The organism is uncultured Ruegeria sp. (genome assembly GCF_947497005.1).
Lineage (GTDB): Bacteria > Pseudomonadota > Alphaproteobacteria > Rhodobacterales > Rhodobacteraceae > Ruegeria.
The window spans coordinates 57,672-103,131 of record NZ_CANMFF010000018.1; the positions used below are offsets into that span (position 1 = coordinate 57,672).

Here is a 45,460-nt window from a genome sequence, read left to right on the forward strand (position 1 = left end):
TCCACAGCTTCGGCACGTCATGCAGCCTTCGATCATTACCATGTCAAACTGACCACACGAAGGGCACGCCTTACCGCGCGGCGCATCCATGTTGACGACCTGCGCCTGTGGGTCAGACTTCAGCCCCATTCCCTCGCCTTCCAGGAACCCGATCGCGACCATGTGCTGCTCAATTACACCGCCAATCGCCGCCAGGATTGAAGGAATGTATTTACCTTTGACCCAGGCACCACCGCGGGGATCGAATACCGCCTTAAGTTCCTCGACCACAAAAGACACGTCACCACCCCGCCGGAACACCGCCGAAATCATTCGGGTCAGAGCCAACGTCCAAGCGTAGTGCTCCATATTCTTCGAATTGATGAAAACTTCGAAGGGGCGACGGCGCCCTCCGATGACGATATCGTTGATGGTCAGATAGATCGCGTGTTCGCTATCAGGCCACTTCAGCTTATACGTGGAGCCTTCCAGCGATTGCGGGCGGTCGAGCGGTTCGGACATGTAAATAACTTCGCCGCCATCGACCTCATGCGGCGCTGCAGCGCTTTCACCCGGCGCAGTGTCCGCGGTTTCAGAAACGGTCAGCACCGACCCGGTCACATCGTTCGGGCGATAGGTCGTGCAGCCTTTGCAGCCCTGATCCCAAGCCTGCATATAGACACTCTTAAAGGCGTCAAAGCTGATATCCTCGGGGCAGTTGATGGTCTTGGAAATCGAACTGTCGATCCATTTCTGTGCTGCGGCTTGCATCTTGACGTGATCGGATGGAGACAGCGTCTGCGCATTGACGAAGTAGTCCGGCAAATTCTTTTCGCCGAACTTGTCCCGCCACAACTGAACAGCATAATCCATAACCTCTTCCTCGGTACGAGAACCGTCTTTCTGCAGTACCTTACGGGTATAGGCATAGGCAAAAACCGGCTCGATCCCCGAAGACACGTTACCCGCATAAAGCGAGATCGTTCCCGTCGGCGCAATCGAGGTCAGCAAGGCGTTGCGGATACCATGTTCGCGGATGGCTTCGCGCACATCGTCATCCATCTGCTGCATCGTGCCGCTGGTCAGGTATTTCTCGGCGTCGAACAAAGGGAACGCCCCTTTTTCCTTCGCCAGTTCGACTGAAGCCAGATACGCGGCGCGGGCGATTGCGTGCAACCAGCGCTCGGTCTGACGCGCCGCTTCGTCGGACCCATAACGCAGGCCCAGCATGAGTAGAGCATCCGCCAATCCGGTCACGCCCAGACCGATACGACGTTTAGCCTGCGCTTCGGAAGCCTGTTCCGGCAAAGGGAACTTGGATGCATCAACAACGTTGTCCATCATCCGAACGGCCGTGGCGACAAGCTCCTGCAGGGCTTCTTCATTCAAGTGCGCGGCGTCCTCGAATGGTTCGGCCACCAAGCGCGCCATGTTGATCGAACCCAGAAGGCACGCACCATAAGGCGGCAAAGGCTGCTCGCCGCACGGATTCGTGGCCGCGATGGTTTCGACATAGCTCAGGTTGTTGGCCTGGTTAATCCGGTCGATAAAGATCACGCCCGGCTCGGCGTAATCATAAGTGGCCTGCATGATCTTGTTCCACAGATCGCGCGCCTGAACGGTGTGATAGACTTTGCCGTCGAAGACCAGTTCCCACGAGCCGTCAGCTTTCACGGCTTCCATAAAAGGATCGGTCACCAGTACCGACATGTTGAACATACGCAGACGGGCCGGGTCGGACTTGGCAGTGATGAACTGTTCGATATCCGGATGGTCACAGCGCATGGTCGCCATCATCGCTCCACGGCGCGAGCCTGCGGACATGATTGTCCGACACATGGCATCCCAGACATCCATAAAGCTCAGCGGACCCGAAGCATCTGCCGCGACGCCCTTCACATCGGCCCCACGCGGGCGAATGGTTGAGAAGTCGTACCCGATACCCCCGCCCTGCTGCATGGTCAGCGCGGCTTCTTTCAACATGTCGAAAATACCGCCCATACTGTCTGGCACGGTGCCCATGACAAAGCAGTTGAACAAGGTGACTTGCCGAGCAGTGCCAGCGCCCGCTGTAATGCGCCCGGCGGGTAGGTATTTGAAATCCTCAAGCGCCTCGTAGAACTTTCCCTCCCAATGCGTCGGGTCTGTTTCGACCCGTGCCAGATCGCGGGCGATGCGCCGCCAACTGTCTTCAACCGTCTGATCAATGGGGGTGCCATCCGCCTGTTTGAAGCGGTATTTCATATCCCAGATCTGCTCGGCGATGGGGGCGGCAAAGCGGCTCATTGGTGATTCCTGTTAATCTAAGAGACATACAAGATAGACCAAATCCGCTATTGTTTGCCACTACTCTTTGATCTCAGCACGCGATGACCTACTATATGAGCCAGTGCTTGGGGGCGACTCTGTGGATAACTACGTAAATCTCATAAAACTTTCGGTCGGATCAGAGAGCGTCGACACGCTGATTGCCTGGCAGGATAGCCGCAAGCCGCTTTACGAAGATGGTTGTCCGCGTCATGTCACGCGCATGTGGCCCAAACGCGAAACCGAGATTTTGAACGGCGGATCAATCTATTGGGTCGTCAAAGGCGTGGTTCAATGTCGTCAGCGCATCCTGCGATTGGATGAGGTGATCGGAGAGGACGGTATCCGCCGTTGTGCTATTGTGCTCGACCCTGAGGTACATCGTACTCAGACCGCCCTGAAGCGCCCGTTTCAGGGATGGCGGTATCTCACGCCTGAAGACACCCCCGCAGACTTGCCCAAGAACCGCGAGCAGGACGACGCCCTGCCCGATGATCTGAACCAAGCGCTGGCAGAAATTGGCGTACTGTAGTTACCGCAACCGATTCAAAAATTCCGTTAGAACCGATTTTTCTGTCGTGCTGTATTTCGCAACCCGGCTACGCCACAACGTAGCCTGCGATTGCAGGATCAGCCCGTCCGACAGGATCTTCAGGTGGTTTGCCCGCAGGGTTTCACCAGTCGAAGTGATATCCGCAATCGCTTCGGCGGTTTCATTCATCACCGTGCCTTCGGTCGCACCCTGGCTGTCGACCAGAGTGTAATCGGCCACGCCTGCGTCGGTCAGGAATTCCCGAACCAGCCGGTGGTATTTGGTGGCAATCCGCATCCTGTGACCGTGGGTTTTGCGAAACGCAGCCGCGGCCGCATCCAGATCGTCCAGCGTATCAACATCGACCCAGCAGGCCGGTGCTGCAATGATCAGGTCTGCCCTGCCAAAACCAAGCTGCGAGATATCTTCAACCTGCTGTTCCCAGCGCGGCAGTTTCTCGTGAACCAGATCGATTCCGGTGACGCCCAGATGAATCCGTCCCGCCGCCAGTTCTCGCGGGATTTCCCCTGCTGACAGCAAGATCAGAGAGACGCCATCGATCCCTTCGACTTTGCCCGCATATTCCCGATCCGATCCGCTGCGTGACAGGACAATGCCGCGCTTTTCGAACCACGAAAAGGTCTTTTCCATCAACCGGCCCTTCGAGGGCACGCCCAGCTTCAGGTTCATACTGCGGCCTCCTCGATTTCCAGCATCAGGTCGGGGCGCAGTACGCCACCAACAGCGGGTATTTCGGCCCCATTGCCCAATTGCCGGGTCAGCGCGTCATATCGCCCGCCGGTGGCGACTGGAGGCAGGTCGGGGCGACCTTCCGCGTAAAAGCCAAAGACAAAACCGTCATAATACTCCATCGAGGTCCGGCCATAGGCGGCCTCGAAGTCCAACCTCTCTACGTCGACGCCGCGCGCTTGCAGTGCAGCTATTCGGTTTTCCAACCGGTCCAGAGCTGCCGTGATCTGCGGCAGATCCACTGCCACATCGCGCAGTTGTTCCAACGCAAAAGGCATGGTTTCGCGCACATTCAATAGCGTTTCCAGCCCGACCAATTCACTATCTGAAATTGGCGCTGTGTCACGATCTTCGCGCAGCGCCGTAATCCGCGCTTCAATTTCGGTTGCACGGCGCTTGCCGATCATCGGAACGTCTATCGCCAGCGGATCGGCGGCGTTCAGCAGCGCGTCGCGCCCTTCCAGAGTCGCCCTGCGCCCGGCAAACCGGTCGAGCAGAACACGGAACCGGCGCGGCCGCCACAAGTGCCGCATCAGAGCCGCCTTGCGCCGGTCTGTCGTGCGCAGCCCCTTGACAGCGGCAGTCAGGATACCGATATCCCCAGTCGCCGCGCGCAAAGGCAGCCCCCGCAACTGCAGTGCCATAAGCGAGAACACTTCTGCATCCGCCCCGGCAGGGTCATCCCGGTCAAAGACCTCATATCCCACCTGAATATATTCGTTGGCGCGATCCGGGTCATGCTCTTGACGGCGAAACACCTCACCGGAATAGGTATAGCGCGCAGGCTCAGCACCTTCATTCATGTGCATCTGCACGACAGGCAGAGTGAAATCCGGGCGCAGCATCTGCTCGCCCCGCAGCGCGTCCGAGGTCACATAGGCCCGCGCGCGAATATCCTCGCCATAGAGGTCCAGCAGTGTTCCGGCCGGTTGCAGCAGAGGTGTGTCGACCACCTGCGCGCCCGCCGCTTCGAACCGGACCCGCATCATCGCGGCGCGGGCCTGTATCTGAGAACGATTGGGCATGAGTCAGTCCTGACTGTCCAGAATTTCGCGCACCTTGGCGATCAGTTCACCGCGTGACACTTCGAACTGGCTGGGTCGTTCCTTCCATTCCTCCAGCGTGGCGCTTTCGGCGATCTTCGCGCCAAGGATCAGGTCCTTGATCTGCACGATACCGCTGGCCTTCTCGTCACCACCCTCGATCACTGCAATCGGAGAATTCCGCTTGTCCGCATATTTCAGCTGATTGCCGAAGTTCTTCGGGTTGCCCAGATAGACCTCGGCCCGGATACCCGCGTTGCGCAGTTCCGCGACCATCGCCTGATAATCGGCCATCCGATCTCGATCCATGACGGTGACGACCACGGGACCGGTTGCCCGCGCGGTGATCCGGCCCTTTTCGCGCAGGGCTGCCAGCAGGCGGTCGACGCCAATTGAGATACCTGTCGCAGGCACTTCCTGTCCGGTGAAGCGTTTGACCAGATCGTCATAACGTCCACCGCCCGAGACAGAGCCGAACTGCCGCTTGCGGCCCTTTTCGTCGAAAATCTCGAATGTCAGTTCCGCCTCATAGACCGGACCGGTGTAGTAGCCGAGGCCACGCACGACCGAAGGATCAATCTCGATCCGGTCCGCGCCGTAGCCGCCCGCATCCAGCAGAGTGCCGATCTGCTCCAGTTCAGCGATGCCATCCGCGCCGATCTTGCTGTCGCCCACAGCGGCGCGCAGGTTGGCTAGCGTGCCAGCGGTGTTGGGGGCTTTCGAGGTCAGGAAGGCCATCACCGGCTCGGCCTGATCGTTGCTGAGGCCCACGCCGTCGATGAACGCACCAGAAGCGTCCAGACGACCCTCGGTCAGCAGTTCGCGCACGCCCTGCTCACCCACCTTGTCGAACTTGTCGATGGTACGCAGAACGTTGTCGCGGGCTGCGGCATCCTCACCCAGACCCATCGCTTCAAGCACGCCATTCAGAACCTTGCGGTTGTTCACGCGCACCAGATAGTCGCCGCGCGGGATGCCAACGGTCTCAAGCGTATCGGACAGCATCGCGCAGATCTCGGCATCCGCAGCCATCGAGGCCGTCCCAGCCGTATCCGCATCACACTGATAGAACTGGCGATACCGCCCCGGCCCCGGCTTTTCGTTGCGCCAGACCGGACCCATCGCATAGCGGCGATAAGGCGTCGGCAAATCGTTGCGGTGTTGCGCGTAGACCCGAGCCAAAGGTGCGGTCAGGTCATAGCGCAGGGCCATCCAATCGCCCTTGTCGTTCTCGTCGACTTCCTGCCACGCAAATACGCCTTCGTTCGGGCGATCCACGTCGGGCAGAAACTTGCCCAGTGCCTCGACCGTCTCGACCGCGCTGCTTTCCAAGGCGTCGAACCCGTAACGATGATAAACGCCCGCAATCGTCCGCAGCATCTCGGTGCGCTGCGTGACTTCCTCGCCGAAATAGTCACGGAACCCTTTCGGCGTTACGGCCTTGGGGCGGGGCTGTTTCTTGGGCTTGGCCATGTGGGGCGTCCTTGGGAGTGTCCTTGTTCCGCGCGCGGTCTATCCCATGGCCCGCATCGGGGCAAGGCGGGGTTTCTCTGGCCATGGCGGCACAGGGTCGCTATGACCGTCGCAAGACAGGAGTTTCCAATGCAGCATCTGGAAGAAAAGATTGCCCATTTGACCCGCACGGTCGAAGAGCTGAACACAGTTGTTACCAAACAACAGTCCGAAATCGACCGGCTGACCCGCCGGATCGAGATGCTGCTGCAGCGCGAGGCAGAACGCGCGCAGGAAGGATCAGGTGGCGTTGTCTTTGGCGACGAACGGCCCCCGCATTACTGAGGCTTTAGAGCCCCAACGTGGACTTCACCGCATTGTCCACGACGCCAGCCAACAGGGCATTTTCATCCCCGGTACAACCTTCTTTCAAGGCAGCCAGAAAAGTTTCGCGCAGAGCAGCTTTTTCCTCGTCCGAACTGGTATGGGCTTCGATGTCGACCTGGCGGTTATACAGCGACAGGGCTGTCATCTTCCCGACAACGTCCAAAATATACTCGTTGTTCCCATCAGCTTCTTCGATGACTGAAGTGCAGGTGTGATACATAAGCGGCAGTGCGTCCTGCATCATTTGTTCAGCCTCCTCGTCGGCAAAAGCCAATCCGGGGTTTGTGAGCATGACAGCGGCGGCTATTATTATAAACGGATTCATACGCATCTCGGTGCTCCTCCCTTCATTTGGAATTCGCGCCAATCAGCGCACCAGCCACAGCCCCTGCGGCGGCACCTTTGCCGTCGCCGATCAAGGCACCAACACCGGCACCGATGACAGCGCCTTTTATCGTGTTCTCTTTTTTCTTGTCATCCGCCAGACCGGCCGAGGCTGAGACCAAAGCCATCGCTGCCGCCGCTCCAAATGCGATTTTTCTGAACTTAAGACCCGCTATCGTCATATCAATGTCCTCCCATGGCATGACCTAAAGACATCTCTGTCAGTTCAGCCTAACGAGGGGTTAACTGTCTGGCAACAAAGCGGTGTCAGATCTCTTCAACGGTCATCACCCCTTCCAGAGATTTGATCGCGCCCTTGATCTGCGGGTTGATTGGGAATTCACGTCCCAGATCCATTTCAACATCGCCCGGCAGGCTCGGGTCCAACAACATCAACTGGATTGGCCCCCGCGCTGCGCCTTTAGCAGCGGAGGTGGCGTCTTCCAGTACCTTGGCAACAGTTGGAAGCGCCTCAGCATGATCCACAAATATGCGCAATCCTGTCGCACCGGCTTCGGCCACAAGGGAATCCGCAGGCCCAACTGAACGGCCCAGCAACTTGAGCTGATCGGCCTCCATCGTTGCCTCGGCAGTCAGAACCACCTGCGCCCCGGTTTCCAGAAAATCGCGGCATTTCTCCAGCGTGTCCGAGAACAGGGTGATCTCATAAGCTCCGGTTGGGTCAGAAAGCTGGGCGAAAGCAAAGCGGTTGCCGCGCGCCGATTTTCGCTCCTGCCGTCCGGCGACGACCCCGGCCATCTTTGCAATAAGCGGACCCGAGCGCGCCTTTTCCATCACTTCGTCCAGCGTCATCACCTGCTTGCGCTTCAAAGCGGGCATATAATCATCCAGCGGGTGGCCGGATAGATAGAACCCAATGGCCTTGAACTCCTCGCTTAACCGCTCGGCAGGCAGCCAATCCGGCGTTGGTGACAGGCGCGGTTCAGGCAAGTCATCACCGGCCTCACCAAACAGCGACACCTGGCTGGAGTTTTTCTGTTCGTGGATCGCAGCCGAATATTGCACCAGAGAATCGAGGCTTTCGAACACACGACGGCGGTTCTTGTCGAGTTCATCAAAGGCACCGGCCCGCGCCAGCATTTCCAACGGGCGTTTTCCGACTTTCTTCAAATCGACCCGGCGGGCGAAATCGAACAGGTTCACGAAAGGCTTGTCGGCGCGTTCCTCGACCACAAGGTTCATCGCCTCGACACCCACATTCTTGAGCGCACCCAGCGCGTAGACCAGATGCCCGTCGATCACATCGAAAGTCGCCTGCGAGCGATTCACGCAGGGCGGCACATACGGCAGCTCCAGCCCTTTGCGGACCTCTTCGAAATAGACGGCCAGCTTGTCGGTCAGGTGGATATCGCAGTTCATGACGCCTGCCATGAACTCGACCGGGTGGTTGGCTTTCAGCCAGGCGGTCTGATAGCTGACCACCGCATAGGCGGCGGCGTGGGATTTGTTGAAGCCGTAGTTGGCGAACTTGTCCAACAGGTTCCACACCTCGGTCGCCTTGGCCTCGTCCACGTCGTTCTCGGCCGCACCTTTGAGGAATTTGGGCCGTTCCGCGTCCATCGCCTCCTGGATTTTCTTACCCATCGCACGGCGCAGCAGGTCCGCGCCGCCAAGGCTGTATCCCGCCATTTCCTGAGCGATCTGCATCACCTGTTCCTGGTAGACGATGATGCCTTGGGTCTCGTCCAGTATATGGTCGATAGACGGGTGCAGCGTATCCCGTTCGCTTAGCTTGTTCTTGACTTCGCAGAACTTAGGGATGTTCTCCATCGGGCCGGGACGGTAGAGCGCGACGAGGGCGATGATATCTTCTATACAATCCGGCTTCATCCGCTTGAGCGCGTCCATCATGCCCGAGGATTCCACCTGGAAAACCGCCACCGTCTTGGCCGCTGAATAGAGCTTATAGGTCGCCTCGTCATCCAACGGGATGGCGTTGATCTGGTTCTCGGCCCCCTCTGCAGGTTCATAGAGCTCCGTGCCATCGGCTGCGATGTGCAACGGACGGTCGGATTTGAAGATCAGATCCATAGCGTTCTGGATCACAGTCAGGGTTTTCAGGCCCAGAAAGTCGAACTTCACCAGCCCGGCCTGCTCCACCCATTTCATGTTGAACTGGGTTGCGGGCATGTCGGACCGCGGGTCCTGATACAGTGGCACCAGCGCGTCCAGAGGCCGGTCGCCAATCACTACGCCTGCCGCGTGGGTCGAGGCGTTCCGCAGCAGCCCTTCGACCTGCTGGCCGTAGGTGAGCAGACGGTCGACGACCTCTTCGTTTCGGGCCTCTTCGCGCAGGCGCGGTTCGTCTTTCAGCGCCTTCTCGATGGAGACCGGTTTGACGCCTTCAACCGGGATCATTTTGGACAGGCGATCCACCTGCCCGTAGGGCATTTGTAGCACCCGCCCGATATCGCGCACCGCTGCTTTCGACAGCAGGGCACCGAATGTGATGATCTGCCCCACCTTGTCGCGACCATACTTTTGCTGCACGTACCGTATCACCTCTTCCCGGCGATCCATGCAGAAGTCGATATCGAAGTCTGGCATCGAGACCCGTTCGGGGTTCAGAAACCGTTCGAACAGCAGGGAATAACGCAGCGGGTCAAGGTCGGTGATCGTCAGCGCGTAAGCAACCAGCGAGCCCGCGCCCGAGCCCCGCCCCGGCCCAACCGGAATATCCTGATCCTTGGACCATTGGATAAAGTCGGCAACGATCAGGAAGTAGCCCGGGAACCCCATACCTTCGATGATGCCCAGCTCGAAATCCAGCCGTTCCTGATATTCCTCGGGCGTCACCGCATGCGGGATCACAGCCAGACGTTTCTGCAGACCTTCATTGGCAATGCGGCGAAGTTCGGCGACCTCGTCATCGGCAAATTTCGGCAGGATCGGGTCGCGGCGATAGGCCATGAAGGCGCAGCGTTTGGCAATCTCGACGGTATTCTCGATGGCTTCGGGCAGGTCAGCAAATAGGGTTGCCATCTCCTGCTGTGACTTGAAATAGTGCTGCGCAGTCAGGCGGCGGCGACCGTCTTGTTGGTCGACATAAGCCCCTTCGGAAATACAGATCAGCGCGTCGTGCGCCTCGTACATATCTGAGGTCGGGAAATAGACATCGTTGGTGGCGACCAATGGCAGGTTCCTGGCATAGGCCATCTCGACATGACCGCGCTCGGTCAGGCGTTCCGATTCGGGTTGACCGGCCTCGCCGGGATGGCGCTGCAGTTCAATGTACAGACGGTCCGGGAACATCGCGGCCAGCCGATCCACCAAGACCTCGGCCGCCGGGCGTTGTCCCTGTTGCAACAGCAATCCAACTGGCCCGTCCGGCCCGCCAGACAGGCAGATCAGCCCATCTGAACGCTCTGCCAACTCGTTCAAAGTGACCTGTGGCAGTTGCCCGCCCTTGTCTACATAAAGGCAGGAACTGAGCTTCATCAGGTTCTCGTACCCCACCTCGGACTGCGCCAGCAGCAGAAGCGGCGCGGGCGCTTTTGGCTTTTCACCGGGCTGGGCCTGCACATAGGTCAAATCAACCTGACAGCCCATGATAGGCTGCACGCCGGCCCCGCTGGCCGTTACAGAAAACTCCAGCGCCGAAAACATGGAATTGGTGTCCGTTACGGCAACGGCGGGCATCTCCATCTTTTCACAAAGGCCCGGCAGCTTTTTCAGCCGCACGGCGCCTTCCAGCAGGGAATATTCGGTGTGAACGCGGAGGTGAATGAATCGGGGATGACTGCTCATGTGCCGCAGGCTACCCTAGCCAAGAGGCGCGCAAAAGCCGGAACCTGTGCCGTTGTTTGGAAAAATAATCAGCTTCGATTATTCGGATTTTCCAGAAGGTGTTTCGGAAAGCTGCACCGTATCTGATCAAAAAACAATTTAATTTCAAACAATTGAAGCTTAAACAGGGTGTGCAATTCCACGCCGATTGGTTGAAATGATACATCATGCAGGCAGTTTTTCTTGCCAGATCACACATGCTGTTTCTAACATCCATTGGCAAGCTAATCGCCCGCTCCTCTTTCTACGTCGCATCGAAGGAGGGCATCACCAGGGCGCAACCGGGTAAGGCGACGGGTTTCTCGTATGAATATCACGTTTCTTCTGAACGGAGAGACAGTGGAGCTGGCGGACATCGATCCGACAGCGACTTTGCTGGATTGGCTGCGAGAGGATCGCGGCCTTACCGGAACCAAAGAAGGCTGCAACGAGGGCGATTGCGGAGCCTGCACCGTCATGGTGACGGACGAAGAGGGTCACAAGGCGCTGAATTCCTGCATTCTGTTCTTGCCTCAGCTGCATGGCAAAGCCGTGCGTACTGTCGAGGGAGCCAGCAGCCCGGATGGCGAAACCCACCCAGTTCAACAAACGATGGTGGACCTGCATGGATCACAATGTGGTTTCTGCACACCCGGATTCATAATGTCGATGCTGGCCGGTCACACGAATGGCGCGACGGACCATGACACTCAACTTGCCGGCAACCTTTGCCGCTGCACCGGCTATGCGCCGATCATTCGCGCTGCCGAAGCTGCAGAAGGACAGCCTGTTCCAGTTTGGGTGAAGGACAAACCGGTAGTGGTACCGGCCGCCCCTCCCTCGTTGCCGGGTTCGTCCGATGAACTGGCGAAAGTCTATGCTGAAAACCCCGATGCCACTCTGGTCGCGGGGGCAACGGATGTCGGTCTTTGGGTCACGAAACAGTTGCGTGATCTGGACCCCGTGATTTTCCTCAACCGATGTGACGATCTGAAAAAGATCACGGTCACCGACAACGAAATCCGCTTTGGCGCCATGGTCGACATGAACCGTATGGGCGAGGCGCTGGCCGACTTGCACCCGTCTTACGCCGAAATGATCCGCCGCTATGCCAGCGTTCAGGTGCGCCATGCGGCCACTGTCGGAGGCAATATCGCCAACGGCTCTCCTATCGGAGACAACCCGCCCGCGCTGATCGCACTGAACGCCACTCTGCACTTGCGCAATGGCGATGAACGGCGATCAATCCCGCTGGAAGAATTTTTCATCGACTACGGCAAACAGGACCGGGTTCCGGGTGAGTTTGTCGAAGCCGTCAGCTTCCCGCGTCAGGCAGATCGCCTGAAGACGTACAAGCTCAGCAAGCGGTTCGACCAGGATATCTCGGCCGTCTGCGGGTGTTTCAACATAACCGTCTCGGACGGCAGCGTCACACAAGCGCGCATCGCGTTTGGTGGCATGTCCGGTATTCCGAAGCGGGCAACCAATGTCGAGTCCGCGTTGATCGGCAAATCGTGGACGCGCGAGACGATTGACGCCGCGCTTCCTGCCTTTGCTGACGATTACGCACCACTCACGGACATGCGCGCCTCGGCCACCTATCGTCTGGAGACGGCCAAAGCGATGCTGGAACGCTATTTCCTCGAAGACCAGGGTGAGATCACCAACGTGCTGGAGGTGTCAGCATGAGCGTAACCAAACCCCTCCCACACGATGCGGCCCCGCTGCATGTGTCCGGCTCAGCACGGTATGTGGATGACATCCCGACGCCCAAGGGCACGCTGCATCTGGCATTTGGCCTCAGCCCGATCGCAAAGGGCAAGATCACCGCGATGGACTTATCGGATGTGAAGGCCGCCGAAGGTGTCGTGATGGTGATGACGGCCGAGAATCTGCCTTTCGCCAATGACGTCTCACCCTCGATCCATGATGAGCCATTACTCTCAGACGGCACGGTTCACTATATCGGCCAGCCCGTGTTTCTAGTTGTTGCAACCAGCCATTTGGCCGCCCGCAAGGCCACCCGTCTGGGCAAGATCGACTATGTCGAAGACACACCAATCCTGACGGTCGAAGAGGCGATTGCCGCTGACAGCCGGTTCGAGGACGGACCGCGCATATACGCCAAAGGTGATGCGGACGCCGCCATCGCAGGCGCGGCGCACGTCATCGAAGGCACGTTTGAGCTTGGCGGACAAGAGCATTTCTATCTAGAAGGCCAGGCCGCTTTGGCCGTGCCGAATGAGGGCGCGGACATGCTGGTGCATTCCTCGACCCAGCACCCGACCGAGATTCAGCATAAGGTGGCGGATGCCCTGGGCGTTCCCATGCATGCCGTCCGGGTCGAGACCCGCCGGATGGGCGGTGGCTTTGGCGGAAAGGAAAGTCAGGGCAATGCTTTGGCCGTAGCCTGTGCCGTGGCCGCGCGAGCAACCGGCAAGGCCTGCAAGATGCGTTATGACCGCGACGATGACATGATCATCACCGGCAAGCGCCATGCCTTCCGAATTTCCTACAAGGCCGGGTTCGATGAGAATGGCCACATTCAGGGCGTGTCTTTCCTCCACTATGCGATCTGCGGCTGGGCACAGGACCTGTCCCTGCCCGTCGCCGACCGCGCAATGCTGCATTCGGACAATGCCTATCTGCTGCCCAATGCGCGGATCGAAAGCCACCGATTGAAAACCAACACTCAATCCGCCACCGCTTATCGCGGATTCGGAGGCCCTCAGGGCATGGTTGGCATCGAGCGCGTGATGGACCACGCCGCGCATGCGCTAGGGCTGGATCCCGTCGAACTGCGCCGCCGCAACTATTACGAACCGGCGCATAAGATTGCCGAGACCGAACCGGCGGAGAAACCGCTGAGTCATCCCGATCCGCATGAAGACCTGACCAGCCGTGGCGCTGTTGAGATGGGTGATGCGCCCGTGCGCTCTCTGCCTGCAGGCGGCAACACCACGCCTTACGGCATGGAGGTCAGCGATTTCGAACTACACGGTATGACCGAGGCGCTGCTGAAATCCAGCGACTATGCCGCGCGCAAGGCCGCGATTCAGAAGTGGAACGCCGAGAACAGCGTGATCAAGAAGGGCATCGCCTTCTCTCCGGTCAAGTTCGGCATTTCTTTCACGCTGACGCATCTCAATCAGGCGGGTGCTTTGGTGCATGTGTATCAGGACGGCTCGGTCCACCTGAACCACGGTGGCACCGAGATGGGCCAGGGCCTGTTCCAGAAGTTAGCACAAGTGGCCGCCTCACGCTTTGGCATCCCATTGAATATGGTGAAGATCACCGCGACCGATACTGCAAAGGTTCCGAATACCTCGGCCACGGCGGCATCTTCGGGCAGTGATCTGAATGGCATGGCCGTGAAAGCCGCCTGCGACACGATCCGCGACCGGATGGCCGACTATCTGGCCGAGCGGCATCAGGCTGATCCGTCGACGGTCATTTTCACGGATGGCCACGTCGCGGTCGGTGCAGAACGGTACACTTTCGCCGAAGCTGCGGCTTTGGCCTATCAGGGGCGTATCAGCCTGTCGGCCACAGGCTTCTATAAAACACCAAAGATCGAATGGGACCGGATCGCGGGACGTGGTCGCCCGTTCTTCTACTTCGCCTATGGCGCTTCGGTTACCGAGGTCGCGGTCGATATATTGACAGGTGAGAACCGCATTCTGCGCACGGATATCCTGCATGACGCAGGCGCATCGCTGAACCCGGCGCTGGACATAGGTCAGGTCGAAGGTGGGTACGTTCAAGGCGCAGGCTGGCTGACCACCGAGGAACTGGTCTGGGACGGCAAGGGCAATCTGCGCACGCATGCGCCCTCGACCTACAAAATCCCCGCCTGCTCGGACCGGCCCGACATTTTCAACGTCGCGCTTTGGGATGGCGAGAACCGCGAGGACACGATCTATCGCTCAAAAGCGGTGGGCGAGCCGCCGTTCATGCTGGGTATCTCTGCCTGGCTGGCCTTGTCGAACGCGGTCGCGGCCTGCGGGGACAGCTATCCGGCGCTGGATGCGCCCGCCACAGCCGAAGAGGTCTGGCGCGGTGTCCAAAAGATGAAGGGAGACATCTGATGGGATTTGACCTGGAGGCTTTGAGGGAGGCGGTCAAAACCCACGGGCGTGTGGTCCGGGTGGTCATCGCCGGGATCAAGGGATCGTCGCCGCGCGAAGTGGGCGCTGCGATGCTGGTCTGGCCAGAAAAAAACGGCTTCGGGCAAAGCGGCACTATCGGCGGCGGCACACTGGAATATCAGGCGGCGCAGGCGGCGCGGTCGCAAACCGCCCCTGCACGTCTGACCCATCACGCGCTTGGCCCCGATATGGGTCAGTGCTGCGGTGGTGCGGTATCTCTGCTGAGTGAGGTCTATGACCTCGATGCCGTGACTGCGCTGGACGACCGGGTGATCGCGCGTTCGACAACAGATGGGGATATGCCCTTGTCGGTCAAGCGCCTGCTGGCTGCAGCACGCGGTCAGGGCATCGCGCCGGACCCGCAGATGGTCGATGGCTGGGTGGTGGAACCAGTACACAAACCCTCGCGCGACCTCTGGATCTGGGGTGCGGGCCATGTGGGCCGCGCGCTGGTGGATGTGCTGTCGCCCCTGCCCGATCTGACCATCACATGGGTCGATACCGGCCCCGAGCGGTTTCCGCGGGATGTCCCGGCAGGCGTTACAGTTGTTCCTACGGCAAAACCGGCTGAACTGGTCTGCCACGCGCCGCGCGGTGCGGAACATCTGGTGCTGACATATTCACACAATCTGGACCTAGAACTGTGCAACCGGCTGCTTTCGCACGATTTCCGCTTTGCGGGGCTGATTGGCTCGGCTACGAAATGGGCGCGATTCCGGTCGCGGCTGGCAGCCCTTGGGCATTCGCCCGAACGGATCAGCCGGATCACCTGCCCGATCGGGGACCCGTCCCTGGGCAAACACCCGCAGATGATCGCCGTCGGCGTTGCAGCTGAGCTGCTGCGCCCGGCCCAACAGAATGAGTTGAAAAAGGACCTGAGCGCGTGACTACTCCATTGTTGAGCCTGCAAGGGTTGACCAAAGCCTATCCCGGTGTTGTGGCCAATGATCAGGTGTCCTTTGACATCGGTGAAGGCGAAGTTCACGCGCTGTTGGGTGAGAATGGTGCCGGGAAATCGACGCTGGTGAAGATGATCTATGGCCTCGTGAAGCCCGACAGCGGCACAATGCTGCTGCGCGGTCAACCATTCGCGCCGCCCGAACCGCGCGCGGCGCGTGGCGACGGGATCGCGATGGTGTTCCAGCATTTCTCGCTGTTCGACGCGCTGAATGTGGCCGAGAACATTGCCTTGGGGATGGAAAACCCGCCCCCGATGGGTGATCTGGCCTCGCGCATCCGCGAAGTGTCCGAGACCTACGGCCTGCCGCTGGACCCCTATCGGACCGTCGGCGACCTGTCCGCAGGTGAGCGGCAGCGGGTCGAGATCATACGCTGCCTGCTGCAGGACCCCAAGCTGCTGATCATGGACGAGCCGACCAGCGTACTGACACCGCAGGAGGTGGAGATCCTGTTCGAGACGCTGAACAAATTACGATCCGAGGGCACCTCGATCCTCTATATCTCGCACAAGCTGGAGGAAATTCGCACCCTGTGCGACCACGCCACGATCCTGCGTCTGGGCAAAAATGTGGGCGAATGCGTACCCTCTGAGACTTCGGCCCGCGACATGGCTGAAATGATGGTGGGATCGACGTTGCAGACACCGGAGCGTTCCGGGCGAGAGTTTGGTAAAGTGGCGCTGGATGTCAGCGGTCTGTCGGTGCCTTCGCCGTCAGAATTCGGCACAGCTTTACGCAATGTGCATTTGACCGTCCGCGAGGGCGAGGTTCTGGGCATCGGCGGCGTCGCAGGTAACGGTCAGGATGAATTGTTGGGGATATTGTCCGGCGAAATCCTGACAACTGCTGATGCGGTCAAATTCAACGGCCAGGCGATTGGCAATCTGGGCCCTACCCCACGACGCAAGCTTGGCGTGTTGACCGCCCCCGAAGAACGGCTTGGCCATGCAGCGGCTCCGAACATGAGTCTGACCGAAAACGCCCTGTTGACCGGGTCAGTTCGCGAGGGTCTGGAAAGCAACGGCTTTCTGAAATGGGCCGAAACCAAGAGCTTTGCCGAAAAGATCATCGAGATTTTCGACGTCCGGACACCGGGCCCGGAAAACGCGGCGCGGTCCTTGTCCGGCGGTAATTTGCAGAAATTCGTAATCGGACGTGAGGTGCTTCAGAACCCTGCGGTGTTGGTGGTGAACCAACCGACATGGGGCGTGGATGCCGCTGCAGCTGCTGCGATCCGGCAAGCCATTCTTGATCTGGCAGCCAAGGGAACGGCCGTTGTGTGCATTTCCCAGGATTTGGATGAGTTGATGGAAATTTCGGACAGCTTCGCTGCGCTGAACGAAGGCCGCCTGAGTGCACCACGTCCGACTACAGGTCTGACAGTGGATGAAATCGGGTTGATGATGGGCGGCGCCCACGGAATGGAGGTGGCGCATGTGTGATCTTTTGGGCCGCCTTCGGCGAGAGTACTTGCGAAAAGATGAAGAAATCAGGGGAATGAGCTGATGATTGTGTTGGAGAAACGTCCTCAGCCCTCCAAGGTCTGGTCTTATGCAACTCCTCTGGTCGCGGTATTGGCGACGATGTTTTTTGGCGGAGTGTTGTTCGCCATTCTGGGCAAGAACCCGGTTGAGGCCATCGGCACCATCTTCTGGGAACCGCTGTTTGGCGAATTCTCGTTTTACTATCGTCCGCAGCTTTTGGTTAAAGGCGCGCCTCTGGTGCTGATTGCCATCGGCCTTTCGTTAGGCTTTCGGGCCGGTATCTGGAATATTGGTGCCGAGGGGCAGTACATCATGGGTGCCATTTTTGGCGCAGGTGCCGGCCTGGCGTTCTACCCGCTTGAAGGTTGGTACATTTTCCCGATCATGGTTCTCGCCGGTGCGTTCGGCGGGTGGTTATGGGCGATGATCCCGGCTTTTTTGAAAGTGCGTTTTGGCACTAACGAAATCCTTGTGTCATTGATGCTGGTATATGTGGCCGAGCAGATGCTGGCTTCAGTCTCGCTGGGTCTGCTGAAAAATCCCGAGGGGTTTGGCTTTCCCGGATCACGTAACCTGCAATCCTATGAAAGCGCACATAATGCCGAGTTGATTGCCGGTTCCGGTATGCACTGGGGCGTTGTCGCGGCTTTCATCGCGGTGATCTTTGCCTATGTGCTGCTCAACCGACATATGCTAGGGTTCCATATCCGACTGACAGGTGAAGCCCCCCGTGCGGCCAAGTTCGCCGGTGTGAACCCTGCCCGGCTGATTTTATTCTGTCTCGGCCTGGCCGGAGCTTTGGCCGGGCTTGCCGGAATGTTCGAAGTGTCCGGTCCCGCAGGTGTCGTCAGCATCGACTTCAACGTCGGATATGGATTCACAGCCATTATCGTGGCCTTTCTGGGCCGCCTGCATCCGGTGGGCATTCTGCTGGCCGGGTTCCTGATGGCGCTGACTTATATCGGTGGCGAAATCGCCCAATCGCAACTGGGTCTGCCCGCCGCTGCGATACAGGTGTTTCAGGGCATGCTGCTGTTCTTCCTGCTGGCCTTCGACCTTCTGACAAACTTCCGCATACGTGCGGCCCGTAACGAGGTGGCGTGACCCATGGATCTTGGTGAAATCAATCCCGTACTTCTGGTCGCCTCACTGATGGTGGCTGCGACCCCGCTACTGCTGGCCGCGATCGGAGAACTGGTCGTCGAAAAGGCGGGTGTTCTGAACCTGGGCGTCGAGGGGATGATGATCGTGGGCGCAATCAGCGGCTTTGCGATCTCGGTCGAGACCGGCTCGCCCTGGCTGGGCTTTATTGCCGCCGCCATTGGCGGGGCCGTGCTGTCGCTGCTTTTTGTTCTGCTGACCCAGTTTGCGTTAGCAAATCAAGTTGCCAGTGGTCTGGCGCTGACCTTGTTCGGTCTTGGGTTCAGCGCGCTGATGGGACAAGGCTATGTGGGGATCAAACCCCCCAGCATGGGCGACATCCATATCCCGGTAATCAGCGATATTCCGGTGATCGGCCCGATCCTGTTCCAGCATGATCCGATCCTGTACCTGGGAATTGCGCTGACCGCATTGGTCTGGGCGGTGCTGAAATACACTCGGGTCGGTCTGATCCTCCGGGCGGTCGGTGAAAACCACGATGCCGCGCACGCGCTTGGCTACAAGGTGATCAAGATCCGCATTCTGGCGATCATGTTCGGCGGCGCTTGTGCCGGTCTGGGCGGTGCCTACATCAGCCTGATCCGCGTACCGCAGTGGACCGAAGGCATGACCGCCGGAGTCGGCTGGATTGCATTGGCCCTGGTTGTCTTTGCAAGCTGGAAGCCATGGCGGGTCTTGCTGGGTGCATATTTGTTTGGCGGCATTACAGTGTTGCAGCTTAATTTGCAGGCGGCAGGCGTTGCCATTCCCGTCGAGTATCTGGCAATGTCCCCCTATATCATCACGATCCTTGTGCTTGTGATCCTTTCGGCCGACAAGAGCAGCGCACCTGCCTCGCTGGGCCGGACCTTCCATGCCTCGCACTAGGGGCCAATTAAACCAACTTGGGGAGTAACACATGAAATTCACATCACTTCTGACGAGTGCCGCAATGGTGCTGGGTCTGGCCACTGCGGCCGTAGCCGAAGACAAGACCAAAGTCGGTTTCGTTTATGTCGGCCCTGTAGGCGATGGCGGCTGGACCTATGAACACGACAAGGGTCGCCTGGCCGTCGAAGCAGAGTTCGGCGACAAGGTTGAAACTGTATTCGTTGAATCTGTTCCGGAAGGCCCGGACGCCGAGCGTGTGATGACCCAGATGGCGCTGGAAGGCGCAGATCTGATCTTCACCACCTCGTTTGGTTACATGGACCCTACCATTAATGTGGCCAAGAAATTCCCGAACGTGAAATTCGAGCACGCGACCGGCTACAAAACTGCCGACAACGTCTCGGTCTATTCGGCCCGTTTCTACGAAGGCCGCGCTGTTCAGGGCCACATCGCTGGCAAAATGACCAAGTCCAATACCATCGGCTATATCGGATCTTACCCGATCCCCGAAGTGATCCGTGGCATCAACTCGGCCTACATCCACGCCAAGAAGGTGAACCCGGATGTCGAGTTCAAGATCGTCTGGGCTTACACTTGGTTCGACCCGGCGAAAGAGGCTGACGCTGCCACCGTTCTGATTGAACAGGGCGCGGATGTGATCCTGCAGCACACCGACTCGACTGCGCCGCAGGCAGCTGCGCAAGAAGCGGGCAACGTGATCACCTTTGGTCAGGCCTCGGACATGAGCGAATACGCTCCGATGCCACGCGTCAGCTCGATCATTGACAACTGGGCGCCCTACTATATCGCGCGTACGCAGGCCGTCATGGATGGCTCATGGGAAACCGTGAACACTTGGGACGGCATCGCGCAGGGGATGGTTGAGATCGGCGAAATTTCCGACGCGGTTCCCGCTGACGTGAAAGAAGAAGCTCTGGCGATGAAAGCGGCCATGGCCGCGGGTGACTATCACCCCTTCACCGGCCCGCTGAAGAAACAAGACGGCAGCGACTGGCTGGCCGAAGGCGAAGTGGCCGATGACGGCACGCTGGCTGGCATGAACTTCTATGTCGAAGGACTGGAAGGCGAAATTCCGCAATAAGCGGCGTTGTCAAAAGATGACAAAGGCCCGCATAAGATTTGCGGGCCTTTTCTATGTTGTCCGCGCCGATGTCAGACATCATCAGAACCTAACTGGTCAACATAGGTGACGGTCGCTTTTCCTATAGGTCAATTAAGCCCTGCCCTGCGTCCGCCATCCGACAAGGCTGAAGCAGGCAAATAAAACTGCAGCGACGCACACAATCGAAGGTCCTGCCGGTGTATCAAACACGTAGGCAGCTCTTAGCCCGGCGATAGCGGAAAATGTTCCAATTCCTGCCGCAATCAACGCCATGGATTCCGGCGACCGCGCCAAGTTCCGCGCGGCTGCTGCCGGGATGATCAGCATCGCGGCAATCAGCAATACCCCCACGACCTTGATGGCGACAGCGACGGTTACGGCAAGAGACAGCGTCAGAACCAGCTGCTCTCGCTTGGGATCAAAGCCACTGGCGTAGGCCAGTTCCTCATTCAGTGTTGCGGTCAACAACTGAGACCATCGCCAGGCAATCAGTGCCACAACCAGCACTGCGCCGCCCCAGATCACAACCAGATCCGAACGCGACACTGCCAGGATATCCCCAAACAGATACGCCATCAGATCGATGCGTACACCGGACAGAAACGAGACTGCGACCAGACCGAACGCCAGCGCGGAATGCGCCATGACCCCCAGCAAGGTGTCCATGGCGTAGCCTCGACCTGCTAGTAGAGTCACAGTCAACGCCATAATCAGTGCAACGGCCAGCGCGCCTGTGAAGATCGACATCTGAAAAGTCAGGGACAGCGCCACGCCCAGAATTGCAGCATGTGCGGTTGCGTCACCAAAATAGGCCATACGGCGCCACACCACGAAACACCCAAGAGGGGCAGCCGCAAAAGCCACGCCAATACCGGCGAGCGTTGCCCGCGTCATAAAATCGTCAAGCATTTTTATTCCGCCGCTTCCTTCGGGTTCACATCATGGTCGTGGTCGTGGTGGTGGTCATGTTCATGCCGGTAAAGGGCAAGCGCACCACCTGTGCCCGTTCCGAACAAAGCCCGGTACTCCGGGGCCGAGGCGACCACCGCTGGCGACCCCTCGCAGCAGACATGCCCATTGAGACATATCACCCGGTCCGAAGCGCTCATGACCACGTGCAATTCGTGGCTTATCATCAAGATTGCGCATCCGGTTTCGCGCCGCACTGCTTCGATTTGCTGGTAGAAACCTGCAGACCCGCGCTGGTCCAACCCTTGGGTCGCTTCGTCCAGCAACAAGACGTCAGGTTGGTTGATCAGCGCCCGCGCCAGCAACACCCGCTGAAACTGCCCGCCCGACAATTGCGACATCTGGCGCTTCAACAGATCCGGGACGCCCGCCGTTTCAAGCGCCTCGACGCATTGGCGGCGTGAAACGCGGTCCGTCAGGCGCATGAACCTCTCGACCGAGATTGGCAACGTGGGATCGACATGCAATTTCTGTGGCACGTATCCGATCTTCAAACCCGGTTTCAGAGCCACTTGCCCTACACTTGGCTTGGTCGCACCAATGATCGCGCGTAGCAGGCTGGTTTTACCCGAACCGTTCGGTCCGACGATGGTGACGATCTCACCAGGTTCGACAACCATATCCACATGACGCAGAACAGTATTTGCACCATAGCGCACACTAAGATTCTCGACAGAGACGAGTGTCATTTTCAGGCCTTTTCGGTGCAGTCGGGGCAGAGACCTTCGGCTTCTACAACTGTTCGCTCGATCTCGAAACCCGCTGCGCGCGCGGCGGCACCCAGAACGCCTTTGGCCGACGCAGACTGCGCCTCGGCTACAGCATCGCACTTCCTGCAAATCATAAAGGCCGGAGAATGCGACGCACCGGGATGAGAGCAGGCCACGAATGCATTCAGCCGTTCGATTTTGTGAACGAACCCGTTTTGAACAAGGAAATCGAGCGCGCGATATGCGACCGGAGGCTGAGACCCAAATCCTTCATCGCGCAAGCGGTCAAGAATCGCATAGGCACCGAGTGCCCGATGCTCTTGCAGCAACATCTCCAGAACCTTGCGGCGAACTGGCGTCAGACGCAGCCCTTCTTCCTTGCACCTACCTTCGGCGGATACCAAAGCCGTTTTGACGCAAGTCTGGTGGTCATGTTCTTGAAATCCGACCGGGGCCGTTTCCGCGACCGCGTTCGGGTGCGTTTCACTTGTCATGTTATTTCATATCATGTATTGCCACTCGTAACGTTATAAAATCACAAAGAGGGCCTGATGTCCAGAAAGCTTCTTCCAGTTTCGATCACGGTGGCATTGATGGGTGGAACAGCCATCGCAGAAGTTCCAAACGTTGCGGTCGACATCGCGCCAATCCATTCGCTCGTTGCCCGGGTCATGGAGGGCGTTGGCACACCTGCCCTGATCGTGACACCGGGTGCCTCGCCTCATGAATACAATCTGCGCCCGTCCGAAGCCGCAGCATTGCAAGATGCTGATCTGGTGTTCTGGATGGGAGAAGATCTGACTCCGTGGATGGAAAGTGCAGTCGAAACCCTTGCCGACGGAGCGACTGTCACGTCCCTGCTGGACTCTGATGGTACAGTTCTTCTTGATTTCCGCGAAAGCGCGTTGTTCGAGGCCCATGATCATGGAGATGAAGACGACCATGACGACCACGCAAAAGAAGATGACGACGAAGACGAGGAGCATGCCGATCACGAAAGCCATGAAGACCATGACGATCCCGCGCACGGCGGACATGACCCGCATGCATGGCTTTCACCTGCAAATGCTGAAATCTGGCTGAACCTGATCGCTGCGCAGCTGTCGTCAACCGATCCGGACAATGCAGGAACGTATTTTGCAAACGCCGCAGCTGCACGCGAGGAAATGGCCGCGCTTTCTGCGGAAGTCGACCAGTTGCTTGAACCTGTTCGCGGCGGAAACTTCATCGTGTTCCACGACGCCTACCAGTATTTCGAAGATGCGTTTGACTTTCCAGCCACGGGTGCAATCTCGATCGGCGATGCCACAGACCCGAGCCCGGCCCGCATTGCGGAAATTCAAAGTCGTATTCGCGAAGAAGGAATCAATTGTGTTCTGGCCGAGCCTCAATTTAATCCTGGCATAGTGAAAACCGTGCTGGAAGGAACCGAAGCCAACACCAGCGCAATCGACCCGCTTGGATCTGATCTGGAACCCGGTGCAGATCTCTATCCACAAATCATTCGAAACATGGCGAAAACTCTGGCCGAGTGCCTTTAGATCGTCCGATCAGCCCGGGTCAGGTTGAGATATTGGCCGGGCTGAATTTTCTCAGAGGTAATTCCGGTTAACCGGCAAGGAATTTCTCGTCAGTCGCTCTGATCGCAAAGACCCCGCTGGTGTCGCGGACCTGACCGAAATCGCCAATGAGTGGGTCCGCTCGGCACGCGAGGTCTTCGATCCGCAACGAGACTTACATTGCTATACGGACTGTTCACTGATGGATACCGGGACCATTTTGCGACCAGGCAATTTGTTCGGTTTTCCGGATGATCGGCGACAAAGCTTCATCTATCTCACACTCAATCATGATCGTCCCCTTGATTGCGGTCTAGACAGGAAAAGGCTTGCTCACCGGCTTGCTGGATCGATTAACGCAGCAGCCCGTCGAACCTTTCTCTGAGTGCCTCTCTACCGGCTGAGCATAATTCGAGTCTGCACAATCGGCTCGACCAAAACTTACAAAAGATCAGAGGCCGGTTTCTATGTCTACCCCATCAGTTTCCTCTCTCAGCCAGTTCAAAAAGGCCTCTCGTGCGGGCGTCAATGCATGAGGTGATGGCGGAAACAGGTAGTATCCTTCGGCAAGTGGTGCCGCAGCGCTGAAAGGCCGGACCAAGTGTCCTTTTGCCAGCAAATCAGACACAAGCGTATCGTGGGCCATGGCGACCCCGGCATCACTCAACGCGGCGTTGACTGAAATCACGTATGTCGAAGTCAGGTTGACATGCCCTGACCGGGAGAACTCTTCTCCCTGTGCCTGATACCAGGCATCCCAGGTGCCGGTCGTGCCTGCACAATCGAAAAGAACCGCGTCGCCCAGATCTACGTCTCCGCCTTGATACCCCGGCGTGCATACAGGAAAAAAACTGTCACTTGTCAGTCTCTCTGCCGACTCGGGCATTTCCTCGGGCCTGCCAAACCGGATTTCCATCGCTGCCTGAGATGCATGCCTTTCGGGATCCCAGATCGGAGTAACAATATCGAGAACCAGCCAAGGGTGTTTTGCGTAAAGCCGATGCAGGCGTGGCGTAAGCCAGAAGACAGCGAAAGCCATATTACACTGCAATCTGACTATCTCACCGCTGGGGGAACCGATGAATGCGCGGGTACCACTGGCAATGAGGGCAAAGGCCTCCCTTATACTGGGCAGGTAATTTGCACCGTCTTCAGTCAGCTCTAGCACCCTGGTTTTGCGAACAAATAAATCACGACCCAGAAATGCCTCAAGATTGCGAACATGCTGGCTGACTGCCGACTGCGTCAGACCCAACTCATTTGCTGCTCGGGTGAAATTTAGATGGCGGGCGCTTTCTTCAAAAGCGCGCAGCCAGGTCAGGGGAGGCAAGCCTGATGAGACGTCGATCATTTACGATTACACCATTAATTTTTCTAATAGTATAGCCAAAGATTCATAATTTGTCATCAAGGCTGATCGTAAGGCATCTCTTTTTAGAATTCTGGAGAAGGTGACAATGCTGCAAACTGCGCAGTCCGAAAATTTGTCTCATTGGGCTGAACGGACGGATCTGGCCGCAACATTTCGCTGGACAGCGCGCCTGAATATGCATGAAGCCGTCGCCAATCACTTTTCTCTAGCGGTCAATGATGACGGTACACAGTTCCTGATGAACCCCAATCAGGTACATTTCAGCCGTATCCGGGCCTCGGACTTGCTGGTGCTGGATGCCAGCGACCCCGACACACTGGAGCGCCCCGGTGCGCCGGACCCAACCGCATGGGGTCTACATGGTTCGATCCATCGCCGTTGCCCACATCATCGATGCCTGATGCATGTGCATTCGATCCATTCCACGGGTCTGGCTTGTCTGGCTGACAGCACCCTGCCGCCGATCGACCAGAACACCGCAACCTTCTTCAAGCGATATCTCGTCGACGAGCATTTTGGCGGGTTGGCCTTTGACGAAGAAGGAGAATGGTGTGCCGCTGCGCTGCAGGATCGCAAGGTAAAGGTCATGATCATGGGCAACCACGGTGTTCTGGTCATGGGCGACAACGATGCGGACACATTCAACCGGCTCTACTATTTTGAGCGCGCCGCCGAGACCTATGTTCGCGCGCTGCAATGCAACGTTCCGCTGCGGGTCCTGTCGGATGAAATCGCCATAAGAACCGCACGGGAACTGGAAGATTATCCAGATCAAGTCGACCGCCACCTGACCGAGTTAAAGGCCATTCTTGACAACGAGGTCAACGATTACGCGAGCTGAGATCATGCCTGAATATGTCCCAACGAACGCAGCTTCCTCCGGTGTGAAGCTGGATAAGAAAACTCTAAAATCCATCGCCTCCCGGTCTGATCGTCCGGGTCTGATATATCTGGCCAAATGGGTGATCGCCCTTGGCCTGACCGGCACACTGACCTGGATTAGCCTGGGGACCTTGTGGATATGGCCAGCGATGTTTGGCCATGGCGTCGTGCTGACCGTACCCGCCTATTCCTTTAGCCATGAAGCGGCACATGGGACAGCCTTCCGCACCCGCTGGATGAACGAGGCGGTGCTATGGGTCACATCGCTGCTTTATATGGAAGAACCTCTGCACCGGCGCTATACCCACACCAACCATCACACACATACTTGGCATGTCGGTAAAGACAGCCAGATGCCTTTTGACACGCCGATGGGGTTCGGTGGCTGGCTGACCGAGATTACCGGCTTTGGTCTGCTGCGCTTTCACATGCAGGTGTTCTGGCATTTGGCCATCGGTCGCTACACCGATACCATGAAAATGGTGACGCCCGAAAACGAGTTTGCGAAAATGTCCCGCAATGCGCGGGTTATGCTGGCGATCTATGCCGCAATTGCGCTGGCTCCGTTTGTTGGGATCTGGTGGCCGGTCTGGTTCCTGGTGATTCCGCGTATCATGGGCGCGCCCGTCATGCTGCTGTTCACCCTGATCCAGCACGTCGAGCTGCAAGAGAACTCGCCATCGATCCTGGACAGCACCCGGTCGTTCCGCGGACATTGGCTGACGAATTTTCTGTACATGAATATGAACAACCACGTCGAACACCACCTGTATCCGCAGGTACCGTTCCACGCCCTGCCGAAGCTGGCCGAAGCGGTGCAGGAGCAGCTGTCCGAACCTGATCCTGGATTCTTGCGCACCAACTGGGCGGTCGTCGTGGTCACGGTGCGCCGTTCTCTCGGCCTGTCTACCAAAGCAAGGTCTATCCGGCAGGCACCTCATATGGTCACCAGCGGCGGGCCGGTTGAACGCTTTGCTGAAAGGACAATGTAAAATGAAGCGTATCTATGATTTCAGCCGTAATCCGGCGGTTCGCGACTACACCGTTGCTGATTTGAAGGCACTCAAAGGATCAGGCAAGAAATTATCGATGGCCAACCCGGCCGACAAAGATCAGATCCGCGCCTGCGTCGAAGCCGGGATCGACCTATTCGTCGTCGGATCCAATCAGATCGAGGATATCCGTGAGCTCGCCCCGGCTCACTTCACCGGGGTCGGCTCAACCTGGGCGCAATTCGGATCTGACGACGAGATTGTTGCCGATGCCTTTGACTCCATGCGGCGCGGCGCGGATATGTATTATACCCTTCGATCCTTTGACGTGATGGAACGCATGGCACGCGAAGGCATTCCGGTACAAAGCCATATCGGCCTGATCCCCACCTTCAGTCATCATTGCGGCGGCTTACGAGCTTTTGGTCGCAAGGCAGATGAGGCAATGGAGATCTGGACAACCCTGAAGCTCATGGAAGATGTTGGCGTCTTTGCGGTCGAGGCCGAATGCATCGCGGAAGAGGTTCTTGAGGCGGTAAATGACAAAACGTCGGTCGTCACATTCTCGTTGGGATCTGGCATGGCCGGGGACGCCGTTTTCTCATTCCTGGCTGATGTCTGCGGTGAAGCCAGCGAAGAGGACAAACCACCGAAACACGCCCATGCCTTTGGTCAGGTTGGGCGCCTGCACAAGAAGATCCACGAAGAGCGCGTCGCTGCGCTGGGAGAGTTCCACCGCGAGGTTACAGCGGGCAACTTTCCGTATCCGCAGACCAATATCACAATGCGTGCGGGCGAGAAGGAGAAGTTTCTGGAAGCGCTGGACAACTGGGCGCCCACGCATCAATGACCGGCGCTACCGGCTACAGCTGGGCCTTCGCTGCCAAGCCCCGGCCGCTGAAGGACCGGTGGTCATTTTTGACTCAGAACCGGATTGAAACACCACCATTACGCCGGAAACTAACTACGACATCGGCGACGCCGAAGGTGTTAAACCCGAAGACACGGTGCTGGTCACAAGCGCTAGACCATTCACTCTGTCACGATATCCCCTTGAAGACGAACTAATACAAAAGAGGTCAAGGCACATGAGCAACTGGGTACAGGCGTGTAACACAGATGACATCGACGAAGAAGACCTGATCCGCTGGGATCACAGAGGTCAGACCTATGCGATCTACAATACCGAGAAAGGGTTCTTTGCCACCGACGGGCATTGCACCCATGAAGAACAGCACCTGGAAGATGGGCTGGTCATCGATGGCGTGATCGAATGCCCGCTGCACGGCGGGCGGTTCGACATCTGCACCGGAAAAGCCCTTTCGGCACCATGCACCGTAGACCTTAAGACCTATCCGGTCACAATCGAAGACGGTCAGGTTTTTGTACAGCTGGGATTGAACAGCCATATCTGACCGATCCAATGTGAGTGGTATCGCATCAGTGGCCTCTGTTCCATTTTGATGAAGCTTTCAGGCGCTGGCGGGCGGTCGCCCAGAGCACTGTAGGACGTTTTGTGTCGTAGTGCTGCCTTGATTGTTCGATCAGGATTTGCGGGTCACAAAGGATGAACAGATCCGTCAGCGCGTCGATGACCTCGGTCGAGTTCAGTGCGTTTCACACGGATCGCCCGCCACCATTGTTCTCGGAGCAATGGCGAACAAGGTCACTTCAATCCCGGCTGTGGTCACCCAAGATTTTATGCGTGCGAATAACCTTTCCACCATTCGTGCGGTGGAGCACCATGTCATATGACCAAAGATGATCGCGAGACTTAGGGCAAAGCCGGGCACATGATCCATCATTCACCCAGAACCTTCCTTTCTTGGGTTGTTTCATCGGAACCGTCTGCCCTTCACGCCCGATAGGCTTGTCGTCCACAAGTCGGTCCACGTCTCTGAGTAAACCCGCAACCTGGCGACAATCGTATCGTGCCTAGCGGCCTGTCAGTTCAACGATGCCGGCTACCGAGCGCTTTTCATCAGCACGTCAAAGCACGCAGAGGGTGCAGCTTGATCATTTCATTCAGCGCGGACCCTCGCATCAAAACCGTTCGAAACCCAATTTCCCAAGAAAGCTTAGCCATGACGCGACCCGCCCAAGTGATTTCAACAAGTTTGATCTGCAAAAGGAAGCTTTTAACCTTGTGTAAAATGGCCACGATTTTTCAAATTCAGAGAATTCAACAGCCCGTTGAATAAGTATTCATTCTACTTATACAAATTCTCGCCCCCTTTCACGGTGTTATGTTAGCGTTATCGCTTTGAGATTGACGCTTGTTCTTACCGGTTAGCCGGCACCCAGCACAATTTGCGAAGCATTTCGTGTTGCCGGCCCAATTGGTCCGGCAGCCAAGGAACATACACTGGAGGAATTATGTCCCTATTGCAGAACATTACCCGTAGAACTGCCTTGCTTTCTGTCGCCGCTGTCGCACTGACTGCGGGGACGGCATATGCGGGCGATGTCAAAATTGGATTTCTGCTGAAAACCATGCAGGAAGAACGCTACAAGCGTGACCGGGCGGCATTTACTGCGAAAGCAGAAGAGCTTGGCGCCGAAGTCATCTTTGATTCAGCAAACAATGATGAACTTACCCAGCTGGCAAAATTTGAAAACATGCTTGCCAAGGGTGCAGACGTAATTGTGTTGCAGCCAGTGAATACCGGTACCGCCGGAAGCATGGTCAGCATGGCAAACAGCGAAGGCGTGCGCGTGGTCGGCTATGACTCGATGCTCGTGGACGGGCCGCTGGACGCGATGGTGATGCAGGACAGCTGGGCCGTAGGCCGCTTGCAGGGTGAGGCCATGGTGGAATGGCTTCAGGACAAGAACGGAGAGGTTTCAGGGAAGATCGCCCTGATTCAGGGTCAGCCCGGCGATTCAAACGCGATTGCCATGAGCAGTGGCGTGTTGGAGATTGTCGAGGCCAACCCTGGTCTGGAACTGGTGACCAACCAGGCCCACGAAGGATGGTCCTCTGAGAAGGCAATGGCGACTGCGGAAAACACGCTGACCTCAAACAGCAACGGCATCGACGCGTTTATCGCCAACAACAGCGGCATGGCCCGTGGCGTGATTGCCGCTTTGGAAGCGCAGGGGTTGGCGTCGTCGGACAAAGTTTTCGTCGCAGGGTCCGATGCCGATCTGGCAAATATACAATACGTTGCGCAAGGCAAGCAGGCGGTTGAAATCTGGAAACAGATCGATCCACTGGCGGAAACTGCGGCAGAAGTGGCGATTGCTTTGGCGGCCGATCCGGATACCGCACCCGCTGATTTGGTCAAGGTGGACAAGGTCATCAACAACGGTTTCGCCGACGTACCGACAATCGTCACTCCGATCACACTTGTGACGCAGGACAATATTGATGACACGATCATCTCTGGCGGATTCTACTCCAAGGAAGAAGTCTACGGGAACTGATACCCGAGACTGTTTCCCGAAGGAGGGCGTTTCGCCATTTGGCTCCTGATGCGTGTACTCCCCGCGCGCGGCTTCATGGTGCCCTCCTTCCTTAAACACCTTGCGGCAGGATCGCCGGTCAGGGTGGGGAGTGTCCGAAACACCTTTCTGAATGTGATGGGAAAAAGCATGTCTGAAGTCGTCCTGAAAATGCAGGGTATCATCAAGGATTTTCCCGGAGTTCGCGCCCTGAACAATGTCAATTTCGAAGCCCGCTCGGGCGAGCTTCTGGCGTTGATGGGGGAAAACGGAGCGGGCAAGTCCACGTTGATGAAGGTGCTTAGCGGTGTATGGCCATATCCGACCTACGAGGGCGATATCTATTTACGCGGTGAAAAGGTCCGGTTCGCGAACACAAAAGAGGCCGAGGCGGCAGGCATTGGCATCATCTATCAGGAACTCAACCTGATCCCTGGTTTGTCGGTTGCGGAAAACATCTTTCTGGATCGCCAGTTCACCGATGCCAAGGGCAGGATCAACTGGAACCAAACCTTTGCCGAAACACAAAAGCTGCTGACCGAACTGGGCATCAACGACATTCGCCCGACCGATCTGGTGCAGAACATCACCGTGGGCAAACAGCAGATGGTCGAAATCGCAAAAGCTCTGTCGCTCAAGGCCGAGATACTAGTGCTGGACGAGCCGACGTCGGCGCTGACGGACAAAGAGGTCAAGGATCTCTTCCGCATCATTCGCAAGCTGAAAGCCGATGGCGTCTGCATGTGCTACATCTCGCACAAGATGGAAGAGATCGAGCAGATCGCCGACCGGATTGCGGTTCTGCGCGATGGTCAAACCATCGGTGAAGTGACACCAATCGCGGATATCACGCTTGATCAGATCATCGCCCGAATGGTCGGGCGCGACATCAAGGATATGTTCCCCAAGGTTGATTTCACACCGGGTGAAGTGACTCTGGAGGTCAACAATCTGTCCGTCACAAACCCCGACCTGCCTGGCGGCTATATGGTCAAGAACGCCGGCTTCGTTGCCCGCAAGGGCGAAATACTGGGTATTTCCGGGCTCATGGGCGCGGGCCGTACCGAGTTGGTCGGTGGTGTATTCGGCGCCTATCCGGATCAGACCACTGGTGAGGTGAAACTGAACGGGCAAAAGCTGGATATCAAATCTCCGAAAGATGCAATCGATGCCGGCATCGCGCTGCTGACCGAAGATCGCAAGGCGCTGGGTTTGTTTCTCGACAAGTCCATTTCCTTCAACACGACGATTTCGTCGCTTGAGACGATCAGCTCTAGAGTTTTGGGCATCATCAATACTCAGCAAGAGCGCAAGGTCGTCAAGGAATATGTCGACCAATTGGGCGTCAAGACACCGTCGATTGACACGGTTATCGGTACGCTCAGCGGCGGAAACCAGCAGAAGGTCATTCTGGGTAAGTGGCTGAACTCACGACCAGATGTGTTCATCCTGGATGAACCTACACGCGGGATCGATATCGGTGCCAAGGTCGAGATTTACAAGCTGTTGAACGAACTGGTCCAGCAGGGTGTCACCGTCATCATGATTTCGTCGGAGCTGCCTGAGGTATTGGGCATGTGCGACCGGATTCTTGTGATGTGTGAAGGCGAGATCGTGTCGAACTTTGAACGGGACGACGCAAAGAAAGAAGCAATCATGGCGTATGCCACCGGCAGCGCATAAGGGAGGAAGCAAAATGAGTGCTGACAGCAACGTTGCAGGTGTTGGCGTGGGCGGCGCCAAGGAAAACCACCTGATTAACTTCATCAAGGACAATGCGACACTGATTGCTCTGATCGTGCTTGTCATAGGGCTCAGCTTTGCCGACGACGCGTTTTTCACTGCGCGGAATCTCAGCAACCTGTCTCGTCAGGTCACGATTATCGGGATCATCGCAGTTGGTATGACCATGGTCATCCTTATTGCGGGTATTGACCTTTCCGTGGGCTCTGTCGTCGGATTATCCGCAGTTGTATGCACACTGATGATGCAATACGGCGTGCCAACTGTTCTGGCAGTTCCGGCTACTCTATTGGTCGTAGGCGTTGGTATTGGCGCATGGAACGGGTTTTGGATAGCCAAGTTCAATATACCACCTTTCATCATAACCCTTGGAATGCTGACTATCGCACGTGGTTTGGCCCTAACCCTGACCAATGGCAGTTCTGTACCGGTAACGAGTGATGTGTTTCCGCTGATCGGTGGTGCTTATATCCCGCCGATGATGTCCAGTATCGTGTTGATCGTGTGTGCTGCGCTTGCTGTTTTTTCGATCTTCCGGGACGTTCAGCAAAGCAAGGCGCATGGCGTCGAAGTGAACATGCAGGAGCTGTTGGTCAATGGTGCCGTCATGATTGGTGGCTTTGCCTTGGCTTTCCACGTGTTCACAAGCTATAAGGGTATCCCCGTCCCAGTAGCGATATTTGCGGTCATCGCGTTTGCCGGGATCTATACGCTCAACAGTACCCGTTTTGGTCGCCGTCTCTATGCACTCGGCGGGAATGAAGATGCGGCACGCTTGTCCGGTATCAACGTCGTACGCACGAAGATGATCGTTTACACAGTCATCTCGGTCCTGTCGGCACTGGCTGGGATTATCCTTGCCTCGCGTTTGAATGGTGCATCCCCCAACTTGGGAACGATGTTCGAACTTGACGCAATTGCCGCAGTTGTCATTGGTGGCACCAGTCTGGCAGGCGGTTCGGGTAAGGTAAGCGGCACCATCATCGGCGCCCTGCTGATCGGTGTCCTGAACAACGGCATGAGCCTGCTGGGCGTGGTCACGTTCTACCAGCTGATCATCAAGGGCCTGATCATCATACTCGCAGTATGGTTCGATGTGATGCAGAAAAAGAAATGATGTGGTCTCGCCCCCGGTCGCATGTGCCGGGGGCGACCAGCAAATTTCCGAAATCTCGTATGACAGTTGGGAGTTCAGCGATGGTACCGTCCATTCTAGCAACCTTACGTACAATTGGCCTCAGCGCTTTGGGTTTGGCCGGCCTTCTTTCCGCCTCTTTGCCGACGGCCGCGGCAGCGCAAGACAACGTCAAAATCGGCTTCCTGCTAAAAACCATGCAAGAGGCCAGATACCAGACGGACAAGTCGCTGTTCACGGCCCGGGTGGAGTCTCAGGGAGCAGACGTGATCTTCGACAGCAGCGGAAATGACCCTTTGCGGCAGTTGCAGCAGGTCGAGGAAATGCTGGACGTCGGTGTCGATGTTCTTGTTCTGCAGCCCGTCAATACTGCAACAGCCGGTGCCCTTGTGGATTTGGCCCACGATCAAGGCGTCAAAGTGGTTGGATATGACTCGATGCTGCAAGGCGGGCCACTCGACGTCATGGTTATGCAGGATAGCTGGGCTGTCGGACAGCTACAGGCCGAAGCAATGGTTGAGTGGATGAATAACACTCGAGGAGAGGTCAATGGTCGTGTCGCCCTGATCCGGGGCCAGCCCGGTGACGCGAACGCCGACGCGCTGAGCAGCGGCATTCTGGAGGTCGTTGAGAAATATCCCGGATTGGAGCTTGTTGCCGACAGAAGCCACGTAGATTGGTCTTCAGAGTTGGCGCGAGACACCGCCGAGAACCTTCTGGTCGAATATGACAATGATATCGATGCGTTTATCGCCAACAACAGCGGGCTTGCCTTCGGTGTGCTGGCAGCGCTGTCTGACGAGGGTTTGGCCTCGATAGATCAGGTATTTGTTGCTGGGTCTGATGCTGATCTGAGAAATGTCCGGATGGTCGCCAATGACGTACAGGCTTTGGAAATCTGGAAGCAAATCAAGCCGCTGGCCTACCAGGCAGCTGATATTGCGGTGCAGATTGCAAAGTCTCCGAACGCGGAAATCGCTGATCTGATTGGTGAGCATACACTAATTGACAACGGCTTCGCAGAAATCCCGACAATAATTACTCCGGTCGTTGCGGTCACGAAAGGCACGATCGACGACACGGTGGTGCAAGGCGGGTTCTATACCTCTGAGCAGATCTATCAGAACTGAAGCTGCTATGATGCGCTTATGCCGGTCGGCAAGGCAAATAAGATAAACAAGGGACCTAAATGTCGGACCAGATCAATGTCGCAGTCCTTGGCCCGATCCCAAGGGACAAGATCACCAGCTATCAAGGTGAGAATTTCGAAAAGTTTGGCTGCGCGGTTTATACAGCAGCCTGCATGTCTTCGCTGGCGGGTGACGGCTCGAAAGTTAATGTCGTAAGTCATGTGCGCGAAGAGGATCTGAGTAAGGTCCACAATCTGTTGTCCGGGTTTGCGCATATAGATGTCAGCCATGTGACCAGTGATGCGGATCAGGGCGCTGTGGTTGATCTGGTCTACGTGGACCAGAACCGGCGCAACGAACGGCAAACAGGGTTCATGAATCCGATCCTGCCAGAGGACATCATAGACCTCATGGATTGTGACGCCTTCGTTTTCGTTCCAATCACTGACTTCGAGGTTCCACTGGAGACGGTCCGGTATATCAAGGCCAATAGCGATGGTCTGATCGTATTCGATGCACATGGTCCGACAAGCGGGTGCTCGGCGCATGGCGAACGGTATCACAAGTTCTGGATTGACCGGGATCGCTGGCTTCCGCACATCGACCTTCTGAAGATGAATTTAGAAGAAGCTCAGTGTAGCTGGTTCAAAGGTGAATACGGTTCGGAGGAACTGCAGGCAATAAACGAACTGACGATGGACCAACTGCCAAAGTTTGCGCAGCACTGCCTGAATCTTGGCGTTAAGGCGCTCTACGTCACGCTGGATCAACATGGATGCGCTGTTTATCACAAGGATGAAACCGGTCGAATGCGCGAACATCTGGTCAAGCGAGTGCTTGTCGAAGATGTGGTCGATACCACCGGGTGCGGCGACAGCTTTGCGGGCGGATTGGCCTTTGGATACCTTAAGACCCGCGATTTCGTAAAAGCCTGCCAGTTTGGCAATTGTGCTGGCGCACAGCGCTGCGCGAGCAGCGAACTGGACGTTTATGGATCACTGGAAGAAACAGAAAACCAGATCGCCGAAACCTACGGCGACTGAGTATTCCGATACATCACCCGAATGGAGCCCTGGCATGCATGAAGTGCTGAGCAGTAGCGACTGGCTGATTGAAGAAACGCAATTCGATCTGGATGAGGCGAACTTCAAGGAAACCATTTTTACGGTTGGAAATGGCTATCAGGGCACGCGCGGGTCGCTGGAAGAGGGACACAAAGGAGAGCTGTCCGGCACCTATCTGGCCGGTGTTTACGATCACCATGACTCGACTGTGATCGATCAGGTCAATGTTCCCACCTGGCTGCCGTTTCGGGTTCGCGTCGAAGGGGAAGCCCTGGAAGTCCAATCTTGTAAAGTCGTCGAGCATCGGCGCGTATTGGATTTGCAGACAGGTTTTCTGCATCGTGACACCGTGTTCGAAGACAGCAAGGGGCGTCGCACCCGCATTGCCAGCCTGCGTTTTGCAAGTTTTGCCGATCAACATATCTGCGGCATCCGCCTGACGGTCACGGCAGAAAACCATTCATCGAAGATCACAGTTGAAAGCGCTATAGATGCCCGGCGGTACAATCTTGATCGCCTGCCTGCCTATCAGGAGAAACCTGTGTTTCATCCCGAAGTTAAGTGGGAAAAATGGGCCAAAAGCCGACATTTGAAAGTGACGCAATCACATGCAGACGCCAATGCATCCTACATCGAGACGCTGACACTGGATACGGGTATTTCAATCGGAATGGCATCCGCGCTTGATCGCCCCGCTTGCAGTGTGTTCAGGCAGACAAAGCGCGAGTACGAACGCATCTCGCAAGTCGTTTCCGTCGACGCAGTTCGGGGGCAATGCCATACCTTCGAGAAACTGGTCGCAATTTACACATCCCGCGACCTGAACGGTTCGGAATTGGCCGCAAGTTGCGAAACATGTCTGGAGACTGCGCAAGCCAAGGGATTCTCAGAGAACCTGAGTGACAGCGCAGCAGCCTGGCGCGCGAAATGGGACGCCTGTGATTGTGTCGTTGCGGGGGATGTCGAAGCAACGCGAGCGATGCGTTTCAATCTTTATCATTTGCTTATTGCCGCCAACGAAAATGACTCGCGCGCGAACATCGGGGCCAAGTCCATGTCCGGTGAAGGATACAAAGGTCATGTTTTTTGGGATACCGAGATTTTCCTGCTGCCCTTCTACATTTTCACCCAGCCCGAAACGGCCAAAGCGCTATTGAAATACCGCTACAACACTCTGAGCGGCGCATTGGAAAACGCGCGGGAAAACGGTTTTAAGGGCGCACAGTACGCTTGGGAATCCGCCGATACAGGGGTGGAGACAACGCCGAAATGGACGGCCGACGGCGCGAACCGGATCTGGACCGGAGAAGAAGAGATCCACGTCACGGCTTGCGTGGCATATGGGATCCTCAGTTATGTCACGGCGACAGGTGATCATGACTTCCTTCGCGATTTCGGGGCCGAAGTCCTGTACCAAACCAGCCGGTTCTGGGTCAGCCGGTTGGAATGGAACAAAGAAAAGGACCGATATGAACTGACCAACGTAATCGGGCCCGACGAGTTTCATGAACATGTCGACAACAACACGTTCACCAATCGGATGGCGAAGTGGCATTTGGAGCAATCGGCGCAGGTTTTCAAAGACTTCAGCGAAAACTTGATGTCGACCCACAAGGATCTCGTGGATCGGTTGAATCTTACGACGGCTGAAGTAGATCAATGGATTGAGATTGCTGAAAAAATTCACATTCCCTTCGATCCGTCTCGAAATCTGATCGAACAATTCGAGGGCTATTTTCTGCTCAAGGACATTCCCATCACCGAATGGGACAAAAACCGTATGCCGGTGTACCCTGAAGGCCATGACCACTTCTCACTGAATGGTTCAATGCTTCTCAAGCAACCTGATGTGATCATGTTGAACTATCTCTTGCCAGATGAGTTCTCAGACGAAGTCAAAGCGGCAAATTACGCTTTTTATGAAAAGCGTACGATGCACAAGTCTTCACTCAGCCCGGCCATTCACTCGATCATGGGGATTGAAGTCGGCGATATTTCCCTGGCGCATCATTATTTCGAGCGATCAGCCTTTGTCGATCTGATCGACAATCAAGGCAATACACAGGACGGGATGCATATCGCATCGGCGGGTGGCACCTGGCAGTCACTTGTGTGTGGATTCGGCGGGTTCCGGGTCAAGCATGGTAAGATGACATTCAAACCCTGGCTGCCTGAGGTATGGTCCAGCATCCGGTTTAACCTGAAATGGCAGGGGAATGACGTCGAAGTTGCGATTTCTCATGACGAGTGCCGGTTTAAGCTCGTTGCTTCGTCCGGCACGAAAGAAAATATCGAGGTAATGGGTCATCCTGTTACATTGATTGCCGGAGCGGATGTGATCTTCACGCCGCAGCCAGCGTGAAGGCTACCGGCTTTTTTACTGCTACCTATCAATCCAAGCAGACACCGTGTGATCAGTCCGTAAGAGCCTCGGCAACTCGTCTGTGCAGTTGTTCCGCGGCCGCTTGATCAATGAGCAATTCGTTAACAAGACCTCTGGAGATCAGTTCAAACACTGTATTACCCCTTTCCTTTTGAATTGCGGCAACGACGACACCGCTTTGATTGGGGTTGTCAAACGCACGATCTGCTATTGCCTTAATGTGCTCGGTTTTGATCCCGGTCCAAAGCCCGTTCAATTCGTCTATCAGATCCGTCTTGACTTGCGATATTTCCGACCTTGGGATCAAAATGCCGCCCAGATCTCCCACAACTAATTGCCTGAGGTCTTCAGCCCTCAAACCTCCTGCCTGAACCAATTCTTCGAAGCTGCCCAAAACCGGTGTGCTTGAAGATCCTACGCTGGAAATCAGCATATCCATTTTGTTAATCAACGCATCGGGTCCCGAAAACACGCGATGAAACCCCGGGGTGTCAGAGATGTACTGCCAAATAGAACGACGCGTGGTCTCATCATAGTGGCGGGGTATGTAGGCCGGGAAGCCCGTGAGCTGTGGGCTATCCTCTGCCTGTTCGTTAAACAGCTCATCGAACGTTCCGGCAAGCCGACTGGCAGAGTATCCGTGCTGAGCCAACGAAACCAATTCGGCGCAAACCGCTGCGAATTCCGTCTTGCGCGACTTGTCGACGGGCTGCCTTGAGGCGGCAATCCCTTCCGCCAGGGATTTGATTGTCCGACCCCACGCAACGCCGATGACATTCGATTTCTCGATCAGTTCTATCAAACGCCCAGAGGCAGTTCTTCCGAATCTGGTGCGGCGCTGTGACAGGGCGGCCTCGGTGTTCCCCGGGCCGCTTTCAAAAACCCCAAGCCGGGGTGGCCTGAGACCGAACCTGCAGCAATATTTTTTCAGGTCAGAATTCAGCCCTGAAGGCGCCAGCAACTCGTCCATCTGGTTTATCCACGCGTCAGAGAATTGTTCTTTGACAAAGCGTTGCTCGATGACGAGGTAGTTTTGGCGCTCGGCGTGTTTCAACAATCGCGATACGTGTGGCTGAGACAGGCCTCCAAGAACGGCCCCGATCTCCATCTGTGACATGTTGTGCGTTGCGCGCATGTAGGCCGCGCACTGGGCGCGTTCTTCGAAGGGCAGTTTTCTTACATCGATCATTTGACCCAACATTGTACGGTAACAGGATCATGGCGGCGTGAATAAGTATGCCATATAAACATTCACATGCCATCCGATTGAAGAAAACCCCTGACATGATACCTGTTTCTGGCACAGGCTCGAACCAGGAGATTCAGCATGCCGATCAAAGGACTGATCTTTGACCTTGATGGTGTTTTGGTCGACACCGTACCGGCGCATTTTGCTGCCTGGAAACGCATGTTCGAAGAATACGGGTATGAGTTTGGCAAGCCAGAATACCGACACCTTGTCGATGGGCGCCCGCGCTATGACGGGGCGCGTGCAGTCATGACCCAGCATTCGGATGAAGAAGTCAGAACCGCCGCAGACAAGAAAAATGACTATTATGTTGAAATGATCGAGCGAGGAGAATTTCGGGTGTTCGATGCGGCTGTTCATCTTGTGAAACAATGCCAATCGAAGGCGTATGGATTGGCGGCCGCCTCCAGCAGCGCCAATGTCCGAGCCGTTCTTGAAAAAGCCGGGCTGTTGGATGCTTTCCCGGTTATTATCGGGGGCGATGATATCGAAAAAGGAAAACCCAACCCGGATATCTTCCTCGCCGCAGCCGGCGGGCTCGGGTTGAACGTGGATGAGTGCGTAGTGATCGAGGATTCCAAATCCGGCGTCGAAGCGGCAAAGAATGGCGGCTTTTTTTGTGTTGGTCTTCTTCACGAAGATCACGAGAGTGAACTCTCCGCCGCGGATTGCGTTATTTCTTCGCTGACCGAGTTTGACATTGAGCAGTTTGATTAGCCGAGACCTGACGCACGTGCCTGACACTATTTAGCGAAATCGAATTGGGTTTCGTTTTGGGGGTGGTCAAATGAGCAGCCGCAAGTGACTGGTCCAAATCGTAAGTTGGTGCATGGTTGGCCTTCTGTCGACCGGGATAATGGGCTCTGGAGCCGGTGGGCGATAACCTTTAGCACTGTGTCGTCGTTTGGTTTTGTAGTGGGTCCTCCAGTGTTCGATGATGATCCTGGCTTCTCGCAATGCGTAGAAAACCTCCCCTGTCAGCAGTTCGTCCCGCATGCGCCCGCTGAAACTCTCGCAGTGCCGCCCTGCGCTCGCGACCCTGACGCGATGAAAGCAGGTTTAGACCCGACAGCCTTGATCCAGACCCTGACAGCCTCGGCAATGAAGTCGGAGAGGCGCAGGGTTAGGGTGATGACGATGCTAGCATTGGCCATGCGCGGATGCCCGGTCAGGTTGGATCGACAATGCCCATGGCCATCATCCGCAGCGCTGTCATGGAGGGCACGAAGAAATAGTCGCCACCGCGGCATTCCACAAAAGTCTTGAGCTTGCTCATGACATAGGGCGGTTTGCCGGAATTCGGGTCGGACGGGATCGTGTGGCGTTTGTGGTGGTCGTGATTGCCCAGAAGGGGGCAGGTGTTGTTGCCCTGATGGAAATCGAGCCCGTATTGGATCCACTGCTGCTGTACGAATTCAAACTGCCGGAACAAACTCGCGCCCATGATGATCATGATCACACCCTGTTCGGTGGTGTTATCCTTGTGTTCGAAATTATGTGGCCCATAAGGCAGCCCGCGTCGCAGGATGCGACGGCGCTTGTTGAGCGCGCTGGTGGCGTCTGGGTTTTCGTATGGTTTGCCGGTGGCTTCGTCAATGCCGCCTTTGTTCAACGGATCAAGATAGTCGCGGGTATTCATGCGGCGCATATGGGCACCGCCCGGACATTTGAAACCAGTCATGTCATCGCCATAGCGGAAGTCACGTGCATCCGGAGAGGCGACATAGGCTAAGTTCTTCTTATAGCCCTCGATCGGGTCGACGCCTTCGCCCCGGAATCCCATCTTTTCGCCGAAGGCGACCCATTCGTCATAGGTGGGCACCTTGGACAGCGGCACGCCATCGGACCAGCGCCCGCACATTTTGGCGCGCAGGGTTTCTTTGGCTTCGTCGATGGGGACGCCCATTGCCTTAGCGTATTGCTCGGCCTCTTCAGCGACGACCGCATCGAAAGAGCCGACATTTTCGTGTAACTTGCGGAAGGCGAAGAAGGTACCGTTCTGCATGAATTCGGGCGGCATAGCGGTGGGCGGAAGTTCCTGGCTTTCGTCTGGATGACCGAGGATAAATTCGCCGGTGGCCAGTGGCTCCCAGCCATTGCCCATCAGCTTGCCGCGCCCAATGACGGCGGTCTTTTCGACTTCGGAGGGCAGTTGGCCTTCGAAGACCGGGTTACCGATGCCGTCGGTGAAGCCAAAATGTTCCTTGGGCGTGGGCAGGATTGCATCGCCGATCTTGTCAAAGACGGCAGAAGCATCCTGATAGGGTTGATCACCCTTGGCCCCAACACCAGCCAGATGTTTGACGCCGCATTTTTCGGCGACCTTGAGCAGCCAATCGGTGCGCTGGTCCAGTTCAGGGTGCGGGGTGACAAGATCGGTTTTGCTCTTGCTTTGCACGTTCAGTGTGATCAGCGCGTGCACGTCGTCAACGCCAAAACCCAGCGTGCCGGGGGCGCGGCTTTTCTGCCAGATCGGGTCCCAGCGCTTTAACCAACTCTGGTCCTTGGCATCCTCGACCTTGGTTTGATCGCGGTCGCCGAGGATAAAGGCGCGCTGGCGCATGCCCTCAATAAACTCGGCCGGCATGGCCTGCATCGTACGCACAGGCAATTGCAGGGCCAGCATGCCGGGAAAAGTCAGGGCAATGTTGGTGGTGCAGGTTGGTCTCGGGTTATTTTCATCCCAGCGCACGGCTGTTGTGACCTTTTGGCGAACCTCTTCAAGAAAGGCGCGCCCCGCCTCGGGCTTGGGAAAATGAAAGAATACATAGCGGGCAAAGGGGAAGGAATAGCGGCCATAGGCACGGGTGACGTTCCCCTGAATGTCATTGAGATTAAGGTCGCGTGTCATGTCAGGCTCATGTCTTTAGGAAATCACGTTGGCTGGGTTGGCCGAGGAAATGACACCCGGCTTTTGTGTTTTGGTCCCGGTGGTCAAAGGCTCGTGCTCTGCCATGAATTCGCCAAATGCTGTGTGCAACTCTACATTGGACTTGCCCTGACTTTCGATAAAGAAGTCGGCGAATTTCTGTTGCAAGTAGAGCGATTTCAGAACCGAAGGCAGATCGTCATACTTGGCAGGGGCGAGGGGCTTTTCACCATTACGGATGGCGTAGCGGACAAAGAGAACCGCGAGGAAAAGTCCCAGCGCAACGAAAATCAGGGCGGTGGCCAGGCTGGAGAGGCCGGTGAAGGGCACGTTTTCGGCCCCAAACAGCCAGAGCACAAACAAGAGCAGACCAATCGCAAGCGGGGCCGCCGCACCAATTATCAGCTGCATGAGCGGCAGGTTGTGAAATTTGGGCAGTTCCAGGTAATAGTCGTGGAATGGCATGGTAGTTTCGACATGACATTTGTCGAGATATTCCGCGAATTGTTCTGCTGAATTGACCTCTTCGAAACCGTAGCAGTTAGAATACACTGCACAAAGCTCTTCTTCCATCGTATCCCAGAGCTTGCGCGAATAAGAGGCGCGAACCTCGCGTTGTTGTTCGACGCTCAGATTGGTGGGCAGAGGTTCGCCATCTTTCATGACCGCGTCCACATCGGCGCAAAACACGAGGTAGGGCGTATTCAGCTGATCCACATGCTGGGGGATGACCGGGGGCGGGCTGCCTTTGAGGCGCGCGACCAGCGGATTTTGCGTGTTGCGCCCGTTATAGACCACGTCATTCAGCACAAACATGCGTGCCAGGTGGGTACGGGTATTGCGAGCGAAAGGGCTGTTGAACTTGGTGTGTTCGGTGGCCGGTGACTGATGCGCCGTCGGCATTTCCGCAAGTGCGATGCGCGCCCGTTGCTCGAAAGAAGTTTGCGGATCGTCCTTGGGTGCGCCGGGTTTGATCGGTGCGAGGGTTGTCAGGAAGATATGGCCGGAATCGAGATCAGGCATCAGCTTGCTCCCTTTGGTTTTGCGGCGGCTTTGGCGGCGGCACGCAAGGTGTCAAAGCCGGACTGTGCTTTGTTGACGTATTTCTCACGGTTGACGTCCGCACGCTCGGTATCAAGGCTGGCCACGGGGCCAAAGCCCGGGTCGCCAAGTCCCTTTTGCATGGCATAGGCTGCCTTTCGATAGGCCGCAGCAAAGTCTTCAGGAGAGGATTTGCCGTGCATTTCCGCCAGATCGCGCACGTGGTCATAGATCAGCAGGCTGGTCTTGATGTCTCGCTGAGCGGAGCCGGGCGTGGCGTTGTAGTAATAGTCAGTATCGATCTGATTGTAGGTGATGTAGTTCTTGAACGGCGTGACCGGGATCGACTTGGGGTACTTAACAGATGAGAACCAGAACAGGTCGAGACCCGAGGGGATACCGTCGGAAAAGGCGTCAATATATTGATCCCATGTGCCGTTGAAGTTCGAGCAAAAGAGCACATAGTCGTCCTTAACCTGTTCTTTGCCTTGACCGAGATCGGGCCAGTCCTCACGTTTAATGATCACCCAGCGGGCAAAATGAATAAGTGACAGCCCCAACAGTCCGAGCAAATTCGATGGAACTCCGCGTGCGGCCATGAACAGCAGTCGGTTGATCCAACTTATTCTTGGATTGCTGGGTGTGACCACATTCATCGCATAGGCTTTACCGGCAATATTCGACATGACGATCCCTTTGGTCAGCAATTTTATTAATAAAAATACCGCGTGCGTAGCGATCCATAATGAACGTTATCACTGCCATAGAATGAGTCGAGGAAAAATAGTGGTAGCTGAGGCAGGCGCCGAAAGGATGCATCCACCCTACGGATCGCGGCAACCGATATTACTCACACGATTTGCAGAAATATTTACGTCGACGCAGGTTTGCTCTGACACCCGATATTCGGGCCATTTGTGGCTAGAGTTTATAAACAGTTTCTACAAACCACGGTGGCGGCATTAAAGCGGGGCAGTACAAATTGGTGCCGAATTAGATTCTAGTTCTGCCGTCCGTTTTGCACGTTGTTGCGGCTCTAATTGCACTACTCTCAGAAAGTTTCAGGCTAGCAGCTGCAATTGGACCCCAAAACTCTAAGACCTGTGAGTTTCTGAAAGGGCTTTAACCGGTTATTATGTGCCCTACACTGGACTTGACGCGTCTCCGACTAAGCGGGGTGCAAGGCGCATTTACCCTCGCAACCATCACCCAACACCTGCAGAAGCGGCCCAAACTCAAGCCGTTGAAGTCCGCCGCGAAAAAGAAGGTAGGCGAACCCAAGCCGTCATTCGCTGCAAGCACAGCACTGATCATTTCAGATGGCCGATATGCAGAGCGCGCGCAAAAGCTCAAACCGTGGCCCTATTTCCGCGTGCTCGCTTTAAACACGAGAGGAAATAACCATCAGCATGATGACAGAACCCTTAAATCAGGAGGGTTTGGCAGAAATTGCGGCAGGCTGAAAATCTTCAAACATCCTCCGGAAAAAGCGGACGCATAAGCTACCTGTTCCCAGGCTGCGCGTGCAGTCGGTCCCGCTGATCCAGGTCAACGCAGGAAACATCTTTTACATCGGAATGTTGGAATGTTGGAATGTTGGAATGTTGGAATGTTGGAATGATAAGGTCGGGCTTTCGCTTTGCGAAGGTTCTCGCGGTGATCGCATGTGTGAAAAAAGGGTATTCTAGCAGAGAGAATTGACAAACATGGGGCTCATGTGAACGGTTCTATTTCTGATGAGGCAATGGCAAGGCTCCCATTTTGGGTTACACCTCCGGGGAGACAGACGGGTTTCTGATCGTTGCTGGGCTTTGGCGCACTCTACTTCACCGTGCAGGCCATTCCCGACCGCATGGCGGCAGGAGCTCATAAGGTCCGGATGCAGTTGGTCGGCGGGCTTGGGTTGAGCTCTCTCTTCACCCTGAACAATGCTTTCTAGATCGCCGCTACTCTAATTGCCGCAGTGCCTTTGCACGAAATCTTCCCACTCAAGTCCAATGTAGACATCTCGGAAAGACACGATGCTTGAGTTGGTAATCTCTGCGCTGATTACAATTGCCCCAGATTTCCTATACCTTCGTTACAAACAGGGTAAGCGATGGAGGCACGAAATTACTCTTTTCATTGTCTGGTACGAATTGAGGTGGGGATAGGCCGCCTGTGGAATACTGGCCGTAACATTGATCACGGTGATCTTTTATTTTCACCCCTCGACGAGGAACGTTTCAGCTGCCTTTCGCACAGTTACCCTTCTGTCGGATCGCGGTGGCCGGGTCGCGGAAGTGTACGTTTCCAACAATGATATCGTGAAAGCGGGCAACGCGATTTTCCGTTTGGATACCACGCGGCAGGAAGCAGCATCGGAAACTGCTCAGCGCCGCACAGAAGAGATTGAGGCGGCGTTGGGTCTGACCGCAACGGAAGTTGCAGGTGGTGCCGCACGTATTAGGGCGACGGAGGCCGATCTTGCTCAGGCTGACCTGCCCCCCGAGGCTCCCTCATTCATAACGAGAGTCTGCGGGTCTGGTCTTCATATTCGTCGTCGTTGGTTTG

General features: G+C 56.4%; 38 protein-coding genes and 2 pseudogenes (1 of these 40 running past the window's edge). 23 read left to right on the top strand and 17 right to left on the bottom strand.

Annotation, left to right across the window (positions count from 1 at the left end; translation table 11 throughout):
• Positions 1-2,265 carry the 5' portion of an adenosylcobalamin-dependent ribonucleoside-diphosphate reductase gene (locus Q0816_RS20835; RefSeq protein WP_298854258.1) on the bottom strand. 21 nt of this gene lie to the left of the window's left edge, so 2,265 of the gene's 2,286 nt are visible here — the first part of the coding sequence; the start codon lies at positions 2,263-2,265; its stop codon lies beyond the left edge, outside the window.
• A 121-nt stretch (positions 2,266-2,386) separates the two neighbouring features.
• On the opposite strand from Q0816_RS20835, the gene Q0816_RS20840 reads away from it, so the two are divergent.
• Positions 2,387-2,818, top strand: coding sequence for a DUF1489 domain-containing protein (locus tag Q0816_RS20840; protein WP_298854259.1), 432 nt, complete (start codon positions 2,387-2,389; stop codon positions 2,816-2,818).
• Here the strand turns inward: Q0816_RS20840 and hisG are convergent, their stop codons facing one another.
• The 3 genes from hisG to hisS are packed head-to-tail and all read right to left on the bottom strand — an operon-like array spanning position 2,819 to position 6,084.
• Positions 2,819-3,508, bottom strand: a complete 690-nt coding sequence (gene hisG / locus Q0816_RS20845) for an ATP phosphoribosyltransferase (protein WP_298854263.1) — start codon at positions 3,506-3,508, stop codon at positions 2,819-2,821.
• The gene (locus tag Q0816_RS20850; protein WP_298854264.1) at positions 3,505-4,593 is read right to left on the bottom strand and encodes an ATP phosphoribosyltransferase regulatory subunit; all 1,089 of its coding nucleotides are present in this window, start codon (positions 4,591-4,593) and stop codon (positions 3,505-3,507) included. The genes hisG and Q0816_RS20850 overlap by 4 nt, the downstream gene beginning before the upstream one ends.
• A 3-nt stretch (positions 4,594-4,596) precedes the next feature.
• Entirely contained in the window at positions 4,597-6,084 is a 1,488-nt protein-coding gene (gene hisS, locus Q0816_RS20855; protein ID WP_298854265.1) for a histidine--tRNA ligase, read from the bottom strand.
• Positions 6,085-6,213: 129 nt separating this feature from the next.
• On the opposite strand from hisS, the gene Q0816_RS20860 reads away from it, so the two are divergent.
• The gene (locus tag Q0816_RS20860) at positions 6,214-6,408 is read left to right on the top strand and encodes a SlyX family protein (protein WP_298854266.1); all 195 of its coding nucleotides are present in this window, start codon (positions 6,214-6,216) and stop codon (positions 6,406-6,408) included.
• Between the two features lie 4 nt (positions 6,409-6,412).
• On the opposite strand, the gene Q0816_RS20865 is transcribed toward Q0816_RS20860, so the two are convergent.
• From Q0816_RS20865 to dnaE, 3 genes are all read right to left on the bottom strand, one after another.
• The gene (locus Q0816_RS20865; protein WP_298854267.1) at positions 6,413-6,781 is read right to left on the bottom strand and encodes a hypothetical protein; all 369 of its coding nucleotides are present in this window, start codon (positions 6,779-6,781) and stop codon (positions 6,413-6,415) included.
• A 16-nt stretch (positions 6,782-6,797) separates the two neighbouring features.
• Positions 6,798-7,016: a hypothetical protein gene (locus Q0816_RS20870; protein WP_298854268.1), complete on the bottom strand. Its 219-nt coding sequence runs from the start codon at positions 7,014-7,016 to the stop codon at positions 6,798-6,800.
• Positions 7,017-7,101: 85 nt separating this feature from the next.
• The gene (dnaE, locus tag Q0816_RS20875) at positions 7,102-10,602 is read right to left on the bottom strand and encodes a DNA polymerase III subunit alpha (RefSeq protein WP_298854269.1); all 3,501 of its coding nucleotides are present in this window, start codon (positions 10,600-10,602) and stop codon (positions 7,102-7,104) included.
• Positions 10,603-10,947: 345 nt separating this feature from the next.
• Between dnaE and xdhA the strand changes: the two genes are divergently transcribed.
• From xdhA to Q0816_RS20910, 7 genes are all read left to right on the top strand, one after another.
• Complete coding sequence (xdhA, locus tag Q0816_RS20880; protein ID WP_298854270.1) at positions 10,948-12,309, top strand: xanthine dehydrogenase small subunit; 1,362 nt, start codon at positions 10,948-10,950, stop codon at positions 12,307-12,309.
• The gene (gene xdhB / locus Q0816_RS20885; RefSeq protein ID WP_298854271.1) at positions 12,306-14,708 is read left to right on the top strand and encodes a xanthine dehydrogenase molybdopterin binding subunit; all 2,403 of its coding nucleotides are present in this window, start codon (positions 12,306-12,308) and stop codon (positions 14,706-14,708) included. The genes xdhA and xdhB overlap by 4 nt, the downstream gene beginning before the upstream one ends.
• Positions 14,708-15,655 (top strand): xanthine dehydrogenase accessory protein XdhC, encoded by a 948-nt coding sequence (gene xdhC / locus Q0816_RS20890; protein ID WP_298854272.1) that lies wholly within the window; start codon positions 14,708-14,710, stop codon positions 15,653-15,655. Before xdhB ends, xdhC begins: the two co-directional genes overlap by 1 nt.
• Complete coding sequence (locus Q0816_RS20895; protein ID WP_298854273.1) at positions 15,652-17,169, top strand: ABC transporter ATP-binding protein; 1,518 nt, start codon at positions 15,652-15,654, stop codon at positions 17,167-17,169. The genes xdhC and Q0816_RS20895 overlap by 4 nt, the downstream gene beginning before the upstream one ends.
• 63 nt (positions 17,170-17,232) lie before the next feature.
• The gene (locus Q0816_RS20900; protein WP_298854275.1) at positions 17,233-18,315 is read left to right on the top strand and encodes an ABC transporter permease; all 1,083 of its coding nucleotides are present in this window, start codon (positions 17,233-17,235) and stop codon (positions 18,313-18,315) included.
• Positions 18,316-18,318: 3 nt separating this feature from the next.
• Entirely contained in the window at positions 18,319-19,239 is a 921-nt protein-coding gene (locus tag Q0816_RS20905; RefSeq protein ID WP_298854277.1) for an ABC transporter permease, read from the top strand.
• A 31-nt stretch (positions 19,240-19,270) separates the two neighbouring features.
• Complete coding sequence (locus Q0816_RS20910) at positions 19,271-20,344, top strand: BMP family ABC transporter substrate-binding protein (RefSeq protein ID WP_298854279.1); 1,074 nt, start codon at positions 19,271-19,273, stop codon at positions 20,342-20,344.
• Positions 20,345-20,476: 132 nt separating this feature from the next.
• Here the strand turns inward: Q0816_RS20910 and Q0816_RS20915 are convergent, their stop codons facing one another.
• From Q0816_RS20915 to Q0816_RS20925, 3 genes are read right to left on the bottom strand one after another with little or no spacing between them, the layout of a single operon-like run.
• Positions 20,477-21,274 carry a metal ABC transporter permease gene (locus Q0816_RS20915; protein ID WP_298854280.1) on the bottom strand — a complete coding sequence of 266 codons (798 nt, stop codon included), beginning with the start codon at positions 21,272-21,274 and terminating at the stop codon, positions 20,477-20,479.
• A 2-nt stretch (positions 21,275-21,276) separates the two neighbouring features.
• Entirely contained in the window at positions 21,277-22,023 is a 747-nt protein-coding gene (locus Q0816_RS20920) for a metal ABC transporter ATP-binding protein (protein WP_298854281.1), read from the bottom strand.
• Between the two features lie 2 nt (positions 22,024-22,025).
• Positions 22,026-22,538, bottom strand: a complete 513-nt coding sequence (locus Q0816_RS20925; protein WP_298854282.1) for a Fur family transcriptional regulator — start codon at positions 22,536-22,538, stop codon at positions 22,026-22,028.
• 57 nt (positions 22,539-22,595) lie between these two features.
• On the opposite strand from Q0816_RS20925, the gene Q0816_RS20930 reads away from it, so the two are divergent.
• Positions 22,596-23,585 (top strand): zinc ABC transporter substrate-binding protein, encoded by a 990-nt coding sequence (locus Q0816_RS20930; protein ID WP_298854283.1) that lies wholly within the window; start codon positions 22,596-22,598, stop codon positions 23,583-23,585.
• A 469-nt stretch (positions 23,586-24,054) separates the two neighbouring features.
• Here Q0816_RS20930 and Q0816_RS20935 read toward each other — a convergent pair whose 3' ends face one another.
• Entirely contained in the window at positions 24,055-24,954 is a 900-nt protein-coding gene (locus Q0816_RS20935; RefSeq protein WP_298854284.1) for a LysR family transcriptional regulator, read from the bottom strand.
• A 106-nt stretch (positions 24,955-25,060) separates the two neighbouring features.
• On the opposite strand from Q0816_RS20935, the gene Q0816_RS20940 reads away from it, so the two are divergent.
• From Q0816_RS20940 to Q0816_RS20955, 4 genes are all read left to right on the top strand, one after another.
• Complete coding sequence (locus Q0816_RS20940; protein ID WP_298854285.1) at positions 25,061-25,816, top strand: class II aldolase and adducin N-terminal domain-containing protein; 756 nt, start codon at positions 25,061-25,063, stop codon at positions 25,814-25,816.
• Between the two features lie 4 nt (positions 25,817-25,820).
• Positions 25,821-26,849 carry a fatty acid desaturase gene (locus tag Q0816_RS20945; protein ID WP_298854286.1) on the top strand — a complete coding sequence of 343 codons (1,029 nt, stop codon included), beginning with the start codon at positions 25,821-25,823 and terminating at the stop codon, positions 26,847-26,849.
• A gap of 1 nt (position 26,850) precedes the next feature.
• Positions 26,851-27,699, top strand: a complete 849-nt coding sequence (locus Q0816_RS20950; RefSeq protein WP_298854287.1) for a 3-methyl-2-oxobutanoate hydroxymethyltransferase — start codon at positions 26,851-26,853, stop codon at positions 27,697-27,699.
• Between the two features lie 238 nt (positions 27,700-27,937).
• Positions 27,938-28,264 carry a non-heme iron oxygenase ferredoxin subunit gene (locus Q0816_RS20955; RefSeq protein ID WP_298854288.1) on the top strand — a complete coding sequence of 109 codons (327 nt, stop codon included), beginning with the start codon at positions 27,938-27,940 and terminating at the stop codon, positions 28,262-28,264.
• Positions 28,265-28,287: 23 nt separating this feature from the next.
• Here the strand turns inward: Q0816_RS20955 and Q0816_RS20960 are convergent.
• Positions 28,288-28,844, bottom strand: a pseudogene (locus tag Q0816_RS20960) (IS3 family transposase); the annotation flags it as partial.
• 381 nt (positions 28,845-29,225) lie between these two features.
• On the opposite strand from Q0816_RS20960, the gene Q0816_RS20965 reads away from it, so the two are divergent.
• The 6 genes from Q0816_RS20965 (at position 29,226) to Q0816_RS20990 (ending at position 37,727) form a co-directional block, all read left to right on the top strand.
• A complete protein-coding gene (locus Q0816_RS20965; RefSeq protein ID WP_298854290.1) occupies positions 29,226-30,275 on the top strand; it encodes a substrate-binding domain-containing protein in 1,050 nt (349 codons plus the stop codon).
• Positions 30,276-30,443: 168 nt separating this feature from the next.
• Positions 30,444-31,976, top strand: coding sequence for a sugar ABC transporter ATP-binding protein (locus Q0816_RS20970; RefSeq protein ID WP_298854291.1), 1,533 nt, complete (start codon positions 30,444-30,446; stop codon positions 31,974-31,976).
• Between the two features lie 13 nt (positions 31,977-31,989).
• The gene (locus tag Q0816_RS20975; protein ID WP_298854292.1) at positions 31,990-33,153 is read left to right on the top strand and encodes an ABC transporter permease; all 1,164 of its coding nucleotides are present in this window, start codon (positions 31,990-31,992) and stop codon (positions 33,151-33,153) included.
• Between the two features lie 80 nt (positions 33,154-33,233).
• On the top strand, positions 33,234-34,301 hold the full coding sequence (locus Q0816_RS20980; protein WP_298854293.1) for a substrate-binding domain-containing protein: 1,068 nt from the start codon (positions 33,234-33,236) through the stop codon (positions 34,299-34,301).
• A gap of 59 nt (positions 34,302-34,360) precedes the next feature.
• Positions 34,361-35,344, top strand: a complete 984-nt coding sequence (locus Q0816_RS20985) for a carbohydrate kinase family protein (protein WP_298854294.1) — start codon at positions 34,361-34,363, stop codon at positions 35,342-35,344.
• Between the two features lie 34 nt (positions 35,345-35,378).
• On the top strand, positions 35,379-37,727 hold the full coding sequence (locus tag Q0816_RS20990; protein ID WP_298854295.1) for a glycosyl hydrolase family 65 protein: 2,349 nt from the start codon (positions 35,379-35,381) through the stop codon (positions 37,725-37,727).
• Between the two features lie 52 nt (positions 37,728-37,779).
• Here Q0816_RS20990 and Q0816_RS20995 read toward each other — a convergent pair whose 3' ends face one another.
• Positions 37,780-38,937, bottom strand: coding sequence for a sugar-binding domain-containing protein (locus Q0816_RS20995; RefSeq protein ID WP_298854296.1), 1,158 nt, complete (start codon positions 38,935-38,937; stop codon positions 37,780-37,782).
• Between the two features lie 138 nt (positions 38,938-39,075).
• Here Q0816_RS20995 and Q0816_RS21000 point away from each other — a divergent pair, with 138 nt between their 5' ends.
• Entirely contained in the window at positions 39,076-39,714 is a 639-nt protein-coding gene (locus Q0816_RS21000; protein WP_298854297.1) for an HAD family phosphatase, read from the top strand.
• A 66-nt stretch (positions 39,715-39,780) separates the two neighbouring features.
• Here the strand turns inward: Q0816_RS21000 and Q0816_RS21005 are convergent.
• The 4 genes and pseudogenes from Q0816_RS21005 to Q0816_RS21020 all read right to left on the bottom strand — a co-directional run.
• Positions 39,781-40,106, bottom strand: a pseudogene (locus Q0816_RS21005) (transposase); the annotation flags it as partial.
• A gap of 59 nt (positions 40,107-40,165) precedes the next feature.
• On the bottom strand, positions 40,166-41,848 hold the full coding sequence (locus tag Q0816_RS21010; protein ID WP_298854298.1) for a peroxidase: 1,683 nt from the start codon (positions 41,846-41,848) through the stop codon (positions 40,166-40,168).
• 15 nt (positions 41,849-41,863) lie between these two features.
• On the bottom strand, positions 41,864-42,889 hold the full coding sequence (locus Q0816_RS21015) for a hypothetical protein (RefSeq protein WP_298854300.1): 1,026 nt from the start codon (positions 42,887-42,889) through the stop codon (positions 41,864-41,866).
• Positions 42,889-43,593 (bottom strand): hypothetical protein, encoded by a 705-nt coding sequence (locus Q0816_RS21020; RefSeq protein ID WP_298854302.1) that lies wholly within the window; start codon positions 43,591-43,593, stop codon positions 42,889-42,891. The genes Q0816_RS21015 and Q0816_RS21020 overlap by 1 nt, the downstream gene beginning before the upstream one ends.
• Before the next feature lie 491 nt (positions 43,594-44,084).
• Here Q0816_RS21020 and Q0816_RS21025 point away from each other — a divergent pair, with 491 nt between their 5' ends.
• Positions 44,085-44,408, top strand: coding sequence for a hypothetical protein (locus tag Q0816_RS21025; RefSeq protein ID WP_298854304.1), 324 nt, complete (start codon positions 44,085-44,087; stop codon positions 44,406-44,408).
• Between the two features lie 781 nt (positions 44,409-45,189).
• The coding region (locus Q0816_RS21030) for a biotin/lipoyl-binding protein (RefSeq protein ID WP_298854306.1) at positions 45,190-45,460 on the top strand (271 nt) is incomplete at its 3' end.

Coding starts and splice junctions, on each gene's coding strand:
- hisG (WP_298854263.1), bottom strand. CDS start 3,508: ATGAACCTGAAGCTGGGCGTGCCCTCGAAGGGCCGGTTGATGGAAAAG.
- Q0816_RS20850 (WP_298854264.1), bottom strand. CDS start 4,593: ATGCCCAATCGTTCTCAGATACAGGCCCGCGCCGCGATGATGCGGGTC.
- hisS (WP_298854265.1), bottom strand. CDS start 6,084: ATGGCCAAGCCCAAGAAACAGCCCCGCCCCAAGGCCGTAACGCCGAAA.
- Q0816_RS20860 (WP_298854266.1), top strand. CDS start 6,214: ATGCAGCATCTGGAAGAAAAGATTGCCCATTTGACCCGCACGGTCGAA.
- Q0816_RS20865 (WP_298854267.1), bottom strand. CDS start 6,781: ATGCGTATGAATCCGTTTATAATAATAGCCGCCGCTGTCATGCTCACA.
- Q0816_RS20870 (WP_298854268.1), bottom strand. CDS start 7,016: ATGACGATAGCGGGTCTTAAGTTCAGAAAAATCGCATTTGGAGCGGCG.
- dnaE (WP_298854269.1), bottom strand. CDS start 10,602: ATGAGCAGTCATCCCCGATTCATTCACCTCCGCGTTCACACCGAATAT.
- xdhA (WP_298854270.1), top strand. CDS start 10,948: ATGAATATCACGTTTCTTCTGAACGGAGAGACAGTGGAGCTGGCGGAC.
- xdhB (WP_298854271.1), top strand. CDS start 12,306: ATGAGCGTAACCAAACCCCTCCCACACGATGCGGCCCCGCTGCATGTG.
- xdhC (WP_298854272.1), top strand. CDS start 14,708: ATGGGATTTGACCTGGAGGCTTTGAGGGAGGCGGTCAAAACCCACGGG.
- Q0816_RS20900 (WP_298854275.1), top strand. CDS start 17,233: ATGATTGTGTTGGAGAAACGTCCTCAGCCCTCCAAGGTCTGGTCTTAT.
- Q0816_RS20905 (WP_298854277.1), top strand. CDS start 18,319: ATGGATCTTGGTGAAATCAATCCCGTACTTCTGGTCGCCTCACTGATG.
- Q0816_RS20910 (WP_298854279.1), top strand. CDS start 19,271: ATGAAATTCACATCACTTCTGACGAGTGCCGCAATGGTGCTGGGTCTG.
- Q0816_RS20915 (WP_298854280.1), bottom strand. CDS start 21,274: ATGCTTGACGATTTTATGACGCGGGCAACGCTCGCCGGTATTGGCGTG.
- Q0816_RS20920 (WP_298854281.1), bottom strand. CDS start 22,023: ATGACACTCGTCTCTGTCGAGAATCTTAGTGTGCGCTATGGTGCAAAT.
- Q0816_RS20925 (WP_298854282.1), bottom strand. CDS start 22,538: ATGACAAGTGAAACGCACCCGAACGCGGTCGCGGAAACGGCCCCGGTC.
- Q0816_RS20930 (WP_298854283.1), top strand. CDS start 22,596: ATGTCCAGAAAGCTTCTTCCAGTTTCGATCACGGTGGCATTGATGGGT.
- Q0816_RS20935 (WP_298854284.1), bottom strand. CDS start 24,954: ATGATCGACGTCTCATCAGGCTTGCCTCCCCTGACCTGGCTGCGCGCT.
- Q0816_RS20940 (WP_298854285.1), top strand. CDS start 25,061: ATGCTGCAAACTGCGCAGTCCGAAAATTTGTCTCATTGGGCTGAACGG.
- Q0816_RS20945 (WP_298854286.1), top strand. CDS start 25,821: ATGCCTGAATATGTCCCAACGAACGCAGCTTCCTCCGGTGTGAAGCTG.
- Q0816_RS20950 (WP_298854287.1), top strand. CDS start 26,851: ATGAAGCGTATCTATGATTTCAGCCGTAATCCGGCGGTTCGCGACTAC.
- Q0816_RS20955 (WP_298854288.1), top strand. CDS start 27,938: ATGAGCAACTGGGTACAGGCGTGTAACACAGATGACATCGACGAAGAA.
- Q0816_RS20965 (WP_298854290.1), top strand. CDS start 29,226: ATGTCCCTATTGCAGAACATTACCCGTAGAACTGCCTTGCTTTCTGTC.
- Q0816_RS20970 (WP_298854291.1), top strand. CDS start 30,444: ATGTCTGAAGTCGTCCTGAAAATGCAGGGTATCATCAAGGATTTTCCC.
- Q0816_RS20975 (WP_298854292.1), top strand. CDS start 31,990: ATGAGTGCTGACAGCAACGTTGCAGGTGTTGGCGTGGGCGGCGCCAAG.
- Q0816_RS20980 (WP_298854293.1), top strand. CDS start 33,234: ATGGTACCGTCCATTCTAGCAACCTTACGTACAATTGGCCTCAGCGCT.
- Q0816_RS20985 (WP_298854294.1), top strand. CDS start 34,361: ATGTCGGACCAGATCAATGTCGCAGTCCTTGGCCCGATCCCAAGGGAC.
- Q0816_RS20990 (WP_298854295.1), top strand. CDS start 35,379: ATGCATGAAGTGCTGAGCAGTAGCGACTGGCTGATTGAAGAAACGCAA.
- Q0816_RS20995 (WP_298854296.1), bottom strand. CDS start 38,937: ATGATCGATGTAAGAAAACTGCCCTTCGAAGAACGCGCCCAGTGCGCG.
- Q0816_RS21000 (WP_298854297.1), top strand. CDS start 39,076: ATGCCGATCAAAGGACTGATCTTTGACCTTGATGGTGTTTTGGTCGAC.
- Q0816_RS21010 (WP_298854298.1), bottom strand. CDS start 41,848: ATGACACGCGACCTTAATCTCAATGACATTCAGGGGAACGTCACCCGT.
- Q0816_RS21015 (WP_298854300.1), bottom strand. CDS start 42,889: ATGCCTGATCTCGATTCCGGCCATATCTTCCTGACAACCCTCGCACCG.
- Q0816_RS21020 (WP_298854302.1), bottom strand. CDS start 43,593: ATGTCGAATATTGCCGGTAAAGCCTATGCGATGAATGTGGTCACACCC.